General features: G+C 67.8%; 56 protein-coding genes and 1 pseudogene (1 of these 57 cut by a window edge). 23 read left to right on the forward strand and 34 right to left on the reverse strand.

The window, feature by feature from the left end; all coding sequences use genetic code 11:
- Positions 1 to 159: 159 nt before the first annotated feature.
- Genes AU193_RS04895 through AU193_RS04915 form a run of 5 tightly spaced genes read right to left on the reverse strand, consistent with a single transcriptional unit; the run spans position 160 to position 4,241 of the window.
- Positions 160 to 582 (reverse strand): hypothetical protein, encoded by a 423-nt coding sequence (locus AU193_RS04895; RefSeq protein ID WP_082682843.1) that lies wholly within the window; start codon positions 580 to 582, stop codon positions 160 to 162.
- Positions 579 to 1,832: a DUF58 domain-containing protein gene (locus AU193_RS04900; protein WP_064421243.1), complete on the reverse strand. Its 1,254-nt coding sequence runs from the start codon at positions 1,830 to 1,832 to the stop codon at positions 579 to 581. Before AU193_RS04900 ends, AU193_RS04895 begins: the two co-directional genes overlap by 4 nt.
- Positions 1,829 to 2,794, reverse strand: a complete 966-nt coding sequence (locus tag AU193_RS04905) for a MoxR family ATPase (RefSeq protein ID WP_064421244.1) — start codon at positions 2,792 to 2,794, stop codon at positions 1,829 to 1,831. Before AU193_RS04905 ends, AU193_RS04900 begins: the two co-directional genes overlap by 4 nt.
- Positions 2,791 to 3,276 carry a hypothetical protein gene (locus AU193_RS04910; protein ID WP_064421245.1) on the reverse strand — a complete coding sequence of 162 codons (486 nt, stop codon included), beginning with the start codon at positions 3,274 to 3,276 and terminating at the stop codon, positions 2,791 to 2,793. Before AU193_RS04910 ends, AU193_RS04905 begins: the two co-directional genes overlap by 4 nt.
- A complete protein-coding gene (locus tag AU193_RS04915) occupies positions 3,273 to 4,241 on the reverse strand; it encodes a DUF4129 domain-containing protein (protein WP_064421246.1) in 969 nt (322 codons plus the stop codon). Before AU193_RS04915 ends, AU193_RS04910 begins: the two co-directional genes overlap by 4 nt.
- Before the next feature lie 54 nt (positions 4,242 to 4,295).
- On the opposite strand from AU193_RS04915, the gene AU193_RS04920 reads away from it, so the two are divergent.
- Entirely contained in the window at positions 4,296 to 4,955 is a 660-nt protein-coding gene (locus AU193_RS04920; protein WP_064421247.1) for an O-methyltransferase, read from the forward strand.
- Here the strand turns inward: AU193_RS04920 and AU193_RS04925 are convergent.
- Positions 4,948 to 5,778, reverse strand: a complete 831-nt coding sequence (locus AU193_RS04925; RefSeq protein WP_064421248.1) for a hypothetical protein — start codon at positions 5,776 to 5,778, stop codon at positions 4,948 to 4,950. The two genes, AU193_RS04920 and AU193_RS04925, sit on opposite strands and share 8 nt — an antisense overlap.
- 79 nt (positions 5,779 to 5,857) lie before the next feature.
- Positions 5,858 to 6,715, reverse strand: coding sequence for a rhomboid family intramembrane serine protease (locus tag AU193_RS04930; RefSeq protein ID WP_064421249.1), 858 nt, complete (start codon positions 6,713 to 6,715; stop codon positions 5,858 to 5,860).
- 376 nt (positions 6,716 to 7,091) lie between these two features.
- On the opposite strand from AU193_RS04930, the gene AU193_RS04935 reads away from it, so the two are divergent.
- The 4 genes from AU193_RS04935 to lipE all read left to right on the forward strand — a co-directional run bounded on the left by AU193_RS04935 (position 7,092) and on the right by lipE (position 9,817).
- The gene (locus tag AU193_RS04935; RefSeq protein WP_064421250.1) at positions 7,092 to 7,490 is read left to right on the forward strand and encodes a heme-binding protein; all 399 of its coding nucleotides are present in this window, start codon (positions 7,092 to 7,094) and stop codon (positions 7,488 to 7,490) included.
- Between the two features lie 111 nt (positions 7,491 to 7,601).
- On the forward strand, positions 7,602 to 8,090 hold the full coding sequence (locus AU193_RS04940; RefSeq protein ID WP_082682844.1) for a hypothetical protein: 489 nt from the start codon (positions 7,602 to 7,604) through the stop codon (positions 8,088 to 8,090).
- A 9-nt stretch (positions 8,091 to 8,099) separates the two neighbouring features.
- A complete protein-coding gene (locus AU193_RS04945; protein ID WP_064421251.1) occupies positions 8,100 to 8,582 on the forward strand; it encodes a peroxynitrite isomerase in 483 nt (160 codons plus the stop codon).
- Entirely contained in the window at positions 8,579 to 9,817 is a 1,239-nt protein-coding gene (gene lipE, locus AU193_RS04950) for a lipase LipE (RefSeq protein ID WP_064421252.1), read from the forward strand. The genes AU193_RS04945 and lipE overlap by 4 nt, the downstream gene beginning before the upstream one ends.
- Positions 9,818 to 9,856: 39 nt before the next feature.
- On the opposite strand, the gene AU193_RS04955 is transcribed toward lipE, so the two are convergent.
- The 6 genes from AU193_RS04955 to AU193_RS04980 form a co-directional block, all read right to left on the reverse strand.
- Complete coding sequence (locus AU193_RS04955; protein ID WP_064421253.1) at positions 9,857 to 10,984, reverse strand: FAD-dependent oxidoreductase; 1,128 nt, start codon at positions 10,982 to 10,984, stop codon at positions 9,857 to 9,859.
- Positions 10,985 to 11,031: 47 nt separating this feature from the next.
- Entirely contained in the window at positions 11,032 to 12,033 is a 1,002-nt protein-coding gene (locus AU193_RS04960) for a tocopherol cyclase family protein (RefSeq protein ID WP_064421254.1), read from the reverse strand.
- Positions 12,034 to 12,070: 37 nt separating this feature from the next.
- Positions 12,071 to 12,877: a glutaminyl-peptide cyclotransferase gene (locus AU193_RS04965; RefSeq protein WP_064421255.1), complete on the reverse strand. Its 807-nt coding sequence runs from the start codon at positions 12,875 to 12,877 to the stop codon at positions 12,071 to 12,073.
- A gap of 56 nt (positions 12,878 to 12,933) precedes the next feature.
- Positions 12,934 to 13,734 carry a SigB/SigF/SigG family RNA polymerase sigma factor gene (locus AU193_RS04970; RefSeq protein ID WP_064421256.1) on the reverse strand — a complete coding sequence of 267 codons (801 nt, stop codon included), beginning with the start codon at positions 13,732 to 13,734 and terminating at the stop codon, positions 12,934 to 12,936.
- A 125-nt stretch (positions 13,735 to 13,859) separates the two neighbouring features.
- The gene (gene hrpA / locus AU193_RS04975) at positions 13,860 to 17,789 is read right to left on the reverse strand and encodes an ATP-dependent RNA helicase HrpA (RefSeq protein WP_064421257.1); all 3,930 of its coding nucleotides are present in this window, start codon (positions 17,787 to 17,789) and stop codon (positions 13,860 to 13,862) included.
- 23 nt (positions 17,790 to 17,812) lie between these two features.
- Complete coding sequence (locus AU193_RS04980) at positions 17,813 to 18,706, reverse strand: mycobacterial-type methylenetetrahydrofolate reductase (protein WP_064421258.1); 894 nt, start codon at positions 18,704 to 18,706, stop codon at positions 17,813 to 17,815.
- 215 nt (positions 18,707 to 18,921) lie between these two features.
- Here AU193_RS04980 and AU193_RS04985 point away from each other — a divergent pair, with 215 nt between their 5' ends.
- Genes AU193_RS04985 through AU193_RS04995 form a run of 3 tightly spaced genes read left to right on the forward strand, consistent with a single transcriptional unit; the run spans position 18,922 to position 21,757 of the window.
- Complete coding sequence (locus AU193_RS04985) at positions 18,922 to 20,382, forward strand: YdiU family protein (RefSeq protein ID WP_064421344.1); 1,461 nt, start codon at positions 18,922 to 18,924, stop codon at positions 20,380 to 20,382.
- A 23-nt stretch (positions 20,383 to 20,405) separates the two neighbouring features.
- Positions 20,406 to 20,639, forward strand: a complete 234-nt coding sequence (locus AU193_RS04990) for a hypothetical protein (RefSeq protein ID WP_064421259.1) — start codon at positions 20,406 to 20,408, stop codon at positions 20,637 to 20,639.
- A gap of 47 nt (positions 20,640 to 20,686) precedes the next feature.
- Complete coding sequence (locus AU193_RS04995; protein WP_064421260.1) at positions 20,687 to 21,757, forward strand: M42 family metallopeptidase; 1,071 nt, start codon at positions 20,687 to 20,689, stop codon at positions 21,755 to 21,757.
- Positions 21,758 to 21,765: 8 nt separating this feature from the next.
- On the opposite strand, the gene AU193_RS05000 is transcribed toward AU193_RS04995, so the two are convergent.
- The 3 genes from AU193_RS05000 to AU193_RS23320 all read right to left on the reverse strand — a co-directional run bounded on the left by AU193_RS05000 (position 21,766) and on the right by AU193_RS23320 (position 23,516).
- On the reverse strand, positions 21,766 to 22,422 hold the full coding sequence (locus tag AU193_RS05000; RefSeq protein ID WP_064421261.1) for a hypothetical protein: 657 nt from the start codon (positions 22,420 to 22,422) through the stop codon (positions 21,766 to 21,768).
- Between the two features lie 171 nt (positions 22,423 to 22,593).
- Entirely contained in the window at positions 22,594 to 23,295 is a 702-nt protein-coding gene (locus tag AU193_RS05005) for a DUF899 family protein (protein ID WP_064421345.1), read from the reverse strand.
- Positions 23,296 to 23,360: 65 nt separating this feature from the next.
- Entirely contained in the window at positions 23,361 to 23,516 is a 156-nt protein-coding gene (locus tag AU193_RS23320) for a hypothetical protein (RefSeq protein ID WP_172798217.1), read from the reverse strand.
- A gap of 79 nt (positions 23,517 to 23,595) precedes the next feature.
- On the opposite strand from AU193_RS23320, the pseudogene AU193_RS22735 reads away from it, so the two are divergent.
- Positions 23,596 to 24,008: pseudogene (locus AU193_RS22735) on the forward strand (hypothetical protein).
- A gap of 110 nt (positions 24,009 to 24,118) precedes the next feature.
- On the opposite strand, the gene AU193_RS05015 reads toward AU193_RS22735, so the two are convergent.
- Genes AU193_RS05015 through AU193_RS05030 form a run of 4 tightly spaced genes read right to left on the reverse strand, consistent with a single transcriptional unit; the run spans position 24,119 to position 28,674 of the window.
- Positions 24,119 to 25,231, reverse strand: a complete 1,113-nt coding sequence (locus AU193_RS05015; protein ID WP_064421263.1) for a spore photoproduct lyase family protein — start codon at positions 25,229 to 25,231, stop codon at positions 24,119 to 24,121.
- Positions 25,228 to 26,436 (reverse strand): NAD(P)/FAD-dependent oxidoreductase, encoded by a 1,209-nt coding sequence (locus AU193_RS05020; RefSeq protein ID WP_082682845.1) that lies wholly within the window; start codon positions 26,434 to 26,436, stop codon positions 25,228 to 25,230. Before AU193_RS05020 ends, AU193_RS05015 begins: the two co-directional genes overlap by 4 nt.
- Positions 26,437 to 27,513, reverse strand: a complete 1,077-nt coding sequence (locus tag AU193_RS05025) for an NAD-dependent epimerase/dehydratase family protein (protein ID WP_064421264.1) — start codon at positions 27,511 to 27,513, stop codon at positions 26,437 to 26,439.
- Between the two features lie 39 nt (positions 27,514 to 27,552).
- Complete coding sequence (locus tag AU193_RS05030; protein ID WP_156425125.1) at positions 27,553 to 28,674, reverse strand: alpha/beta hydrolase; 1,122 nt, start codon at positions 28,672 to 28,674, stop codon at positions 27,553 to 27,555.
- A 228-nt stretch (positions 28,675 to 28,902) separates the two neighbouring features.
- Between AU193_RS05030 and AU193_RS05035 the strand changes: the two genes are divergently transcribed.
- Positions 28,903 to 29,874 (forward strand): aldo/keto reductase, encoded by a 972-nt coding sequence (locus AU193_RS05035; RefSeq protein ID WP_064421347.1) that lies wholly within the window; start codon positions 28,903 to 28,905, stop codon positions 29,872 to 29,874.
- A gap of 21 nt (positions 29,875 to 29,895) precedes the next feature.
- On the opposite strand, the gene AU193_RS05040 is transcribed toward AU193_RS05035, so the two are convergent.
- From AU193_RS05040 to AU193_RS05060, 5 genes are all read right to left on the reverse strand, one after another.
- Positions 29,896 to 31,707 carry a fatty acyl-AMP ligase gene (locus AU193_RS05040; RefSeq protein ID WP_064421265.1) on the reverse strand — a complete coding sequence of 604 codons (1,812 nt, stop codon included), beginning with the start codon at positions 31,705 to 31,707 and terminating at the stop codon, positions 29,896 to 29,898.
- A gap of 44 nt (positions 31,708 to 31,751) precedes the next feature.
- Positions 31,752 to 32,915: a metallophosphoesterase gene (locus AU193_RS05045; RefSeq protein WP_064421266.1), complete on the reverse strand. Its 1,164-nt coding sequence runs from the start codon at positions 32,913 to 32,915 to the stop codon at positions 31,752 to 31,754.
- A 93-nt stretch (positions 32,916 to 33,008) separates the two neighbouring features.
- Entirely contained in the window at positions 33,009 to 34,100 is a 1,092-nt protein-coding gene (locus tag AU193_RS05050) for an acyl-CoA dehydrogenase family protein (protein WP_064421267.1), read from the reverse strand.
- Between the two features lie 7 nt (positions 34,101 to 34,107).
- Positions 34,108 to 35,280 (reverse strand): acyl-CoA dehydrogenase family protein, encoded by a 1,173-nt coding sequence (locus AU193_RS05055; RefSeq protein ID WP_064421268.1) that lies wholly within the window; start codon positions 35,278 to 35,280, stop codon positions 34,108 to 34,110.
- A gap of 51 nt (positions 35,281 to 35,331) precedes the next feature.
- Entirely contained in the window at positions 35,332 to 36,051 is a 720-nt protein-coding gene (locus tag AU193_RS05060; protein WP_064421269.1) for a CoA pyrophosphatase, read from the reverse strand.
- 83 nt (positions 36,052 to 36,134) lie between these two features.
- Here AU193_RS05060 and AU193_RS05065 point away from each other — a divergent pair, with 83 nt between their 5' ends.
- From AU193_RS05065 to AU193_RS05085, 5 genes are all read left to right on the forward strand, one after another.
- A complete protein-coding gene (locus AU193_RS05065; protein ID WP_064401961.1) occupies positions 36,135 to 36,383 on the forward strand; it encodes a hypothetical protein in 249 nt (82 codons plus the stop codon).
- 13 nt (positions 36,384 to 36,396) lie between these two features.
- Positions 36,397 to 37,641 carry a cupin domain-containing protein gene (locus AU193_RS05070; RefSeq protein WP_064421348.1) on the forward strand — a complete coding sequence of 415 codons (1,245 nt, stop codon included), beginning with the start codon at positions 36,397 to 36,399 and terminating at the stop codon, positions 37,639 to 37,641.
- Positions 37,638 to 38,540 carry a sucrase ferredoxin gene (locus tag AU193_RS05075; RefSeq protein ID WP_064421270.1) on the forward strand — a complete coding sequence of 301 codons (903 nt, stop codon included), beginning with the start codon at positions 37,638 to 37,640 and terminating at the stop codon, positions 38,538 to 38,540. The genes AU193_RS05070 and AU193_RS05075 overlap by 4 nt, the downstream gene beginning before the upstream one ends.
- 97 nt (positions 38,541 to 38,637) lie before the next feature.
- Entirely contained in the window at positions 38,638 to 39,120 is a 483-nt protein-coding gene (locus AU193_RS05080; RefSeq protein ID WP_064421271.1) for a MarR family winged helix-turn-helix transcriptional regulator, read from the forward strand.
- Entirely contained in the window at positions 39,117 to 40,367 is a 1,251-nt protein-coding gene (locus tag AU193_RS05085) for an MFS transporter (protein ID WP_064421272.1), read from the forward strand. The genes AU193_RS05080 and AU193_RS05085 overlap by 4 nt, the downstream gene beginning before the upstream one ends.
- 12 nt (positions 40,368 to 40,379) lie before the next feature.
- Here the strand turns inward: AU193_RS05085 and AU193_RS05090 are convergent, their stop codons facing one another.
- From AU193_RS05090 to AU193_RS05110, 5 genes are all read right to left on the reverse strand, one after another.
- Positions 40,380 to 41,219 (reverse strand): SDR family oxidoreductase, encoded by an 840-nt coding sequence (locus AU193_RS05090; protein ID WP_064421273.1) that lies wholly within the window; start codon positions 41,217 to 41,219, stop codon positions 40,380 to 40,382.
- Positions 41,220 to 41,274: 55 nt separating this feature from the next.
- Positions 41,275 to 42,633: a wax ester/triacylglycerol synthase family O-acyltransferase gene (locus AU193_RS05095; RefSeq protein WP_064421274.1), complete on the reverse strand. Its 1,359-nt coding sequence runs from the start codon at positions 42,631 to 42,633 to the stop codon at positions 41,275 to 41,277.
- 73 nt (positions 42,634 to 42,706) lie between these two features.
- A complete protein-coding gene (locus tag AU193_RS05100; protein ID WP_064421275.1) occupies positions 42,707 to 44,284 on the reverse strand; it encodes an FMN-binding glutamate synthase family protein in 1,578 nt (525 codons plus the stop codon).
- A 42-nt stretch (positions 44,285 to 44,326) separates the two neighbouring features.
- A complete protein-coding gene (locus AU193_RS05105; RefSeq protein WP_253867626.1) occupies positions 44,327 to 45,085 on the reverse strand; it encodes a class I SAM-dependent methyltransferase in 759 nt (252 codons plus the stop codon).
- Entirely contained in the window at positions 45,082 to 46,065 is a 984-nt protein-coding gene (locus AU193_RS05110; protein ID WP_082682846.1) for a methylenetetrahydrofolate reductase C-terminal domain-containing protein, read from the reverse strand. Before AU193_RS05110 ends, AU193_RS05105 begins: the two co-directional genes overlap by 4 nt.
- A 106-nt stretch (positions 46,066 to 46,171) precedes the next feature.
- Here AU193_RS05110 and AU193_RS05115 point away from each other — a divergent pair, with 106 nt between their 5' ends.
- From AU193_RS05115 to AU193_RS05140, 6 genes are all read left to right on the forward strand, one after another.
- Positions 46,172 to 46,903 (forward strand): ZIP family metal transporter, encoded by a 732-nt coding sequence (locus tag AU193_RS05115; protein WP_064421277.1) that lies wholly within the window; start codon positions 46,172 to 46,174, stop codon positions 46,901 to 46,903.
- A 36-nt stretch (positions 46,904 to 46,939) separates the two neighbouring features.
- Complete coding sequence (locus AU193_RS05120; protein ID WP_156425126.1) at positions 46,940 to 47,776, forward strand: class I SAM-dependent methyltransferase; 837 nt, start codon at positions 46,940 to 46,942, stop codon at positions 47,774 to 47,776.
- Between the two features lie 117 nt (positions 47,777 to 47,893).
- Positions 47,894 to 48,358: a hypothetical protein gene (locus AU193_RS05125; RefSeq protein WP_064421351.1), complete on the forward strand. Its 465-nt coding sequence runs from the start codon at positions 47,894 to 47,896 to the stop codon at positions 48,356 to 48,358.
- A gap of 66 nt (positions 48,359 to 48,424) precedes the next feature.
- Complete coding sequence (locus AU193_RS05130) at positions 48,425 to 49,894, forward strand: amidase (protein WP_064421278.1); 1,470 nt, start codon at positions 48,425 to 48,427, stop codon at positions 49,892 to 49,894.
- A gap of 71 nt (positions 49,895 to 49,965) precedes the next feature.
- Complete coding sequence (locus tag AU193_RS05135) at positions 49,966 to 50,739, forward strand: enoyl-CoA hydratase/isomerase family protein (protein WP_064421279.1); 774 nt, start codon at positions 49,966 to 49,968, stop codon at positions 50,737 to 50,739.
- An 88-nt stretch (positions 50,740 to 50,827) separates the two neighbouring features.
- Entirely contained in the window at positions 50,828 to 52,447 is a 1,620-nt protein-coding gene (locus AU193_RS05140; protein ID WP_064421280.1) for a hypothetical protein, read from the forward strand.
- A gap of 15 nt (positions 52,448 to 52,462) precedes the next feature.
- Here the strand turns inward: AU193_RS05140 and AU193_RS05145 are convergent, their stop codons facing one another.
- Complete coding sequence (locus AU193_RS05145; protein WP_253867628.1) at positions 52,463 to 54,661, reverse strand: phosphatase domain-containing protein; 2,199 nt, start codon at positions 54,659 to 54,661, stop codon at positions 52,463 to 52,465.
- Positions 54,658 to 55,473, reverse strand: coding sequence for a formate/nitrite transporter family protein (locus AU193_RS05150; RefSeq protein ID WP_064421281.1), 816 nt, complete (start codon positions 55,471 to 55,473; stop codon positions 54,658 to 54,660). Before AU193_RS05150 ends, AU193_RS05145 begins: the two co-directional genes overlap by 4 nt.
- Before the next feature lie 109 nt (positions 55,474 to 55,582).
- Here AU193_RS05150 and AU193_RS23720 point away from each other — a divergent pair, with 109 nt between their 5' ends.
- Positions 55,583 to 55,714: a hypothetical protein gene (locus tag AU193_RS23720; protein ID WP_256364326.1), complete on the forward strand. Its 132-nt coding sequence runs from the start codon at positions 55,583 to 55,585 to the stop codon at positions 55,712 to 55,714.
- Between the two features lie 145 nt (positions 55,715 to 55,859).
- Here the strand turns inward: AU193_RS23720 and AU193_RS05155 are convergent, their stop codons facing one another.
- Both AU193_RS05155 and AU193_RS05160 read right to left on the reverse strand, forming a co-directional pair.
- Entirely contained in the window at positions 55,860 to 56,258 is a 399-nt protein-coding gene (locus AU193_RS05155) for a DUF302 domain-containing protein (RefSeq protein ID WP_064421282.1), read from the reverse strand.
- Positions 56,259 to 56,285: 27 nt separating this feature from the next.
- Positions 56,286 to 56,555, reverse strand: coding sequence for a metal-sensitive transcriptional regulator (locus AU193_RS05160; RefSeq protein ID WP_064396248.1), 270 nt, complete (start codon positions 56,553 to 56,555; stop codon positions 56,286 to 56,288).
- Between the two features lie 134 nt (positions 56,556 to 56,689).
- Here AU193_RS05160 and AU193_RS05165 point away from each other — a divergent pair, with 134 nt between their 5' ends.
- Positions 56,690 to 57,313 carry the start of a rhodanese-like domain-containing protein gene (locus tag AU193_RS05165; protein WP_064421283.1) on the forward strand. 756 nt of this gene lie beyond the right edge of the window, so the window shows 624 of its 1,380 coding nt (coding positions 1-624); it begins with the start codon at positions 56,690 to 56,692; the stop codon falls past the right edge of the window.

Consider the following 57,313-nt stretch of genomic DNA (forward strand, 5'->3'; position numbering starts at 1 on the left):
GCCGCAGTGGCCGCCAACCGGCGCGCCGCCCACACCGCCTCCGCGCGCGTGCACTCCTCGATCACCGCCACCACAGCCTTGTCGTCAACCGCGGCGAACTCCGACCCGAACATGTGTGCGACTATGCCACCACCCCCCGACAAGTCAGCGTCGCGCGATTCACCGTCGCGATCCGCCCAACCAGAACGGCTTCGTCGTGAGCGCGACAACCGCCAAGACCGCAAGCGGCGCCACTAAAGGCATCCATGGCAACTCCGGCGACAGCAGCACCGCCGACAACGCGATACCTGTAAAGCCCAGAGCCCCCACCACAGTCGGCACGGTGACGTCGGTGGTATGCCGTAACACCAGGTACGCCGCACCCGACAGCCCGCACAGCGCCGCCAGCACTGGACTCGCCGATGCCACCACGATCGCCGCAGCTGTCGACAACACCGCGACCGTGGCAGCTACCCGAAACACGTTGCCCAGCAACACCATAACCACCGCAAATCCACACACAACCAGCACGGCATCGTCAGCGGACAGCGCGGCTGCCGCGATCATGACGAAACCGAACCCCGTCGACAATGCGCGATTCACCGTCGCCTCCGCACCGGTCTGCGGTGCTGGGGCACCAGCTGCATGGCCTGATCAAGCGTGTCGTTCTCGCGCCACGCAACGATGTCGACACCGACGGTGCCCATGTCCCGATACATGAAAGATCGCTGCAGCGACCACATCCGGGCCACCAACGCGTCGCACCCCTCCTCGAACGGAGCACCCTGCAGGACGTCCACCGCCACGACGGTGTGGCCGCGCTTGCACAGGTCGATCAACGCCAGGGCGAACTCCGTGTCGAGCATCGTCGAGAACGCGACGACGACGGCGCCCGGCGGGACCGCGGCACGCGGGGCCAGGGTTCCCGACGTGGTGTCGTAACCACCGCTGACACCGAGCATCGCGTCGAGCACTCGATAGAACTGCCTTCGGCCGATGTCCGCGCTCAGCCACCGCGGATGCCGGTCGCCGAGCGCGACGATGCCCGCGCGGTCACCGCTGCGCAACGCGCTCTGCACCACCTGCACCGCGCCGCGGGCCGTTCGCTCAGCGGCCTCAGTGGCCGGACCCGCGGGCTGGGCGTAGTTGTCGATCAGCACGACCACGTCGACGGCGCGGTCGGTCAACCGTTCGGTGACATGCAGGTTGCCTCGACGCGCGCTGACCGCCCAATTGACCGTTCGCAGTTGATCTCCCGGCACATACCGACGAACATCGGCGTACTCCACGCCGGGGCCGATGTGCCGAGTCAGGTGGGTGCCCAGCCGATCGAGCAGTTCGGTGCGCGGGACCGCCGTCGACTGCGGCGGCGCCATCGGGAACACGTAGACGTCCGCGGCGTCAACCGCCCCGATTCCCTCGACCAGACCGCCCCGCGCTGCGACCTCGAGGCGTGCATGCAGGGGATAGCGGCCCCACCGATGAGCCGTCGCCACCACGGTCAGCTTGCTCTCGCTCTCCCGTTCGGCCACCTCGATCGTCATGCCTTCGACGGAACCGCTCAGCATCCTCACCGTCTCGTTGCCACCCTCCGCCCACATCGTGATGCGCGCCGGCTCGCCTTCGAAGCAGCGGTGAATGCCGGGCTCGGCGTACACGCGCACCGTCGGAACGGCCCGCTGCCACCCGACCGAGCACAGCACCCCGATCAGGGGCGCGGCGAACGCGATGAGCTCCCAGCGTGTCCCGAGCACCGCGACCGCCATGACCACCGCCGCACAGGTCACCAGCGCCCGGGCCAATGGTGAAGCGCGCCAGCGTAACTCGGCCTCGGTGCAGCGGGTCTCGGTCACGGGTCGGTCCGCGGCACCGGCAGCCGGCGCAACAGTTCGTCGACCACATCGCTGCCCCGTACCCGTCGCACCCACATCTCCGGCCGCAACGTGATGCGGTGCGCAACAGCCGGAACCGCAAGTGATTTCACGTCCTCGGGCACGACGTAGTCACGACCCTGCAGCAGCGCTCGGGCGCGAGCCAGCTGGACGAGATCGAGTTCGGCGCGAGGACTGGCGCCCACCGCGATCTGCGGGTGCTGACGGGTGGCGGCCGCCAACGACACCACATACCGCAACACGTCGTCGTGCACGGAGACTTGTTCCACCGTCTCCCGCATCGCGACAAGATCGTGCGCGTCCACCACCTGAGCGACCGTCGGCTCGGCGGAGCCGCGGTCGATGCGGCGGCGCAACATCGAGGCCTCCTCCTGTTCGGAGAGGTAGCGCAGTTCGAGCCGAATCGTGAAGCGGTCGAGCTGGGCCTCGGGCAGCGGGTACGTGCCCTCGTACTCGATCGGGTTGTCGGTCGCCAGCACGATGAACGGGGCGGGCAAGGCGTGCGTCGCACCGTCGATGCTCACCTGGCTCTCCGCCATCGCCTCGAGCAGGGCCGCCTGTGTCTTCGGCGGTGTGCGGTTGATCTCGTCGGCGAGCAGCAGGTTGGTGAAGATCGGACCGCGACGGAATTCGAAACGGCCCGACTGCATGTCGTACACCGTCGAGCCGAGCAGATCGGCGGGCAGCAGGTCCGGCGTGAACTGCACGCGCTTGAACTCCAGTCCGAGCGCGGCGGCGAAGGACCTCGCGATCAATGTCTTGCCAAGGCCAGGCAGGTCCTCGATGAGCACGTGCCCGCCGGCCAGGACGGTCGTCAGGATCAACGCCAGCGCACCGCGTTTGCCGACCACCACCCGCCCGATCTCGTCGAGCACCGCTTCGCAGTTCGCGGTGGTGGCCGCCGCGGGTAGTCCTGTCGTCATACCTGCTCCAACCGTTGCAGGATCTCATCGAGCGTCGCCCGGCCGGGTCCAGGCTCGTCCACCCCGCGTTTGGCGACGTTCTCCGGGTTGACCCAACCCCACAGTTCCGGGCCGAACAGCATCTCGCCGGTGGCGTGGTAGGCCGAGCGGTTGCGGGTGCGGCGTTGGCCGGTCGCCAACTCGAATTGCCGTGCCAGCATGGGCCGTAGATGCCGGTCCCAATCGGTGCGGGTGGCCTCCGCGCGGCTGATCAGGGTCTCGGTGCGTGACCGCCAGCGGCGCAACGACTTGGCGGCATCGTCGGAAGGTGTGTGTTGGTCGTCGGTTTCGGCCTCGCGCGCCAGCTGCCACCGCAAGCCGAGCAATGCCAGCGTCAGCGCGACGCCGGAAACGATGAGGATCAGCTGACGGTCACGGCTGGCGATCGCGATCAGTTCCGCACCGGCCACCAACAGGAATGCCGCCGCTACAAGCCTTTTCACGATGCCACCCCCGTTGCCGTTCCAGATGCGCGCTGCGACAGTTCGGTCAACACCTGGCTGAGCACCTGTATCGCGGCGTCGCGGTGACGCTCGTTCATCACGTGCGGCGAGAAACGCGCCTCCTCGAACAACTCGACGAGTTCGGTGGCGCTGTCGGAACGCAACGCCCCGATGGTGACCGCGCGCGCGAGCACCTCGGTCGGGGTGTCGCACGCCTGGGGCGCCGCGCCGGGAACCCGCGTCAGTTCGCGTTCCATCGCGGCGTAGCAGGCGATGATCGCTTCCCGCGGTTCGCGACTCAGGTCGCCGATCTCGGCGAGCCCGACCTCTGCGGCCCTGGCCAACGATGTCGTGGTCGTCGGCGCGGACGCCGGCTCGTCCACGGCCTCGACGACGCCGGAGGTGGGAGAACGCCCCTGGCGCCGCGACGCGACCGCCGTTGCGACGACGATCAGCGCCATCAACAGAAGCATGGGGGGGATCAGGTAGTTCACGACGTTGCTGTCGGCGGCGTTGTCCTCGGTGGGACGCGGATCGACTGGATCGACGGTTACAGGGGCGTCGGGTGTGGCGGTCGGCGGCGCCTCTTCGGTCGGCACCGGTAGCGAAAGCCGGGACAGCAGCGCGACAAGGACAACCAACCCGATGAGCGCCACCAGCGCGACGAGCGCGAACCGCCATGACGGCCGTTCGCCGGGCCGTCGGTCGCGAGGCAGGCTCCCCGTGGACGCCGGGGCAGGTCGTTTGTCCCGCATCCGCACGATGATCGCGAAACCGATGATCGCCACCGCCGCGCACAGCAACGCGATGACCGCCGCCAGCGCCACGGGATTGCTCTCGCGTTGCTCCACCTGTTCGGCGGTCCGCTCCACGCCGGGGACGTAGCCTCGCAACGCCCACGCGGCAAGCACCATGAGCGTGATCACCGCGATCACGCGTCGAGTCGACGTGTCGGAAGCGCCCATGGCCCTGTGGCCATCCTGACACGGATGGCCGTCGGCCCGATACGTTCGACAGCTATGAGCGTCACACTGCATGAACCCCGCGTCGCCGAGGCGATCGACCGGATGTACGCCGAAGCGCGGCACCAGATGGAAGCACTCCGGCGCGCCGACTTCACCCGCCTTTCGGAGGCGACTCCGCTGGAACGCGCCGACGCTCTCAGCGACTTCTATCTACCGGTGACGCCCGAAGCGGGCCGATTGTTGTACGCACTGGTGCGCGCGAGTAAACCCACCACCATCGTCGAGTTCGGCATGTCCCTCGGCATCTCCGCGATCCACCTGGCCGCGGCAGTGCGGGACAACGGCAGGGGCCGCGTCGTCACCACCGAGTTGAGCGCAGCCAAGGTCGCGGCCGCGACGAAGACGTTCGTCGACATCGGTCTCGACGACGTGATCACGGTGCTCGCCGGTGATGCGCTGCATACCTTGCAGACCCTTGCGGGCACAGTCGATTTCGTCCTTCTCGACGGATGGAAGGAGTTGTATGTGCCGGTGCTCGAAATGCTGGAGCCGCGCCTGACGCCGGGCGCCCTGGTCGTCGCGGACAACACGTCGATGGACGAACTCGTCCCCTATCTCGACTACGTCCGAGACCCGGCCAACGGCTACGTCAGCGTCCCGATCCCGGCCCGGGAGAGTGACAGCATGGAGATCAGTTGCCGCGCAGTCACTTAACGCGCCGCAGCTGTGTCTTGGCTTTCTTCACCGCCGCAGTCGCGTCGCGGCTGGCCTGCTTGGCCTTATCGTAGGCGTCCTCGGCGGCAGCGAGGCCGCGCTCGGCTTCCTGTAACCGGCGTCGGGCGTCCTGGTGCCGGAGACGCGCGGCGGCAAGGTCGGACTGCAGTTCGGACAATGCGTCGTCGGCTTCGGCCTTGGTGCGCTCGGCGGCGGCCAGTTCTGCGCGCGCCTGCTGTCGTTGCCTGCGCGCCTCCGCATCCTTGCTGTCGCGGCGTTCGTCACGTGGCTCTGCGGGTTCGGGTTCGGGCTCGCGCTCCGGTTTGCGTTTCGCGGTCGAGCTGAAAACGATTGCGGTGTCACCGAATTCACCAAAGCCGGACCATTCCTCGGCCTTGGTCAATCGGCCGAGCCGATCGGCGACATCGGGGTCGGCGACGGCCGCTTGCAGCGTGCCGGTGACGTCCTCGCGCAGCGCGCCCGTCGGGCTCTTCAGCTCCGCCTCCTCGAACGCGGTACGGGTCAGATCGTTGACCAGCCGGCGCTGTTCGGCGGAGAGCTCCCGGATCCGCTCACCGTCCATCGCCGCGTGTGCGTCGCGCAGCCGCTCACCGAGACTCTTCAGGCGTGACGTGACGTCCTCGTCGGCGAGTGCGAGCCGGTTGACCACCCATGCAGCGGTCGTCGGTTTTCGCGCGGCTGAGATCCGCTTGGCCGCCTCGGCGTCGCCACGCTTCTTCGCGTCACCGGCGAGCCGGGTGCGCAGCGCGGTGAAGTCCTCGGGCTTTGCGGCATACAGTTCGTCGAGCGCATCCTCGGCCACGAGCTCATCCTCCCAAAACGCGCCGGCCTGCCGCTGGACCGCAGCGTCATCGTCGGACCCGCATCCGGCTTCAGCGGATTCAGGCCAGACCGAGGGACGCCAGTAGATCGGCGGTACGCCACCAGATCAGCAGCGCGAAGGCCACGAGCGCTGCGGCGCTGGCCCCGGCCTGCACCAGGTTGCGGGAGTCGCGTGGCGCGTAGACGTAGGCCGCGGCGATCGCGGCGCCGGTGACGAGCCCCCCGATATGGCCCTGCCAGCTGATGTTCTGCGAACTCACCAGCGGAATGATGAACGTGAACGCCAGGTTGATCGCGATGATCGCGACCACCCACCGCACGTCCATGTTCAGCCGCCTGCCCACCACGAAAATCGCCCCGAACAGGCCGAACACCGCACCGGAGGCGCCCGCGGTCTGCGCGACGGGCGACGACAGCAGGTAGACCAGCACGGACCCGCCCAGCGCGCTCAGCAGGTACAGCGCCGAAAACCGCAGTCGGCCCAGCGCCGCCTCCAGCGGCGGCCCGACCACATAGAGGGCCCACATGTTGAACAGGATGTGCATGGCCCCGTAGTGCAGGAATGCCGACGTGATCAGGCGGTACAGCTCTCCGTCGGCCACGGCGTAGGACTGCAGCACGAGTTGGCGCTGCAACCCGGGCACCGCCATCTGCAGCCCGAACATCACCACGTTCAGGGCGATCAACACGTAAGTGACCGTCGGTTGAGCCGACGGCACCCCGCCGAACTGGGTGCGCACCTGCCGGACCTCCCGCGCGCCGGCGTTCACGCATTCCACGCACTGATGCCCGACAGACGCGGCCCGCATGCACTCGGGACAGATGTAGCGGTTGCATCGCGCGCAGCGGACATAGGTCACCCGGTCGGGATGCCGGTAGCACGTCGGCGTCACCGGCGGGGTCTGCGGGCCGGTCACAGCGTTCCGAACACTTCGATGCAGTTGCCGTCCGGATCGGCGGCGAACACCCAGCCACCGGGGCTCAGATGGTCCAACTTCACAGAACCCACCTTAGATTCACCGTTCGGTGGTGCCGCGTTGGATAACAATTCGGTCACCGTGTAGATCACGATCAATTAAATATCGGCAGCTAATTCTGAGAGTTCTCGAAATTTCTGGTTGCACGCTTATCGAATTCGGGCGAAATTGCGGTACAGATCACGCCAGTGCGGTGTAACGCCTGAGCGCGCCTTGTTCCGGCTTTCACGGCGGCGTTTGCACCTGTTTGCCTTGGGTACCTTGGTTTTCGGGGACGGGGGAATCAGCGACCAACCCAATGAAGGAAAGAAACCATATGAAATTCCATGGTATCGCCGCGCGCCGGCAGATCGCCGGCGCCTGTGCCGCCAGCCTGCTCGGCGGCCTGGCCGCAGCAACCATCGCCGCGCCGTCGGCGATGGCCGCACCGGACTGCAGCGCAAGCGCAGTGTCCGGGACCGTCAGCTCCGTGACGGGTGCCGCCCGTTCGTACCTGGACACCCATCCGGGTGCCAACCAAGCAGTGACCACCGCGTTCGGTCAGCCTCGCAACGAGGCCTCGGCCATCCTGCGCGGATACTTCACCGCCAACCCGCAGGAGTACCACGACCTGCGCGGCATCCTCTCGCCGATCGGCGAGGTGCAGCGCGCCTGCAACATCCAGGCATTGTCGCCGGAGCTGGCGTCGGCCTACGACGAGTTCATGGCCGGCTGACTCCGGTCGACTCGATTGAATTTCGTTTGAACAGAGCCCGTCGCCGCAGCTTCCCGCTGCGGCGACGGGTTTTTTCCTTTCCAACCGCTTCGTCCGTTTAGACTGGCTCGCATGACTTTGCCGCGACTCGCCGCCGTTGCCGCGACGGCGCTCCTCGCTCTCGGCGGGCTGGCTGTCGCGCAAGCCCAACCGGGTGAACCGCACCACACAGATCCGGGGGCACCCGGACCGTCCGCCGCGCCGGGACCCTCCCCGTCGCCGGGACCGGCGCCCGCCGCGCCCCTGACCTCCATCGACAAGGACGGCACCTACAAGGTCGGCACCGAGATCCTGCCCGGCACCTACTCCTCACCAGGTCCTGTCGACGGCGGCACCTGCTATTGGAAGCGGGACAACAACGACGGGGTTCCCGACAACGCGCTCACCAAGAAGCCCCAGGTAGTGCGCATCGAGGCCACCGATACGGCGTTCACCACCCGTGATTGCCAGCAGTGGAAGCAGACGAACGCCGCGCCGCCGCCGCAGGCCTCGCCCACCGACCTGCTCGCCCAACTCGGGTCGTTCATCGGCAAGGGCATCCTGAACGGCGGCCCCCGCTAGCCTGGCGGTGTGGTCGAGCTCCACCCCGACATCGCCGTGCTGCGCCCACTGCTGGGCGTCTGGTCCGGCCGCGGCGCCGGTGAGTACCCCACCATCGAAGCGTTCGGTTACACGGAGGAGATCGCGTTCGACCACACCGGCAAACCGTTCCTGTCATACCGGCAGAAGACGACCGCCGACGACGGCCGGCCTCTGCACGCCGAGACGGGTTTTCTGCGGATGCCGTCGCCTGGCCGCGCCGAATGGGTGTTGGCCCATCCGAACGGGATCACCGAGATCGAAGAGGGCACGGTCACCATCACCGGCTCGCTCATCGAGCTCGAACTGACCGCGACGGCCGTCGGACGCACCGCATCGGCGAAACATGTTGCCGCGCTGACTCGTTCCCTCCGCATCGAGGGTGACGAACTCGTCTACACCGTGCAGATGGCGGCGGTGGGCCTGCCCCTGCAACATCATCTCGGCGCGACCCTGCACAGGACGGTCCAATGACCTCACCGGACGGCAGGATCCGTGTCCCCGCCGACCTCGACGCCGTGACCGCGGTCGGCGAAGAGGACCACTCCGCGGTAGACCCCATGGCGATCGAGCGGATTTGGCAGGCCACTCGCCATTGGTATCGGGCCGGGATGCATCCCGCGATCCAGATATGCCTACGCCACGACGGCAAGGTCGTGCTGAACCGCGCGATCGGGCACGGATGGGGTAACGGTCCCGCCGATCCACCCGACGCCGAAAAGGTCCCCGTCACCACCGAGACACCGTTCTGCGCGTATTCAGCGGCCAAGGCGATCACGTCGACGGTCGTGCACATGCTCGTCGAGCGGGGCGTCTTCTCTCTCGACGACCGCGTCTGTGATTACCTGCCCGGCTACACCAGCCACGGCAAGCACCGGACCACGATTCGGCACGTGATGACCCACAGCGCGGGCATCCCGATCCACACCGGGCCGCGGCCGGACCTGCGTCGCATGGACGACAGCGAATACACCCGCGAAAAGCTCGGCGAACTCAAACCGCTGTATCGGCCCGGCCTCGTGCACATCTACCACGGACTGACCTGGGGTCCATTGATCCGCGAAATCGTCGGCGCCGCGGCTGGACGCAACATCCGCGACATCCTGGCGACCGAGATCCTCGAACCGCTGGGTTTCCGGTGGACGAATTACGGCGTTGCCGCACAGGACGTTCCGCGGGTCGCGCCGAGCCATGCGACCGGCAAGGAGCTACCCCAGCCCGCCGCCACGGTGTTCCGGTTGGCGGTCGGCGGCTCGCTGTACAGGATCATCCCGTTCTCGAACAGCCCGCAGTACCTCACTAGTGTGCTGCCGTCGTCGAACACGGTCTCCACGGCGTTCGAGCTGTCACGGTTCGCCGAAATGCTGTGCCGCGGCGGCGAACTCGACGGGGTGTGGATCATGGCACCGGAGACGCTGCGCGCGGCGACCGCGGAATGCCGACGACTGCGACCCGACGTCGCGGTCGGGTTGGCGCCGCTGCGCTGGGGCACCGGGTTCATGCTCGGGTCGAAACGGTTCGGGCCGTTCGGTCGCAACGCGCCTGCGGCGTTCGGGCACACGGGGCTTACCAACATCGCCGTCTGGACCGATCCGCAGCGCCGACTCGCTGCGGGGGTGATCAGCAGCGGCAAGCCCGGCCCACATCGCGAGGCCAACCGCTATACGGCCCTGCTGGACACGATCACGTCCGAGCTGCCGCGAAACTGAGCTTGTGTTCGAGCGATCGCCGAAACCTCGCACATATCTTCAGTCTCGCGGCGACGGCTCCGCCCGCACGCCGCGGTAGAAGCCTCGCCAGACGATCCACGGCATCAGCACACGATCGATCGACCAGCCGGGAAACCGAAACGCCTGCCCTTTCGGCGTGAACACCTCGAGACCGTCCGCCTGCGGTCCGAGCACCGACCCCCAACGTCGGCTCGCCGGCCGATAGGCGCGCAGAGCTCCGCCGGTGAAGTGGGCGCGGATGTTGTGGGCGAGCAGCCCGTCGGCGCGGTTGCGGGCCGAACTTCGGAGCGGGTCGGTCGCCGCGACGTCGCCGACCGCGAAGACGCCCGGGGCTCCGGGGACGCGAAGTTCGGGGGTGACGCGCACGAAACCGTGCTCGTCGAGCAGCTCGGGCGGCAGCCACCGCGTGTTGGGTGAGACGCGGCCGATGGCCCACAGCACCGCGTCGGCCGACGTCGCCGGCTGCCCGGTGTGCCACTGCACCGGCGCGTCGGTGATCTCGTCGCATGCGAAGCCGTCGGGTAACTCCGCGCGGTGCCCCGCATGCAGTCCGACGCCGAGGCCGCTCAGTTGACGGCTGATTCGCTGCCATACCCGTGGGTGGTGGTGGACGAGCGCCCGCTCCCCCGGAAAGTAGAGGTCGACGCGTTTGTCGGGCCATGTCTTGGCCAGGTTGGCCGCGCTGCTGACGGCGGCTGCACCCCCGCCGATGACGACCACCGACCGGGCGGATGCCAGCCGTTGGTGTGCGGCGCGCAATTCGGTGGTGATCTCCTCGGCCGACTGCAGATGCGGCCGGCGCCAGAATCCGTTGCTGACGCCGGTCGAAATCACCAGCGCGTCATAGGGTTCGGCCACAACGCCGCCGTCGGCGGTCTCGACGAGCACCTCTTGGGCCGCCGGGTCGAGCCCGACCAGTGTGCCGTGCACGGTGCGGACGCGGTCGAGTCCGCGGAACCGGTGAAACGGAATCCAGTTGTAACGGGCCCAATCCTGCGGTCTGCTGATGCGCATGCCGAGTTCCTGGCCACTGAGCAGTCCGGGTTTGACGGAGACACCGACGACGTCAGCGTGCCGGGCTAACTTGACCGCCGTAAGCACACCGCTGTCGCCGAGGCCCGCGACGACAACCCGAGGACGGTTCACCGGCCGCCGATCCTGCCGTGTCGCATTCGGTGTCGCATTCGGTCACCCTAGTCACCGGGCAGGCTGCCGACCTCCAGACCCGCGATCTCGGATTCGCCGTCGAAGATCACCCGGCCGAAATCCTTGACCACGCAGCGCAACCGGCCGCCGAGATGTTCGAAGTCGGTGTCGACGTTGCGCCGCTGGGCCGGCAGCGGGACGGGAAGCACGTGCGGATCGAGATGCGTTCCGTCGCCGTCCAATTCGATCTGGTACCGAAGCGATGTCGCCCGCAGACTCCACGTGCCGTCCCCGATGTCCGAACGCACCCAGGCCGTCGGTGGGGTCAAGCGCAGTACCTTGTTTCCCAGCCGGACCACGACGCCGGCCACGTCCTGTTTGAGCGGCCCGAGCGCGAGCAGTCCACCGGAGAACGCCACCGACACGTCGGCGTCGCCGAAGTCGTGCGCCTGTCCCCACCACCACCGCTGCGGAAACCCCGCGCCCCAGTTGCGTTCGGTGTAGAGCTTGGCGCCGTCGAAGTCCCACTGTCCACCGTCGAATTCGACGGTGCCGCTGGCGGATCCGCCGAGCCGGTACGGATGCCAGTACTGGTTGAGGAACGGTACGACGGAGGCGATGCCGCCACCGGCCAGCGCCTTTGGCCACCGGACCGGGTCATCGAACCGCATGTCGACGCGCACGCCGGGGAGCTCGGCGCGCAGCCGGTCGTATGTCGCGTGGAACCGTCCGTCGCCCGCGTCAAGCCGGAACGGGTCCGCCCCGGCGCTCGCAGCGTCCAGCGCCGCGCTGTAGACCCGATCGCCCGGGTGCAGTGCCACCGCGGTCGTCGCCCAGTCGCCGTCCGGGTGCTTGTTGACGCTGAACAACGCCACCACAACGCGACCCGACGCGGCGTCGGTCAGCCGCCAGAACCAGCCCTCCATCTCCGTGCCGTGCGAGGTCAGCGGGTCGCTGAAGGGCAGATCGGCGCCGGTGCGCCGATAGACACCTGCAAAAGGACCCGCGACGAGCCTCGTCGCGTCCCTGGTGGTGTCGAGAGCGGTCATGACCGCTACGTTGACGGTTCGGCCGCGGCGCAAACCCTCAGTTCGGCGGGTCGAGCCGAACCCGGTACATGGACGGCCAGAACTTGCCGGTCAGCAGGTACTCATCGCCGCCGAGGTGCGCGATGCCGTTGAGCACCTTCTCGGAGTCCTCGCCTTGCCCGGGCCACAGCCCGGCGGCGTCGACGACGGTGTTGACCCCGCCCGTCGCCGGATCGATGCGCACGATGTCGTCGGAGTGCCAGACGTTGGCCCACACCTGTCCGTCGACGCACTCCAACTCGTTGAGATTGCGCAGCGGCTGGCCGTCGCGGGTGACGGCCACGGAGCCGGTCTCGGCGAACGTCGCCGGATCGTGGAATCGCAGCCGATCGGTACCGTCGCTGCGGACGAGCCGGCCACCGTCAAGGCACAGACCCCAGCCCTCCCCGTCCACCGGTGCTTCCCGCACGGGGGTCAGGGTGACCTTGTCCCATTCGACCGCCACCCCGTCCCGCCACGTCAGCTCCCAGATGCGGTCGCCGACGACGGTGATGCCCTCGCCGTAGTAGTCGTTCGGGGCAGGCGACGCGCGGCGCACCGCACCAGTGGCCGGGTCGAGCTCGCGCACCTGCGATTTGCCCGCGATGCCGGTGCCTTCGTACAGGGCCGGCCCGCTGAGCTCGAGCCCCTGCGTCCACGCCGTGACGTCGTGGGGAATCTCCCCCAAGACAACAGGTTTGATCACCATAACGGGCCCCGTCGGTGCGGGTGTGTCGCTCTGCGCGGTCGGTGACTGGCCGCCGCACGACACCGTCGCAACCGCGAGCAGGACGACGGCCGCGCGACGTATTACCGAGACAGACATGCGCTCATGCCTACCCGATGGGCGGGCATCGTGCGCGGATCGGGCGAAACTGTGTGCTACTCGCTCAGGCCGGCGCGCAACGTGGCAAGGCTGCGGGTCAGCAGCCGCGACACGTGCATCTGGGAGATCCCCAACCGCTGGGCGATCTGCGTCTGTGTCTGCGAGCCGAAGAACCGCATGGTGAGGATCTCGCGCTCCCGGGTCGGCAGCTTCGCCACCAGCGGGCGCAGCGCCTCCCGATATTCGACGGCCTTGATTCCGCTGTCGTCGCCGCCGATCCCGTCCAGCAGCGACGGTCCGGCGTCGGATTCGCTGGCGGCCGGGGCGTCCAGGGACCGGGTTCGGTAGCACTGCGCGGCAATCAGCGACTGGACGACCTCGTCGCGGTCCATGCCCAGCTCACCGGCGAGTTCGGACGGCGTGGGCGCGCGGCCCAAGCGCTGGCTGAGGTCGGCACTCGCCGTCGAGACCTGCGCCCGGGACTCCTTCAACCGGCGCGGCACGTGCATCGCCCATCCGCTGTCGCGGAAGTAGCGCTTCACCTCACCCATGATCGTCGGCACGGCGAAGGCCAGGAAGTCGTGGCCCGACGTCGGGTCGAACCGCTCGACGGCGTTGAGCAACCCGACGCGGGCGGTCTGCACGAGATCGTCGCGCGACTCGCCCCTGCCGCCGTAGCGGCGCGCGATGTGCTCGGCCAGCGGCAGGCATCGGCGAATGATGCGCTCACGCAGTCGATCGCGTTCTATCGACCCGGCGGGGAGGTCGGCGAGTCGGCGCAGCAGACCGGGCACGTCGCCGTAGTTCGAATCGCCGGGTTCGCCTTCGGCTGCGGCTCGTTCGAGTGTCGCGGTCATGGGCCTCCTCCCATGCGGCAGGTCTTACCCGTATCGGGCGCCGGTGTATGCCCGCTTGACTGCCGAATCGCCGAAGTCTTCGCGGATCGGACGGCACCGCCCGCGCGTTCTTCGCTATGTGGCTGTCAGCCGGTCAGGACTGCGTCGATCGCGCGGTAGATGCGCTGTTCGCTGACCGGACGCGCAGTGCCCAACTGCTGCGCCCACAGGCTGACGCGGAGCTCCTCGATCTGCCGGCCGATGTCGCGGATGTCGTCGCCGGCAGCGCGCGCCGGCGACAACGCATCAACCAGTTCGTCGTAGGCGTCCTCCACAGCGTGTACGCGGTCCATTCGCTCGCGGTCGGCCACCGGCCCGTGTGGTAGCCGCTCCAGGCGCCTGCCGATGGCCAGCAGGTAGCGGCTCAGATCGGTCAGGTGTGCGGCGCCGGTGGCCGCGACGAAGCCACGCGGCAACAACCGGTCCAGCTGTGCGCGGATGTCGGCGATGGCGTCGGCCTGCGCGCCCGTCGGCGCCGACGGTAACGCCACCTCGACGTCGTGCGCCGCCGCGAGCACCTTCTCGACCCGCGTGACGATTTCGGCGGTCGTGGCCACCAGGTCGGCGGCGACGCGGTCGCGCAGAGCGGTGAACTCCGCGCGGGTCCACACCGGCGCGGGTGTGAGCATATCGGTGGCGGCGTCAGCGCAGTCCTCGAGCAGCGCCTGCAGAGAGCCGTCGGGATTGGCGCCGAGGACGAGCTTGGTGCGCGGCTGTATCTGCCGCTCAACGGCTTTCACGGGCGAAGGCACCGCGAGGCGTAACAACCTGCGGGTGCCGGGCCCCATCGACGCCTGTTGTTCGGCCGCCGTCGGGAACACATGCAGGTCGACGGCGTCGCCCGCATCAACCAGCGCTGGATATCCGCGCACGGTGTGCCCGCCGACGGTGCGCTCGACGGTCCGCGGCAGTTCGTCGAGATCGTCGGGCCACGTACGCATTCCGCTACGATCCAGGCCGCCGGCGACCGCCGCGGCGACCGCTCGCCGGACCGGGGCGGCGAGGTCACGCTGCAGCGCGTCGAGGTCCTTACCGCGTGCCAGTTCGGTGCCGTCGGCGCCCTCGACCGCGAAGGTGACGCGCAGATGCGACGGCAGCTTGTCGAGGTCGAACGCGTCGATCGGCACCAGTACGCCGGTGCGGCGGTGCAGTTCGCGCTGCACGGCCTCGAGCAGCGGTTCGGCGCCGGGCGTGATCGCGGCCAGCACCGCACGCGCGGTGTCCGGTGCTGGAACGAAGTTGCGACGCAGTCCTTTTGGGAGCGATCGGATCAGCGCGGTGACCAGCTCCTCACGCAAGGCCGGTACCTGCCAAGCGAATTCGTCGCTGCCGAGCCGGGCCAGCACCTCGACGGGCACGTGCACCGTCACACCGTCGTCCTCGGCGCCCGGCTCGAAGCGGTAGCTCAACGGCAGCGCCAGGTCGCCGGCCTGCCACGCATCGGGCTGTCCGTCGGCCGCGTCGTCGGTGCGCAGCAGGTCGTCGCGGGTGAACGTGAGCAGCTCGGGCGTGACGTGGCGCTGCTTCTTCCACCACGCGTCGAAGTGCCGCGCGGACACGACGTCCGCCGGAATCCTGGCGTCGTAGAACGCGAAGATCTCGTCGTCGCCGACGAGCAGGTCGCGCCGGCGAGCCTTCTCCTCCAGTTCCTCGAGTTCCTCGCGTAGCCGGGCGTTGTCGCGGAAGAAGTGGTGCCGCGTCTGCCAATCCCCCTCGACCAACGCATGCCGGATGAACAACTCGCGCGCCAGGTCCGGTTCGATCTGTGAGTAGCCGACACGGCGGCGAGCAACCAGCGGCAGTCCATAGAGCGTCACCCGCTCGTAGGCCATCACGGCACCACGTCGCGCATCCCAGTGCGGTTCGCTGTAGGTGCGCTGCACCAGCTCCCCCGCGATGCGCTCGACCATTTCGGGTTGGATGCGGGCCCCGATGCGGCCGAACAGCCTGCTGGTCTCGACCAGATCAGCGACGACGATCCACCGCGGCGGACGTTTCGTCAGCACCGAACCGGGCGCCAGGACGAACTTGGAGTTGCGAGCGCCCTGATACTCGCGGCCGTCGCCGTCGCACAGCCCGATATGCGACAGCAAGCCGGCCACGAGCGCGGCGTGCACGCTTTCCGGGTCGGCGGGCTCGGTGTCGTCGGACTCCTTGATCCCCAGGTCCTTGGCGATGCTGCGCAGTTGCCCGGTGAGGTCCTGCCACTCCCGGATCCGCAGATAGTGCAGGAACTCGTCACGGCACATCCGGCGAAAGGCGTTGCCCGACAGGTCTTTGCGCTGTTCGCCGAGGTAGCGCCAGAGGTTGAGGTATGACACGAAGTCCGAATGCTCGTCGGCGAACCGGGCGTGCTTCTGCCGCGCGGCCGCCTCGCGGTCGGCGGGCCGTTCGCGCGGGTCGGGGATCGACAGCGCCGCGGCCAACACCAGGATCTCGCGCACGCAACCCTCGGTGTCGGCCTGCAGGATCATGCGGCCCAGCCGCGGGTCGACGGGAAGCTGCGCGAGCCTGCGGCCGACATCGGTGATCGCGCCGCGCAAGTTCCATTCGCCGCCTGCGGCGGCGGCATCGAACGCACCCAGTTCCTGCAACAGCTGGACACCGTCGCGGACGCTGCGCCGGTCCGGCGGGTCGAGGAAGGGAAAGGTCTCGATCTCACCGAGATTCAGCGCCGCCATTTGCAGGATCACCGCCGCGAGGTTGGTCCGCAGGATCTCGGGGTCGGTGTAGCGCGGCCGCGCCGCGAAGTCCTCTTCGGAGTAGAGGCGGATACAGACCCCCGGCGCGGTGCGCCCCGAACGCCCGGCCCGCTGCGCGGCCGACGCCTGGGAGATCGGCTCGATCGGCAACCGCTGCACCTTGGTTCTGCGGCTGTAACGGGAGATGCGTGCGGTGCCCGGGTCGACGACGTAGCGGATGCCGGGAACCGTGAGCGACGTCTCGGCTACGTTCGTCGCGAGCACGACCCGGCGGCCGGCGTGGGTGGGCGCGAACACCCGTTGCTGCTCGGCCGTCGGCAGGCGCGCGTACAACGGAAGCACCTCGGTGTTCTTCAATCCGCGCAAAGCCTCTGCGGTGTCACGGATTTCGCGTTCACCGGACAGGAACACCAGCACGTCGCCCGGCGGCTCGCTCTCCAACTCGGCGATGGCGTCGACGATCGCCTCGGTCTGGTCGCGCGTCTGCGTACGAACCACCTCGTGGTCGGGATCATCGGGGTCATCGGTCTCGTTGGCGGGAACTATGAGTTCCAAAGGGCGATAACGTATTTCGACGGGATACGTGCGGCCCGACACCTCGACGATCGGTGCGCCTGCGAAGTGCTCAGCGAACCGCTCCGGTTCGATCGTCGCGGACGTGACGATCACCTTGAGGTCCGGTCGCCGGGGCAGCAGTTCACGCAGATACCCGAGGAGGAAGTCGATGTTGAGGCTGCGCTCGTGGGCCTCGTCGAGGATCAGTGTGTCGTAGCGCAACAGCCTGCGGTCACGCTGGATTTCGGCGAGCAGGATGCCGTCGGTCATCAGCTTCACCAGGGTGCGGTCACTGGCCTGGTCGGTGAAGCGCACCGTGTAGCCGATCGTGTCGCCGAGCGGGCTGCCCACTTCGTCGGCGATGCGCTGGGCGACGGTGCGAGCGGCCAGGCGTCGCGGCTGGGTGTGCCCGATCGTGCCGCGCACACCGCGGCCGAGCTCGAGGCAGATCTTCGGCAACTGGGTCGTCTTCCCGGAACCGGTTTCGCCGGCGACGATCACCACCTGGTGTTTGGTGATCGCCTTGGCGATCTCGTGGCGGCGCTCACTGACCGGCAGGTCGGGGTAAGTGATGGTGGGCACCGCGGCCGCTCGGGTCGCGACGAGCCCCTCGGCCGCAGCGATCTGCTCGGCGAGTGTTGCCAGCTTGTCCGGAGGAGCGCCGCGCAGCTGGCGCAGGCGCCTGCCGAACCGGGCCGCGTCGCGAATCGTCAACCCGTCGAGGCGCTTGCGCAGCTCAGCGACAGACGGGCCGGACACTGTGGCCAGGATAGGCGTCGCCGTCAGGGCTTGTCGGGCGCCCAGTAGTCGAGCATCTCGGCGAACGTCTCGAACGCCGGGGTGGAGACGCCGTAGGTGGCCTCGAGGTGGATGCTCAACGGGAAGCCGAGGTCGGCGACGCCGTCGATGACCCGTTTGTACAGGTCGAGCATCAGCTTGCGCTTCTCCGCCGGTTCGATGGAGGCGAGCTTGCGGACGAACTCCTGCTCCGCGGCGACGGCGGCGTTGCCCGGATCCTGAATCAGCCAGTTGATCAGGCCGACCTTGCTCTCCAGCTTCGGTACGAAGCCGAACGACAGCAGGATCTCCGGCCGGTGATCGGTCTGCTCGGCGAACTCGCGCAGGAACCCGACGATCGCGTCGGAGTACAGCAGCTGGGTCATCCCGTAGGTCGCGCCCTGATCGCACTTGAACCTGAAGCGACCGTGCTCACCGTCGCGGGTGGGGATCAGGATCGCCCCGCGGTTGGGCACGACGTCGGAGTAGATCGACAGCGCGTCGGTCGGGGCGACCCCGGTGCCTTCGCCGTCGTTCATCGTGCGTGGCACCCCGACGAAGGCGATGCCGTCGAACCCCGCGGCGGACAGGTCGGTCAGCCGCCGGCGCAACGTCGGCTCGTCCATGAACGCGGTGACCTGGGTGCACAGCCCGTTCATCTCGGACAGCTCGGGGGTGATGATCGCCCAGAAGTCGAGCACATCCATCTTGGGCTTCATCTCGATGGGACGGTCGTCGTCCTCTTCGATCATGCCGGGGATCATCACGTGCCTGATGCGGCCCTGCAGACCCGTTTCGGCGGAGCATCGCAACACCTTCTGCGCATCCTCCAACGCCTGCTCGTGCCCCCGCTCGACGTTCGGCGGCACCAGCTCGAGCGCGATGGTGTTCAGCGTCACCGGGCTGCTCCTCATCAGACATACTTCCCGCGCGGCAGGTCCTCCCTGACCACTATCCGCGCTCGCCAGGAAGCCTCACCATACAGACAGCGCAGTCCAGACCCATTTCGGCTCCGCCGCTCGGCTCATTCGTGAATCCGGCGACGCCAGCGGGCCCGCAACCGTCGTCAGTTTCACGAATGGGGACGCACGGAGCCGCTCGTACTGTGGAAGGTGTGAGCATCGCACCCACCGCCGTGACCTTCGCCGACCGCTACGCCAGCGACCTACCCGAGTTGGCCGTCCGCTGGAAGGCCGAACCGGTGCCCGACCCGCGGCTGCTCGTCCTCAACGAACCGCTGGCGGGCGAACTCGGCATCGATCCGGCCTGGCTACGCGGGCCCGAGGGACTGCGGCTGCTGGTCGGCACACAAGTGCCCGACGGCGCGAACCCGGTCGCACAGGCCTATGCCGGGCACCAGTTCGGCGGGTACGTTCCGCGGCTCGGCGACGGCCGCGCGCTGTTACTCGGCGAACTCACGACCATGTCCGGTGAACTGCGCGACCTGCATCTGAAGGGCTCCGGCGCGACGCCGTTCGCCCGCGGCGGCGACGGATTGGGCGCCGTCGGCCCGATGCTGCGCGAATACATCGTCAGCGAGGCGATGCACGCGCTGGGGATCCCCACCACCCGCTCGCTGGCCGTGGTCGCGACCGGACGCCAGGTGCAGCGCGAGACACCGCTACCGGGTGCGGTGTTGTCGCGGGTGGCCAGCAGTCACCTGCGCGTCGGCACCTTCCAGTACGCGGCGAACACCGGCGACGTGGACCTGCTGCGACGTCTGGCCGATCACGCGATCCAGCGGCACCATCCCGAAGCCGCCGACGCGGGCAATCCCTACGTCGCGTTGTTCGAGTCCGTGATCGCGGTGCAGGCGGCGCTGATCGCCAAGTGGATGCTGGTCGGCTTCGTCCACGGCGTGATGAACACCGACAACATGACGATCTCCGGCGAGACCATCGACTACGGGCCTTGCGCGTTCATGGAGGCCTACGACCCCGAGACGGTGTTCAGCTCGATCGACTCGTGGGGCCGCTACGCCTACGGCAACCAGCCGGCGATCGCGGTGTGGAACCTGGCCCGGTTGGCCGAGGCGCTGCTCCCGTTGTTCGCCGACGACCAACAGCAGGCGATCGCCCTCGCCGAGGGCAGCCTGGGTGGTTTCGCGCCCAAGTTCCAGGCCGCGTTGTCGGCAGGAATGTGCGCCAAGCTCGGGCTGGCGGACACCACGCCGGACGAGATCGCGGTGCCGTTGATGAACGACCTGATCGCACAATTGCACCAGAGCCACGTGGACTTCACGTCGTTCTTCCGTCAGCTCGGCTACGCGGCCCGCGGCGACGACGAACCCGCGCGCGGGCTGTTCCTCGACCTTGCCGCGTTCGACGAGTGGCTGGCGCGGTGGCACGCACTGCGGCCCGACGCGACGGTGATGGACCGCACCAACCCGATCTACATCCCGCGCAACCATCTGGTCGAGGAGGCGCTGACCGCCGCGACGGGCGGTGACCTCGAGCCCCTGTACCGGTTGCTGGACGCCGTGACCGCGCCCTACGACGAGCGTCCCGGTCTGCAGCGGTACGCCGAGCCCGCGCCGGAGGACTTCGGGAAGTACCGAACCTACTGTGGTACCTGACGTCGCGCGCCTAAACTGCTGTCATGACTTTGCGACGGCTTCTGATCGCGGGGCTTTTCGCGGCCGCGCTGGCCGCAGCACCCGTTTCGCCCGTCGTCGCCGCGGCCCAGCCGGGCAACTGCTGCTGCCCGCCCGGCCAGACGGGCGTCATCTACGGTTGCGCGTCGTTCTGCGTCGACGGCAAGGCTTTGGACACCAGCACGGGGTTGTGCGTGCCGGTCCCGCCGCCGTATCCGCATCCGCCGGTCACCCGGTGAACTGAGCCGCACGGTTAGGCCGGCGGCGGCGCGGCAATCCACGGTCGGTGACCGACGAAGCGTTGCGCCGTGACCTGCTACAAGAGTTGCTCCATGCATACGGGCCCTGCGGGCAGGAAGACGCCGTGCGGGAAGTGTGCCGCCGCGAGTTGGCACCACACGTCGACGAGATGTGGGTCGACGAGGCGGGGAATCTCGTCGGACTGATCCGCGGCGACGACCGCGAGGCCCAGGCGGTGCGCGTGATGGCGCACATGGACGAGCTGTCCATGCTCGTCAAGCGGATCGAGCCGGACGGCACCCTGCACATGACGCCCCTCGGCACGATGTATCCGGGCAACTTCGGCCTCGGACCGGTCGCGTTGCTCGGCGATCGGCGCACGGTGTGCGGCGTGCTGACGCTCGGCTCCGAGCACACCACCAAGGAGAGCCAGCAGATCTGGGAGACCAAACCCGATCAGGGTGATCAGGCGCTCGACTGGCTGCACGTCTACGTCTTCACCGGCCACCCTCCCGATGAGCTGGCCGAGGCGGGAATCAGACCGGGTACGCGGGCGTGCGTGCACCGGAGCAAGCGCACGCTGATCGACGTCGGCTCCGACTATCTCGGGTGCTACTTCATGGACGACCGCGCGGCGGTGACCGCCCTGCTCGACGTCGCCGGCCGGCTGGCGCCCAGCGACGGGCGCCCGGCACGCGACACCTATCTGGTGTTCACGACGAGCGAGGAAGTCGGTGGTGTCGGGGGCTCGTACGCCAGCCGCACGCTGCCCGGCGACCTGACCCTGGCGTTGGAGGTCGGTCCGACCGAAGCGGAGTACGGAACCACGTGCAGCGGCGGACCGATCGTCGCCTACAGCGACGCCGAGAGCGTCTACGACAAGGCAGTCGCCGATGCGCTACTCCAGGCCGCCACTGACCTGGGCCTGTCTCCCCAGCCCGCGGTGCTCGGTGCGTTCGAATCCGATGCGTCGCACGCAAAAGCAAGCGGACTGACCCCGCGGGCCGGACTGCTGTGCCTGCCCACGCTCAGCACGCATGGCTACGAAGTCATTGCGCGACAGGCAATTTCGGACATGGCCGCGGTGGTCGTCGAATTCCTGCGAGGCGGCGGGTGAGGGCGCCGTCAGCGGTCGAGCTCCCCGGCGATCCCGCGCTCGATGGCGACGCGCGCACGCTCCGGTAACACCACCAGCCCGTCGAGTTCGCGACGGGCGAGCTCGTAGCCGCGCTCGCGTTCCTGCGCGGTGGCCGCGGTGTCGGTCGCGACGCGCAACATGCTTTGGGCGCGGGCGATGCGCTGCTGATCCTGAGCAGAAAAGTCGCTGCGCCGACGACGGACCGCCTCGGTCTCGGCGGCATCGAAGGCGGTGACGTAGTCGGTGACCGCGTCGACGTAGTCGCGTGCGGCCTGCGCGTCGTCGACCAGGTCCTCGGCCTTGGCCGGACGTAGGAGGTCCGCGCGCAGCTTGGTTCGGTGGAACCGCTCGGTCAGCGGGTCGCGCATATCGGTCATCAACGGATAGTCGAGCAGCTTCGCGACGTCCAACTCGTATTCGAGCCATCGGGTGTCGGTGCGGTCGTGCGCCTTGACCGCCCGCGCGATCGCCTGCCATTGCACGGCGGTTCCGGTCACCTGCTGCGGTGCTGTGTCAGCGAGTGCGTCGCGGCCACCGTCCTGGCGCGCGCGGGCCGCCACTACCGCCCGCCAACCGCCGTAGAGGACGCCTGCGAGCGGAACGAGCACGATCAGCAGCTCGAGCAGGCGGATGATCAGCCCCATACCAACCCCATGAAGCCAGGATGCCACCGACGCACCAACTCCGACGCGGGCAGTTGCGGAAACAGTTGAGCCGGGCTCCGGACAGTCGATTTTCTGCCCACTAACAGCGAAATATTCGTTGTCAGCGAATCATTCGCTGATAGGTAAGCACAGTGGATCAGCCTCCGAGGTTCAGTCCGTGCCCGGGCCGTACGCCCGCGCGATGTCGGGCGAGTCCAACCAGCCCGAGTACGTCGGCCGCTGCGGCCACCCGTCGGGGGAATCCTGCCACTCCTCTTGGCGGCCCCACGGCAGGATGTCGATGAGCGCGAACGAGTGGCTGAGCTGTTCGGTGCCGCGGCCGTTGGTGTGCCAGGTCCGGTAAACCGTGTCACCGTCGCGCAGGAACACGTTCACCGCGAACCCTTCGCCGGGTGCGGCGTCGACGTCGGCACCGAACGAACTCTGCGACGACGAGTACCAGTCCATGCGGTTGCCGACCTTGGTGCGGTAGGCCAGCGCCTCGTCGATCGGGCCGTTGGTGACGATGACGAAGCGGGCGTCGTAGTTGTCGAGGAATTCCAGCCGGGTGTACTGCGACGTGAATCCGGTGCAGCCGCCGCACTGCCACTCCGCACCGTCGGTCCACATGTGGTTGTAGACGATCAGCTGTGAGCGACCCTCGAATACGTCGGCGAGCCGGACCGGCCCGTGCTCCCCGATCAGCGTGTAATCGGGCATGCGGACCATGGGCAGGCGCCTGCGCTGGGCGGCGATGGCGTCCAGTTCGCGTGTCGCCGCCTTCTCGCGTCGGCGCAGGTCGTCGAGGGCGGCACGCCAGGTCGCATGGTCGACGACGGGCGGTAGGGCGGCCGGTTGAGTCGGGACGGACATCGGATGTTCCTCCTGCGGTGGGGTCACTCGCAGGTTACGACCGACTCAGCGGCCGAAAGTCATCGTCAGCTCTTCTTGGATCCGCCGGATTTCTTGCCGCCCCTCTTCGATGCACCGGGCGTGTTGGCGATCGCCGCCGCGCGGGACTTGCTCATGCCCTTCTTGCGCAGACCCTCGTACTGTTTGTCGTTCTTGACGCTGGAACCGTGATCTTTCGCCATCGTGGCCTCCTTGCTGGTGGTTGCACGTGCGTACCGAATACCCGCGAGGGTGCATGTCTGCACACGACGCGCCGCGAAAATTCGGCGGTTCGCGCACGCTCACACCTCCGCCAGCGTGCGCAAATCACCGTATGACGTGCGGAGACTGCTTGGCCGGACCTGGGCCCCGAACGGCGCCAACGCGCAGCTGTGGCGGTTCGTCGTGCTGGACTCCCCCGAACAGCGGGCCGTCGTGGCGCAGGCCGCACAGGTCGCGCTGCGGTCGATCGAGTCGATCTACGGCATGAGTCGGCCCGCCGATGACGACCACAGCCGAGCGCCCGCAACAACCGCGCCACCTACGAACTCCACGACCGCGCCGGTGAACTCACCTCGGTGCTGTTCACCGCGTTCCGCAACGAGTTCTCGTCCGAATTCCTCGTCGTCTTCCGCAACCATTGGGACCCCGCCCGCAGCGACATCATCTACGGCGCCGGCGCCCGCAAGCGCTGACCACCGCACCGCGAGCGGCCGTGTTTGTACCCCGACACGCCGCGCCCTGCTGGCATTGCGCGGTCGCTCACGGCAGTTCAGGGACCCGCTTGCAGCAGTTGAGAGACCCGTCAGAACGCGTAGCGCACCCTGCACGTCGGCAACTTGGCGGCGACCAGATCGGTCAACTCGTTCACCCAGCGGCCCTTCCACGGGCTCTTGTAACGCACGTTCCACTGCCCACTCTGGCTGCGCTTGACCTGCTGCAGATCGGGACGCCACAGCAAGTCCTCCCCTTTGGGATGCCAGCCGAGGTTGACGTCGTGCAGGCCCTCGTTGTGGGTCAGGAAGATGATCTCCGCGGCCAGCTGCTGCTTGGTCTGATGCGAAGTCCCATCGGCGACCTGCTCGAGCAGCTCCGCCCAGTCGGACAGCCAATTCTCGTGTACCACAACGGGACTGAAGTTCAAGTGGACTTCGTATCCGGCGTCGACGAAGTCGTCGATCGCGGCGATCCGCTCGGCGATCTTCGACGTACGCACATCGAGCACCCGCGACGTGTCGGCCGGCATCAAGCTGAACCGCACACGGGTTCCGCCGCGCGGGTCGTAGTCGAGCAGATCGCGGTTGACGAGCTTGGTCGCGAAGCTGGCCTTGGCGTTGGGAATCCGACCGAACAACTCGACCAGATCTCGAACGTTGTCGGAGACCATCGCATCCACTGAACAGTCGCTGTTCTCGCCGATGTCGTAGACCCAGTCGACGGGATCGCATTGATTCGGTTGCGGCTTCACACCCTGCCGAGCGGCGTGACGCTCGAGGTATCCGGTGATCTTCTCGATGTTGGTGAACACCGTGATCGGGTTGGCGTAGCCCTTGCGGCGCGGAACGTAGCAGTACGAGCACGCCATCGCGCATCCGTTCGCGGTCGACGGTGCGATCCAGTCGCTGGACCGCTCGTTGCGGCGCGCGCTCAGGCTCTTCTTCTCGCCCAGCACCAGGACTTCCCGCTTGTTACGGACCCAGTCCTCGACGTTGCCCTCGTTCCCGTACAGGCCGGGTATCGCCTGGTGCGACAACACCTGGATGCGCTCGGCGTCGGGGAAGCGCTCGAGCACCTGACGCGCGCGGGGGAATCGTTCGATGTCGGGTTCGTGGTAGACCCGCTTGATGTCCAGCAGCCGGTCGGCCAGCGCGGTCGGGGGGCGCCGCGTCGCGGCGTCGTGGTCGGCAGGCGAGCTCATGCCTGGTTCAACGAACGTCGGCCGCGCACCGATGCAGTTGATCTTGTTGAGGACCAATGATTTTCGTCACTCTCGCGCAGATACGCCGCGATGTCGCGCGCGATCGGCGAGGCCTGCAGCCGGAAGGAGCGCAGCGGCCCGATCAGCGGCTCGTCGTATCCGGCGAACCACAGCCCCGGTGCCGCGCGGGGAAGCCCGTTGGCCTTCGGGCGACCCGCATCGTCTAACACGCCGTGGTGGCCGACGAGCGGTTCGAGTTCCCGCCGGTAGCCGGTCGCGGCGATCACCACGTCCGGCGTCAGCGCGCTCCCGTCTGACAGCACCACACTGTCACCGTCGAACGACTCCACCGCGGGCACGATCTCGATGCGTCCCGCTTTGACCTGTGTGACCAGCTCGTCGCCGATCGTCGGGATCTGCTCGTCGGTCAACAGAGCCGAGTAGATGCCCTTCGGCGGTACGGGGAGGCCCTGGCGGCGAAGGTCACCGAACCACACCCGGCGCATCAGGGCCGCGGCCTGATCCAGCACCTTGACCGGCAGGCGTTCGAAAACGGGGCTCAACGCGTCGACCGGAATTCCGGCGGCCGACCGCGGCACGAAATGTGGCGGGGTGCGCACCGCCATCCGCACGCGGCGGGCCACCCCGTCGCAGAGCTGCAACGCGATGTCGGTCGCCGAGTTGCCCGCACCTGCCACGAGGACGTCCCGGCCGGTGAACGGCTGGGCGTTTTGGTAGTGCTCCGAGTGCAGCACCTCGCCGCTGAACGTGTCTATTCCGGGCCACCCGGGCAGCTCCGGCGTGTGGTAGTTGCCGGTCGCGATGACGACAGCCGTCGCGGTCATCGGCGCGCCGCCGGTCTCCAGACGCCAGCCGCACCCCTTTTCATCGACTCGAATGACATTGCAGCTCAAGGACAATCGTAAATGCTGTCGGCGAACGTAGTCGTCGAAGTAGGCGACCATGTCATCGCGGGTGGGCCAGCGTCCGTAACGCAGTGGGATCCGCTGCCCGGGCAGGTGCGACCACCACCCGCAGGTGTTGAGTCGGAACCCGTCGTAGCGGTTGCGCCACGACGACGCCGGCGCGTCGGTGCGGTCGACGACCAGAGCATCGATACCGCACTCGTGGCGGAGTTGTCGTGTGATCGCCAGTCCGCACGGACCCGCGCCGACGATGACGACCGACTCGTCGTGACTGGCCATCTACGGGAGGTGTCTTGTGGTCAGCAGCCCCTCGGTGAGGTCCCGACGGAACTGTTCAATCAGCGAGCGGCGCCGCAGCGGCGGACTCTCGGCGTGCGCTTCCTGGGCCACCCCGCCGATGACGTCGGCGAGCGCGTCGATCGAATTCCACCGGGGGCTCCATTCGAGTTCCCTCTCCGCGCGCCCGCAGTCCAGCAGCGGAACGCTGAACGCCATGTCGAGCCAGCCCCGGTCGATCGGCTGCAGCCGCGCCCGCCAGCTGAGGTCGACCAAAGCCCCCAAAACCCCCGATGGCACGTGAACCGGTTTCGCGTGCAGCACCTCGGCGACCTGTTCGCGGCCCACCGGGGGTTCGGCCGCCAGGTTGAACGGCCCACTCGCACCACGTTCGGCCGCCCTGGCCAGCGCGTCGGCGACGTCGTCGGCGTGGATCAGCGGGATGCACAACCGTCGGTCGAGCGGCAGGACCGGCAACAGCGGAACCGCGAGCATCGGCACGTAACCGGGCAGGGCGTAGCGCATCAGGCCACTAGCCGCGTCGCGCTGCACGATGAACCCGGGACGCATTCGCGCGATCGGCACACCCGCGGTCCCTTTGTCGCGTTCGTAGTCGTCGAGCAGCGCTTCCGCGGCCGACTTGTCGCGGCTGTAGGGCGACGTCCGGACGCCGGTGGTCGGCCACGACTCGTCGACGTACTGGCCGTAGCGGCCCGGCGCGTAGGTTCCCACCGACGACTGGTGCACGAGCCTGCCGACCCGCGCCTCATGGGCGGCCTCGAGGACGGCCGCGGTGCCGCCGACACCGACGCGGTTCAGGTATTCGGTGTTGCGAGTGGGCTGAAAGCCCCAGGCGAGGTGGATGACGGCATCCGCGCGGTCGAAGATGCCCCGCAGCTGATTCGACGCATCCGGATCGGCGAGGTCGAGTTGGTGCCACCGAACACGCTCGTAGACGCCGGTCCGTTCGGGTGGCCTCCGCACCACCCCGACGATGTCGTGGCCGTTGTCGCCTTCGGTGAGCCGCCGCAGCAGCGCGGTTCCGACGTTGCCGGACGCTCCGGTGATGACGATGCGCATGCGAAGAGCATTCCCGCGTCGCGCCCGATCAACCCCGGGTCAGACGGCAGCGGCGGTTTCGCTCTGGAGTTGCCGCGCCCGGACATCGGTGAGGAACCTGCCGACCTCGACCGCGAGCCGGCGCGCATGTGACGAGTCGACGAGGTCGAACGCGTGTCCGGCGCGCCGAATTTCGCTGTACTCGACCGGGTTTCGCGATACCGCACTCAGCTTCTCGGCGAACACGCGGGCTTCACCGACGGGGATGATGGTGTCCTGTTCCCCGTGGACGAGGAAGAACGGCGGCGCATCCGCGTGAATACGGGCCAGCGGTGACGCGGCAGCGAACATGTCGGGGTGCCGGGACTGCCTGCGCCCGACGACAACCCGTTCCAGAAAGTTCTGGAAGTTCTTGCGCGCCGGCGTCGAACGGTCCTGCCAGTCGTAGCGCCCGTAGATCCCGACGACGGCGTCCACGGTGGTGTCGGCGTCCTCGGTGAGCTCGCCGCGGAACGCCGGATCCCCGGGAGTGAGGCCCGCGAGGGAGGCCAGGTGCCCGCCCGCCGAGCAACCGGCGACCGCGACGAAGTTCCGGTCACCGCCGTACTTGTCGACGTTGGCCCGCGCCCATGCGATCGCCGCGTTGACGTCGGCGATATGACGGGGCCAGCGGTGCACAGGGGACACCCGGTAGTCCATGGTCAGGCACACCCAGCCCTGCTTGACCAGGTGGTGCAGCATCGTGTGGCCCTGCATGACGCGGGAGCCCTGCACCCACGCGCCGCCGGGGACGAACAGCAGCACCGGCGCGTCGGGCGGCAGCTCGGGCAGCCGCCACACGTCGAGCAGCTGCGCGGGATGGTCACCGTAGCGCACGGAGCTGCGATACAGGCACCGCTGACGCTGAGCGCGGAAGCGCAGGTACGGCGGCATCCGGTTGCCGCGCGCAGGCGTGACGGCCTCGTCGGAGACATCGGCGGGCGCGGCGGCCGCGGGGTCGGCGCCGAGACGACGCGTGACCATGCCGCGGAGCGCGGCGGGCGCGTAGTGGTGGCCGTACATCATCATCGCGGTCAGTCCGGCGAACGGCTCCAGGTGCTTGCCGACCACCGGCAGTGACGCGTACATCCGCGTCGAGGCCATGACCAGGTCGAACGGATTCAGCGAGCGGTAGACAGACATGATCAACCGGCCATCGCCAGGTCGGTGTCACCGGCCCGGCCGCTGCAGGACTCGCAGACGGCTTCTTCGAGGTTGAAGTGCCCGCAGGTGGGGCAGATGAACTCGAGCATGCGTTACGCCTTTCGAGACTTGTGTCATGCCGACTTTCTGCAGCCCGCCTCGCATACCCCGGCGTTTGCGTCCCAAAACCCGCCGTTACCGATCCGTAGCGTCAGTACTGTGGCGTTCGTGAAGTACGTCGACGTCGAGGGAGTGGGCCGGGTCAGCCGTATCGGGCTGGGGACCTGGCAGTTCGGGTCCAGGGAGTGGGGGTACGGCGACAGCTATGCCGCAGGCCCCGCCCGCGAGATCGTGCATCGTTCACTGGCCCTGGGGGTCACGTTGTTCGACACCGCCGAGATCTACGGCTTCGGCAAGAGCGAACGGATCCTCGGCGAGGCGCTGGGCGATCGGCGCGCCGACGTGGCGGTGGCAAGCAAGGTCTTCCCGGTCGCCCCGTTCCCAGCGGTGGTCAAACAACGCGCCCGCGCCAGCGCGCAGCGCCTAGGACTGCAGAAGATTCCGCTGTACCAGATCCACCAGTCGAACCCGGTGGTCCCTGATTCGGTAATCATGCCGGGGATGCGGGACCTGATCGACGACGGGGTGATCGGCGCGGCCGGCGTATCGAACTACTCGCTGTCGCGCTGGCAGCGAGCCGACACCGCGCTCGGGCGACCGGTGATCAGCAATCAGGTGCACTTCTCGTTGGCCCATCCCCAAGCGCTCGAACGTCTGGTGCCGTTCGCCGAGCGGGAGAACCGCATCGTGATCGCCTACAGTCCGCTGGCGCAGGGCCTGCTCGGCGGCAAGTACGGTCCCGACAACCGGCCCGGTGGCGTGCGTGCGACGAACCCCCTGTTCGGCACCGAGAACCTACGCCGCGCCGAACCGCTGTTGCAGACGCTGCGCGACGTCGCCGCCGACGTCGGCGCCAAACCCGCGCAGGTGGCGCTGGCGTGGCTGATCCACCTGCCCAACGTCGTCGCGATCCCCGGCGCGTCCAGCGTCGAACAACTCGAGTTCAACGTGGCAGCCGCCGACATCGAGCTCAGCGCCGAGGCGCAGGATGCGCTGACCGCCGCCGCTCGCGCGTTCCGGCCGGTGTCCACCACCCGCTTCCTGGCGGACACGGTGCGTGAGAAGCTCGGCGTTCGTTAGTCGCGGAGTGCGGCCATAGGGTCAGCCTTTCAGCTTCCCGCCGAGGTACTCGCCCCGGCACGCTCCGCGGGCCAGCTTGCCGCTGGTCGTGCGCGGGATAGCCCCCGCAGCGACGAATTTGATGTCGATGGCCGAGATACCGTGTCGCGCAAAGACATTGGTACGGATTGCATCGATCTCCGGCGCCGGATCACTGCGGGCGGTTCCGGTGGCGCGTTCGGCGACGATAACGAGGTCATCGCCACCGGAGCCGGGGACGGTGAACGCGGTGACATGTCCGGGTCGCACCATAGCCGAGGCGCTTTCGGCGGTCGCCTCGATGTCCTGCGGGTAGTGTTGTCTGCCGTCGACGACGATCAGATCGGCACGCCGTCCGGTGACGAACAGCTCGCCGTCCAGGTAGACACCGAGATCTCCGGTGCGTAACCAATTCGCTTCCCTGGCAACGCCTTCGGCATGGCTGACCGGGGTGCTCCGCGACATGAGCCGGGCCCCGAAGGCGCGCAGTGACTCGTCGGGCCGACCCCAGTAGCCTCGCCCGAGGTTGTCGCCGTGCAGCCAGATCTCACCGACTTCTCCGTCGGGCAGCTCGGCGCCGGCGTCGTGATCGACGATGACGGCCCACTGGCTGCGCGCCACCCGGCCGCAGGACACGTGAGCCACCGCGTCAGGTGAATCAGCGGCGACGGGCACGGCGCGGCCCTGGCTGAGATGTTTGCGGTCGAGATGTACGGCTTTGGCGCGGGCGTCGGGTTCGATGGCCGCGACGAACAGGGTCGCCTCGGCGATTCCGTACGACGGGCGAAACGCGTTCGGCGGCAGACCATATCGCGTGAACGCGTCGTTGAAGGCGGTGATCGCGTCGATGCTCACGGGCTCCGAGCCGATGATCAGCACCGCCTTGCTCAGGTCGAGGTCGTCGCCGGGTGCGGGTCGGCCGCGTTGCGCGGCATATTCGTAGGCGAAGTTCGGCGCCGCCGTGACCACCCGGCCCTCGCTCGACGCGTCCGATATCGCCCGCAGCCACCGCACGGGGCGCCGGATGAACGCGGTCGGCGACATCAGCGTCGAGTGTCCGCCGTAGACGGCGGGGAACCCGATCATCGACAGGCCCATGTCGTGAAAGAGCGGCAACCAGCTGACACCGTGGACTTTTCGGTCGAGCAGATCGATGGACAGGATCATCTGGATCAGGTTGGTGCCGACCGCACGGTGCGTGATCTCGACTCCGGCCGGCGGCCGGGTCGCACCCGAGGTGTACTGCAGATGAGAGACATCGTCGAGGGGTAGCTCGACGGGCTCGAAATCGCCTGTCTCTCCGATCTTGTCGAGGACGACGACTCCTGGAGTCGGCACGCCGTCGAGGTCGGCGAGGAAGCTGCGCACGTTCGCGACCGCGGAGGCTGTGGTCACGACGACCGACGGTTGGCAGTCGCGCAGCGCGGTGTCCAGCCGTTGTGCGTGCCCCTGTAACTCCGGTGCGAACAGCGGAACCGCGATCGCGCCCGCCTTGACCGCACCGAAGAATGCGACCACGTAGTCGAGTCCCTGAGGCGCCAGGATCGCGACTCGGTCACCTCGCTGGATCAGGCGTTGCAGGCTCGCGGCGACCGCTCGCAGGCGTACGCCGAGCTGATTCCAGGTGAGCTCGTCGACGCGACCCTCGCCGGTGTAGTCGAGGTAGCGGTAGGCCGGCGCGTCGCCGACGTTGGCGATGTTGCGGTCGATGAGGGAGATCAGGTTAACCCCGGCGGGCACCGCGACCCGACCGTCGGCGTCCAGGCAGTCTTCGATCCGCAACAGTCCGTCGTGCGATACGGAACGGGACGTCATGGGAGCAGTCTAGGTACGGCCGTACCAGAGGCCATATGAGAAGGCTACGGCTCCAGCGTCAACACCGTGATGTCCGGCGGGGCGCCGATGCGCACCGGTGGGCCCCAGAAGCCGGCGCCGCGCGTCACGTACAACTGCGTGTCGTCGACGGTCGAAAGGCCCGCGAGCGACGGCTGCGCGGCGCGGACGAGGTAGTGGAACGGCCACATCTGCCCGCCGTGCGTGTGGCCGGACAGCTGCAGGTCCACCCCGCGCGCGGCGGCCTCCTCGACCAGCACCGGCTGGTGCGCGAGCAGCACCGTCGGCCCGGCGGAGGAAACCCCCGACAGGGCGCGGTCGAAATCCGGTCCGTCCGAGACCCTTTCGCCAGCGAGGTCGTTGACCCCTGCCAGGTTGAGGACCGCACCGCCCCGGCGGATCGTGGTGTTCTCGTTGCGCAACGGATGGATGCCCAACCGCTCCAACTCCTGTAACCAGTCGAGCGTGTCGTCGACGAAGTACTCGTGGTTTCCGGTGACGAAGAAGGAGCCCTCCCGGGCCGTCAGATCGCCCAATGGCGCTGCGGCCGGGCCGAGTTCGGCGACGGAGCCGTCGACCACGTCACCGACGATCGCGACCAGGTCGGGAGCGGTCTCGTTGATCATGTCGACGATCCGCTCGGTGTGCGCCCGCCCTGCGAGCGGTCCGAGATGGATGTCGGACACCACCGCGATGCGAAACCCCCCAAACGCCGCGTCCAGGTTGCGCAGTCGCACGGGCACACGCAGCACGTCGGGCGGCCCCAGCGCGGTGGCGGTGCCTACACCGACCAGGCCCACCGACGCGGCGCCCGCGGCGACGGCACTTGCCCGGGCGAGGAACAACCGGCGGCTCAGGCCGTTCGAGTCCTCGGCTTTCGGAGTCGCTGCAGGCCTACCGCGGACCCAGCGCCGCAGCGCCAGTCGTACCGGTTCGAGCACCAGCAGTATCAGCAAGAGGTATGCGGCCACCCCGAACCACACGTAACCCGGCCAGGCGTACCAGCCGGCGTCGGCCGGACCGATCAACCGCGGCAGGAACAGCGCCGCGAGCAACAGTCCGGCCAGCCCGGCGAAGACGGCGCTGAGAATCCAACGGACTCGACCCGGCCGGGTGGTGTCCTTGATCAGCCGCTTCCACAGATAGGCGTGCATCACCGCGAGCACCGTGCCGAGGACGACGATGAACATGCACACCCTTCGCTGCCGAGCGTCCGCGGCGATACGCGGGCTCACCCATCATGCCCTCAGTCGAACGCGTTCTGCCGGGCCGAGCGCCAGGACTTACAACGACACCGTTCCGTAGTCGCCGACGTGCTCGATCAGCGTGCGGAGTTGGTCGTCGGTGGTGCCGAACGTGTTGTCGATGGCCGTGAGCCGCGCCGCGTAGTGGCCGACGGGATACTCGGCGGTCATCCCGATGCCGCCGTGCAGCTGGATCGCCTCCTGCGCGATGTGACGGCCGGACCGCCCTATCTGGAACTTGGCCCGCGCGGCGATCACTGGGTCGAACGTGCCGTCCGCGATCGACATCGCGGCGTAGAAGTTCATGCTGCGTGCGAGCTCGAGCGAAACGTACATGTCTGCCGCGCGTTGTGTCAGTGTCTGGAACTTGCTCAGCGGAACCCCGAATTGCTTTCGGCTGGTGAGGTATTCGGTGGTGAGCCGCAGCGCTTCCTCCATCACTCCGACCGCCTCCGCGCACAGCGCCGACTGATGGCGGATGACCGTGCGGGTGACGTGTTCGGTCGCATCGCCACCGCCGCCCAACGGTTCGGCGGGTGTGGAGTCGAAGTCCAGTTGTGCGCCACGGCGGCCGTCGAATGTCCGGTAGGGCTGCCGGTTCACCGCCGCGCCGTCGACGACGAACAGCCCCACGCCGTCGCCGGGCAGCGCCGCGGTGACGACGATCGTGTCGGCGGTGTCGCCGGCCAATACGGGATTCTTGCGACCGGTGAGCGTCCAGGCATCGCCGTTCTGCTCTGCGCGCGTGGCGGGTTCGGCGGACGGCAGCCGCGATCCGGGCTCCGCGTGGGCGAACGCCAGCAGCGTCTCACCGGCCGACACGGAGTCGAGGATCTCCTTTTGCTGGTCGCTACCTGCCTCGGCGATCAGAGTGCCGGGGATCATCGCCGCCTGTGCGACCGGTTCGGGCGCGAGCCGTCGGCCGATCTCGGTCAGCACCACCATCACCTCGATCTGGCCGGCCTCCGTGGGGTCGAACCCGAGGCCGAGGATGCCGACCTCGGCCAGTTGGCCCCAGACCTCGCGGCTCCAGCCGGGATCCCCTTCGGGCCGGACACTTTCGCGGCCCGACAGCACGTCGCGGGTAACGTCGCGCAGTAGTTGCTGTTCCTCGGTCAGGTCGAAGTCCACGGCAGGCTCACAATCCCAGAATGGTCGAAGCGATGATGTTGCGTTGAACCTCGTTGGTGCCGCCGTAGATCGACGTCTTCCGATAGTTCAGGTAGCGGGGTGCGGCGTCCTGCGCCCAGGTCGGCACGTCGAGTTCACCGGCGTCGAACGGCAGCGCCTCAGGTCCGGCCACCTCGACGAACAGCTCGGTGGCGGCCTGCTGCAGCTGGCTGCCGCGCAGCTTGAGGATCGACGACGCCGGATTCGGCTTGCCGTCGGCCTCTGAACCGCTGACCCGCATCTGCGTGAGCTCCAACGCGAGCAGGCCGGTTTCGATCTCGGCCACCCGCGCGGCGAACAGCGGGTCCTCGAGCAGCGGTGTGCCGTTGATCTCGAGCTTGGCGGCGTGTTCCTTCACCTGTGACATCCACAATTTGGTCAGCCCGATGCGGGCGATGCCGGTGCGCTCGTTGCCGAGCAGGAACTTGGCGTAGGTCCAGCCCTGGTTCTCCTCGCCGACGAGTTGATCGGCCGGGATTCTCACGTCCTCGAAGAAGACCTCGTTGACCTCGTAGCTCCCGTCGATCAACTCGATCGGGCGCAGCGTGATGCCCGGGGTCGACATCTCGGCCAACAGGAAGGAGATACCGGCCTGCCGCTTGGGCGCGTTCGGATCGGTGCGCGCGAGCAGGAAGATCCAGTCGGCGTACTGACCGAGCGTCGTCCACGTCTTCTGGCCGTTGACGACGTAGGTGTCACCGTCGCGGACGGCAGTGGTCCGCAGCGACGCGAGGTCAGAGCCGGCCTCCGGCTCGGAAAAGCCCTGGCACCACCAGATGTCGATGTTGGCCGTCGGTGGCAGGAAGCGTTCCTTCATGGCCTGCGAGCCGAACTGGGCGATCACCGGGCCCACCATCTTGGTGTTGAACGCCAACGGTTCGGGGACACCGGCCAGCTGCATCTCGTCGAGCCAGATCTGTCGCTGCAGCGGCGTCCATTTCTTGCCGCCCCACTCCACCGGCCAGTTCGGCACGGCCAGCCCGTTGGCGTGCAGGATCCGCTGACTGGTGACCATGTCCTCGGGGAACTTCGAATGCCCGGCCCTGCCCCGCTCGCGGATGTCCTCGGGGATCTCGGAGGTGTAGAACCGCCGCAGCTCCTCGCGGAACGCCGCGTCCTCGTCACTCAGCGCTAATTTCACGGTCTGCCCCGTCCTCGTTGCTCTACGTTGCGCACGGATTCCCCACCGACCCTACTTCCAGGCGAAGACGGGCTGCTCGAGTTGGTCGACGGGATCGTGGCGGCCCTCCAGGCACAGCCAACGCAGCTGCAGGAGCACCGCGCCGGTCGGGGCATGGATCAGATCGTTGCCCAGCGGGACCTGCACGACCGGGCGCGGGCTTTCCGGAATCTCGATGAACCGTGGAGAGTCGGGGCGCTGGAGTTGATGCAGGCCGATCCGGTACACCGCGACCACCTCGTCGGGCGCCGGCCGCGGATCGAGCCGTCCCCCACCCCAGATCACCACCGGGGTGATGACGTATCCCGACCGCGTCGGATAGTCGTCGAGCAGCCCCAGCACCGTCGAATCCGGCAGCCGAACGCCGACCTCCTCGTCGAGCTCGCGCAACGCCGCGTCGACCACGGTCTCCCCGGGGTCCACCCGGCCACCCGGCAGCGCCCACTGCGCGGCGTGCGACGTCAGGCGGGATGCCCTGCGGCACAAGAAGAAAGCGGCACCGCCGGAGACGTCGACCATTCGGCCGTCGAGCCCGAGGTCGGGCATTCCTCGCCCGTCGTTCCAGCCGTCGACGTCGACCGGATCCACCCTGTCCTCCCCGACCTCGGAATCGACGAGCACGACCGCTACCGCGGCGTGCCTTTTCGACGGGTCGCTCACGGCGCGACGTTCGTGGCCCGACAGGTTCGCTCTGATCCGCTCGCGCAGCGCCTCGTCGTAGGAGATCGTCACAGCTCGACCATAGTTTCGCGGTGTTTCGTCGACACCGTCCGGGGCAACTCCCTCCAGACCACAGCCCAACCGAAGGGATCGACATGGCACTCGACGATGACGACATCACCACCTCGGGCGCAGGCGGCGAGGGAACCGCTGACGGCGGTTCGAACCCCGAAGGACACGACGGTGGCGCCGACGGCACGGCCGGTGGCGAAGGCCCGGCCGACGGCGGCTCCAACCCCGAGGGACACGACGGCGGCGCCGACGGCACAGCCGGTGGCGAAGGCCCAGCCGACGGCGGCTCCAACCCGGAAGGCCATGACGGGGGCGCCGACGGGACCGCGTGATCCTCACCCGTTGATGCTTCGGCGCTGCGCTGCGGTTGACGCCCGACGGTTCGCGAACGAGTACTGGGGCCGTCAACCGTTGCTCACCCGGGCCGACGCGTTGCCCCGCGACTTCAGCGATCTGCTGTCGCCCGAGACGGTCGACGAACTGATCGCCGAACGCGGGGTGCGCGCGCCGTTCATCCGGCTGGCCAAAGAGGGCGATGTCCTGCCCAAGGACTGCTATCTGGGGCCGGCCGGCTTCGGCGCCGAGATTCCCGACCAGATCGACTCGGCCAAGCTGTTGAGCCAATTCGCCTCGGGCGCAACGATAGTGCTACAGGGGCTGCACCGACTCTGGCCGCCGCTGATCGAATTCGTGCGCCAGGCCGTCGACGAGCTCGGCCACCCGGTGCAGGCCAACGCCTACATCACCCCGCCGGTGAATCGGGGCTTCGACCCGCACTACGACGTGCACGACGTCTTCGTTCTGCAGGTGTCGGGCCAGAAACGCTGGATCGTGCAAGAGCCGGTGCACGAGCATCCGCTGCCGTCACAACCGTGGACGGGGCATCGCGCAGCGATCGAGAAGCGCGTCGCCGGGGACCCACCGGTCATCGACACGGTGCTCGAGGACGGCGATGCCCTCTATGTGCCGCGCGGGTGGGTGCATTCGGCCCAGGCGTTGCAGATGACATCGATCCATCTCACCATCGGAGTCTCCCCGGTGACGGTGGTCGACGTGGCGCGCGCCGTCGTCGACCAGTTGGCCGCCGATGCGACCTTCCGGCGGTCACTGCCCATGGGTGTCGCCGATGCGGATGAGACGATGGCCACGGTGTCGAAGGTGATGGCGGAAATGGTGGAGTCGCTGCGCGACGACGCGGCGGCACTGAGTGCGGGCGCTGCCGCGAACCTGTCGCGGCGTCACGCCGACCGGACCCGTCCGGTGGCAGTGCGGCCGCTGGCGTCTCTGGCGGCCGCCGATCGAGCCGGGGAGACGGTCGTCGGCTGGCGACATGGGCTGAGCGCGATGGTGGACCAGTCCGGTGACCGGATCGTGCTGCGCCTGCCGGACCGGACCATCACGTTCCCGCAAACCTGTGGCGACGCCGTTCGCGCCCTGCGCGAGGGACTCGTCGTCGATGCGGCGAGCATGCCCGGTTTGGACGCCGCCGATGCGACGGTCCTCATCCGGCGGTTGCTGCGGGAGGGCGTCCTCGTTCCCGTACGGACTGCCGTTCCCGGGCAACGGAACTCTCCGGCAGACGCCGGATGACGGCCGCCAAGAGAATCCCCTGCAGCGATCAGTCGCTGGCCCGCGACGATCCGATGTACGGCACGGCGTCGGCGGGTTCGTCGTGGCTGCTGCTCGAGCTGAGCGGGGCCTGGGGGCCGTCGGCGTTCCTGCAGTCGCCGAACTGCATCGACCCGCAACTCGGCCGCGCGATCGTGCGCAGGGTCGAGAAGGCGGGTCTGCGCATCACGGCGATTCGCAAGCACGGTCGTCGACCCGAGACGCCGCGTTGGCGCTGGTATGTGGCGCACTGTGGCGTCGGCAATGAGGCGCTCCATCACGGGGAGCTCGACGACCCTCGTGACTTTCTCGAGCTCGCGCTGGACGGCAGCGACGGGAGCGTGACGACCGATCCGGTGATCGCGATCTGCTCACACGGCAAACACGACCAATGCTGCGCGGTGCGGGGCCGCAGCGCGTGCCGCGCAATTGCCGCGCAGTATCCTGAATTCACTTGGGAGTGTTCGCATCTGGGCGGAGACCGGTTCGCGGCCACCATGCTCATCCTGCCCGAAGGGCTGTGCTACGGCAGGGTCGACTCCGCCGACGCCGCGGGGCTGGTACGCCTGTACCTCGAGGGACGGTTGGACAACCGGTTCCTGCGCGGACGCACATCGCTACCGCACGCCGTGCAGGCCGCCCAGTACTTCGTCCGCGAACGCTACGGCGACGACCGTATCGACGCCCTGCATCCGCTGCACGTCGAGCGCGGTGAACACCGAATCCGGGTCCTGCTCGATGGTGAAGCCGGTCCCATCGAGGTGATCCTGCACGAGGAGTTGTCCGAACCTCTTCTGTCGCAATGCCATGCTCAGGTCGCCGGCCAGGTTCGCGTCTTCACGCTCGGGTCCCTCGGCGAGGCCGCACTCGGCCGAGGATGAGATAGTTCGACCGAGAAGGTACCGATCGGGTTTCTCGACTATCTGCGGCCTGCGTCGTCGACGGGGCGGCCCGGCCGATTTCGCCGCAGATATATGTATGTGCTATGCATACTTAGTGGCGCCGTCACGATACGACCAACTCGACGAACTGCTGACCCGCATCGCGGTCGCGCGGCAGCGGCCGGGTTGGCGTGATCGCCTTCTGGACGGCGCAAGTCCCGTGACGAGCGCGTCAACCCTGCGGGTGCTGCGCGCCGTCGAACAATGCCAGCAGCTTTCCGGCGGCACCTCCATCCGGGACGTCGCCGATTTCCTTGCCGTCGACCACTCGACCGCGAGCCGGTCCGTGGCCGCCGTCGTCGCCGCCGGACTGGTGACCAAGACGTTCGCCGCCGACGATCAGCGGCGCTGCATGCTCGTGCTGACCGAAGCCGGGCGCCGGGCGTCGCAGACAGTGACCGATCGGCGGCGCGAACTGGTCGCCGAGATGATCGCCGACTGGCCCGAAGCCAGCGTCACCACGCTGGTCGAGCTTCTCGACGGGCTGGCCGAACGATTCGAACGAGCGTCCGTCCGATGACCGCCGAAGCCACCGCCCCGCCGCAAGCCCGCGGTGCGCTCGGGTTGATGTTCGATCCGGTGTTCGGCGCGCTGTTCTGGGGAAAGATCTTCTCGGTCGTAGCGGTGTGGACGCACGGAATCGTCGCGGCGATCGTGATGTTCGACGCGACCCGATCGGCCCTCATGGTGGGCATGGTCGGCGTCGTCCAGTTCGCGCCGCAATTGATCCTCAGTCCCACGAGCGGCAAGTGGGCCGACACCGGGAACCCCGCACGGCAGATCCTTCTCGGGCGCGTGTTGTGTGTCGCGGGATCCGGTTTCACGGCGGTGTGGTTGTTCGCCGAACCCGCCCAGCACGACATCTCGTCGGCAGTACCAGTGCTCCTGGGCACGCTGCTGGTCGGATTCGGCTTCGTGGTGGGCGGACCGGCGATGCAGTCGATCGTGCCGAACCTCATCCGCGACGGTGAATTGTCGACAGCCATGGCGCTCAACAGCTTTCCGATGACCATCGGGCGCATCATCGGTCCCGCCGCGGGGGCGTACATCGCCGCGCATCTGGGCGCGGGAGCCGCGTTCGGGGTCAGCGCCATCCTGCATCTCGTGTTCGCGCTCTTCCTCCTCGCCGTGCGATTCCCCGCACCGCCGATCCGGCATGCCGACACGGACTACCGCGTGCGCGTCGCACTCCGATACGTCTGGCGGGATCGCCCCCTGTTCCTTGCGCTTCTCGCGGTGACCACGGTCGGGCTGGCATCCGACTCGTCGATCACTCTGACACCCTCGTTGGCCGACGAACTGGGCGGCGGTGCCCGTCTGGTCGGAACGCTGTCCGCGGTGTTCGGCGTCGGCGCGGCGGTCGGTATGGCAGTGCTCGCACTGCTGCGCGGCCGGATTGCCTCGCAGAACGTGTCGGCGGTCGGGCTGATGGGGCTTGGATTTGGGTGTGCGGTGCTCGCAGTCGCGCCGGCGCCCACGGTGGCCATCGTGGGATTCGTCCTCACCGGCCTCGGCTTCGGCTGGGCCATGACCGGGCTCAGCACCGTCGTGCAGGAACGGGCACCCGAGCCGCTGCGGGGGCGGATCATGGCGCTCTGGCTGGTCGGCTTCCTCGGTTCCCGTCCGATCGCCGCCGCCCTGCTCGGCGGCGCGGCCGACTTGTTCAACGTGCAGGTGGCCTTCGTGGTGGCGGTGACGTTCTGCGTGACCGCCGCCCTGTGGTGCCGTCCGGCCAAGCTGACCGGCCCGTTGCCGTCACATATCTAAACCGGCTGCGCCTCAGGCATTTTCGGCTGCCTGACGCGCACGCTCCGTCATTGAGGCGACCACTCCACCGTCGTTCAAGATATCGGTGCCGGTGAGATAACTCGCCTTTCCACTGGCGCAGAACGCGAACAGCTCGGCCATCTCCTCCGGTGTGCCCCACCGCGGGACTGCGGCATCGGCGACCATCGCGCCGGCGCCGGCCTGTTCTTCCAATCTGCCCATCTCGGTGTCGACGGATCCCGGGGAGACGGAGACGATGCGCAGGCCCTTGGCGTTGAAGCGTTCGGCCTGCGACGAGCTGTACCACCTGACGAAGCTCTTGCTGACCGCATACGCGATACCCGAGCGCGCCTCGGGCCCGGCGATGTCACATGCGGCCAGCATGTCCGCCATGAATGCGTCCTGATCGGTCATCGCTTGCGGGAACTTGCCTTTGGGGATCATCTCGTCGGGCAGCATGTGCGCGGCCATGGATGCGACGTTGACGATTGCGGCGCCGTCGGAGGCCACCTCGAAGAACACCTCGTTGACGTTGACCGTGCCGATAGCGTTGGTGCGCATGACATATTCGGCGTCGCCCATGCTGGGGCTCACACCCGCGGTGTGGATCACCGAGGCAATCGTGCCAACGCCGGTCGCCGTCTCGAACAGCCGATCGACCGCCGCCCGGTCGGTGACATCGCAGTGCACGGCCGTGGCCGTGATTCCCGCGTCGGCCATTATCGCGGCCGCGGTGTCGAGCCGGTCCTTCCTGACGTCGCACAGGACAAGGGCGTGGTCTCGGCCGACGATGCGCGCCGTCGCCTGACCCATGCCACCCGCACCGCCCGTGATGATCGACACTCGGCTCATACCGGGAACGGTATACCGAAAGCGCGACCGGATGCCCGACGGGTAGGCCCGTTGCTTAGACGCCGACCGCTTGCTCCAAGTCCTTCAGCGACGTCTCGAGGTGGCCGAGCAGCCGCTGCAGCGACGGCAATCTGCTGCGGTCGCCCACCAACCCGAAGTCGAGGTTGTCGGCGTTGTTGGCCAACGTGATGTTGAGTGCCTGCCCGTCGAGCGGAATCGAGAAGGGGTAGTTGCCGTCGAGTCGGGCGCCGTTCCAGTACATCGGCTGCCTCGCACCGGGCACATTGGAGATCACGATGTTGAACGGCGGTGGGGCCGTCGAGACGAAGCCGGGCAGCAATCCGAGCGCCAGCCCACCGACCAGCAACGCCGACACCGCCAATTGCTGAACCCGCGGCAGTTCCGCGAAGACGTTCTTGTTGTCGCGCATCGACGTGGCGATCGCTTCCAGCCGCTGCACGGGATTCTCGACATCGGTGGCGAGGTTGCACAGTATCGCGCCCACCAGGTTCCCGCCTCCCTCCGCATCCTTCTCGGTGCGCAGATTTACCGGAACCATCGCGACCAGGGGTGTGTCCGGCAAAGCGCGCTCCTCCGCCAGATACTCGCGCAATGCTCCCGCACACATGGCCAGCACGACGTCGTTGACGGTCACCCCCGCGGCGCTTTTGACCTTCTGGATGCGCTCCAACGCCCACGACTGGGCGGCGACCCGTCGCGCTCCGCCGATGCGCACGTTCAACATGGTCTTCGGCGCGCGGAACGGAAGGGTCAACTCCTGTTCGATGAGGGCGGCCCGCGCCAGCGACAGCGTGGTCGGCGCGACGCCTGCGACGGAACTCGCCGCCTCGCGAATCCCCTTCAGCAGTGAGGGACCGGATTTCGAACCCGTCCGCCGCCGCGGCGGCAGGCTCCACGGCGCTATGACGGTGGTGTCAGTCGGGTCGGTGGTCAGCGTGCGCTGCGCCAGCTTCATCGCCGATACGCCGTCGATCAGCGAGTGGTGGAACTTCGTGTAAACCGCGAAGCGTCCGTCGGCCAGCCCCTCGATCAGGTGCGCCTCCCACAACGGGCGGTGGCGGTCGAGCAGCGTGCCGTGCAGTCTCGAAACCAGCTCGAGTAGCTCACGCACCCGACCCGGCGCCGGCAGGGCCGAGCGGCGCAGGTGGTAGTCGAGGTCCACCTCCTTGTCCGAAGACCACACCAGGTTGGTGACTCCGCCGAAGAACGCGGGGTGTTTGCGGAACGTCGGCTGCACATCGGTCTGCTCGACCAGGGTGTCGTAGAGCCCGCGAATGAAGTCGGGTCCGGCACCCTCCGGTGGCACGTACAGCGAGAGACCGCCGACATGCATTGGGTGCTCACGAGATTCGCCGAGCAGGAAGATCAGGTCCGTCGGTGATATCGGTTGCATGCGACCTCCGGCTTCGATCCTCGAGACTGCTCACGACTTGTTCCTACATCCTCCACGGTACGACCGCGCGGGGTCATCCGACGGCGGACGACGAGGGTGGCGCCGAGTGCCCCTGGGGTTCGAGGTGCGTCATCAACCGGACGATCTCCTTGCGGTCGGCCTCCGACGGCAGCCCCATTCCCGGCGCATAGCCGTAGACCTCGTGCAGCGGGGTGGAATCGGTGCGGGTGTCAAGGATGTCGACGTCTTCGGTGCTGATCAGTCCGGGATGTTCGACGCCGCACGACTCGGCCACCTTGACGAGGTCGCGACGCAGGGCCTTGACGTAGTTCGCGGCCCGCTCGGCCTTGACGTCGGGCACCAGGCCGCGGGCCAGCCATGCGTTCTGGGTGGCGACGCCGGTCGGACAGGTGTCGGTATGGCATTTCTGCGCCTGGATGCACCCGATTGCGAGCATCGCCTCGCGAGCCACGTAGACCAGGTCGCAGCCGAGCGCGAAGCCGACGATGGCGTTGTCCGGGAGGCCGAGCTTGCCTGCGCCGATGAAGACCACATCCTCGTGCAGTCCCCGCTCGGCGAAGATCCGGTAGGTCCGTGCGAAGCCGAGTTGGAAGGGCAGCGAGACGGTGTCGGTGAAGATCAACGGTGCCGCACCCGTACCGCCCTCGCCACCGTCGATGGACACGAAGTCGACGCCGCGGCCCGTGTCTCGCATGAGATCGGCCAGCTCGCACCAGAATTCGAGATCGCCGACGGCCGACTTGATGCCGACCGGCAGACCCGTCTCGGCGGCGAGCAGTTCCACCCAGTCCAGAAGGCTGTCGACGTCGGAGAATTCGGCGTGCCTCGATGGGCTCACACAGTCGCGACCCTCGGGGATCCCGCGGGCGGCCGCGATCTCGGCGGAGACCTTCGGTGCGGGCAGCAGTCCCCCGAGGGTCGGCTTGGCTCCTTGGCTGAGCTTGATCTCCAGAGCCCGCACCGGCGCGCCCGCCACCACGTCTTTGAGCCTGGCCAGATCGAAGCGGCCGTCGTCGTCCCGGCACCCGAAGTAGGCGGTGCCGATCTGGAAGATCAGCTCTCCACCGTGGCGGTGGTAGCGCGAAATGCCGCCTTCACCGGTGTTGTGCAGACAGTCGGCCAGCGCCGCCCCCTTGTTGAGCGCCTCGACGGCGTTGGCCGACAGCGATCCAAAGCTCATCGCGGAGATGTTGACCACCGAGTTCGGCCGGAACGCGCCGGGCCGGTCCCGCGCCGCACCGATCACCTTGGCACACGGCACCCGGATCTCGCGGCTGATGGTCGGCGTCGTCGGCGGGACGGTCCTGGCGAACGTGCGATGTTTGATCACCGGATAGCCGGAGGTGTGCTCCAGGTCGTTGTCGGTGCCGAAGCCGAAGTAGTTGTTCTGTTTCTTGGCCGACGCGTACACCCACCGTCGCTGGTCCCGGGTGAAGGGTCGTTCCTCGTCGTTGGCCGCGATGATGTACTGCCTCAGTTCCGGGCCGATGGCTTCGAGTAGATACCGTGCATGCCCGACGACGGGAAAGTTCCGCAGGAGTGCGTGCCTGCGCTGCAACAGATCACGCGCGGCCACGGCACCCAACGTCGAGGCGGCCGCGGCGGCGAGACCACGTACGGTCCGGCCCATGGCGTCAGGGTTTCCGCGCAGCCGCGCCCCGAAACCCGTCCGTCATCGCGCGTGACGCAGGATCAGCAGTTCGCCGGTCAGTGTTCCGTCTTCGAGTAGGCGACTGATGTCGCTGCTCTGCTCTTCGGCGAGCCGCCATGCCCGCTTGTGGCCGTGCCGTTCGGCCAGCGTGGTCTCCACCTTCTCGGCGCGGTCGCTCCAGACCCGAGGGATGTCGGGCAGACCGGCGGTACTCAGCTGTTCCTCCACAACGAGAGTCGCTTCGCGTATCAACGCGTCGAGTCGTTCCTGTGTGGGGAAGTGATTGTCCGGGAGTCGATCGCCCGGGATCGCGCGGTGGGCCACGAAGGCGAGCAGTCCGACGCAACCGCCGGGCCGCACCGCGCGACGCAACTCGTTCAGAAGCGTGAGTTGATCCGCTGTGGTGCACAGCACCCCCAGCGCCCACGCCGCGTCGAACCGCGAGTCGGCGATCGGCAGCGCGGAGCCGAGCCCACAGATCACCGGATGGTCGAACAACCGGCTCGCCGCCCGGCATGCCCCGGTTTCGGGCTCGACGAGCACCGGCCGCACCGAGCGTGCTCGGGCGGCGTACGCGGCCGGGCCGCCGACGCCCGCGCCGCAGTCCAAGAGAGTGTCGCCCGCCGCCAGCTCCATCCGCTCGACGAGCCAGTCCAGCGCCGCCGGGCTTCCGCTTCCCCGGCACGCCGCGGGAATGTGGTAATCCGGTCCGAGGTCTGCCGCCACCTGCGCTGTCCACTCGGCGACCGTGTCGAACTCCGCCTCCATCGCCTCGCTCACGCTGCCACCTCCCGGATGCGACGCCCCACTTCGGCCTTGATCTCGGCACCGACACGGGCACCCGATGCCGACGCCAACCCGGAGACGTTCACCCCGTCCACCCCGTCGATCGACAGCAACGCCTTCGCTTCGACGACCGCCGCCTCGATTCCCGCCGCCACGGGGTCTGCGGCGCCCAGAACGTAATCGGTCACCGACGGGTCGAGGTCGAGTCCCGGCAGTCCCTGCAGGACGGCGGCGGACACGTTGTCGGTGAACACCGCGACGGCCGCAACCACGGGGATGGACAGGCCCGCCGCCCGGGCCGACTGCACGAAGTCGGCGATCATCGCCGGGAACGGTACGTGGTTGAGGACCGCCACACTGGCTCCTGCGCGCTGCTTTTCCACCAGGCGGAGGGGCCGGCCGGAAACCGGCGGTGCCGTCGGCGTCTCGGGTACCGCCGCGACCATGCCGATCGACGCGGCGAGCTCGACCAGGCGTGGCCCGTCCAGATCGAAGGTCTGTGTCACGTCGGGCCGAACGTCGTAACCTCGGCCGTCTCCCGTCACGCACAACGCGGTGTCGACGCCGACACTGCGTAACCCCCGCAGTTCCTGCTCGAGGACCACGCGGTTGCGGTCCCGGCACGACAGCGTGATCCACGGCGTCACACCGGCGTCCAGCAGAAGGCTGCCCATCAGCGTGGGCGGGAAGTCCGGTTTGTTCTGGTGCTCGCCGACCAGAACGGCGTCACATGAATGTGCGAGGAGACGAGCGGTTGCCGCGACGTCGTGCGCATCGAAAGGGGCGCAGCTGAAGTCGGTGAGCACCAGGGGCGCTGGGACCGGCCGAGGTTCGCGTCGGGGTCCGGACCACGGCACCACTTCGGCGAACGCGCAGGCGCCGGAACGCATCTCACACTGGCCGTCGGGACGCACACCGCCACACGGACCGAACTCCATCCGCTTGGGACAAGCCGACTCCGTTGGCGATGTCACGTGTCTCCCCTCGACGCTCAGCTCAGATACCCATCTCGTCGATGCGGCAATCGCCACCGGCTTGTGCCCCAGTTTGAAAATCGGCGGGCCGGGGCATCAAGCCGCCGTGCTGATCGCAGTGTGGTTCGGCCTGGCCGCGTCCAGCGCCCTCGTCATCGGCTCGCTGGTGGGAGCGAAATGGAGCCCACCGAAACGGGTGACAGGTGTCCTGCTCGCCTTCGCGAGCGGGGCGCTGATCTCGGCGCTGGCGTTCGAACTGTTCGAGGACGCGTATCACATGGGCGGTGCGGTGCGCTCGGGGCTCGGCCTGCTCGCCGGCGCCGCGACGTTCGTCGCCGTCGACACCGCGTTGGACCGATACATCAGCGGGAAGTCCGGGCCCGACAGCCGGGAAGTCGCCACCTCCGCAGCGCGCGGCGGGGTCGGGTTCGCCCTGTTGGCCGCGGTGACGCTGGACGGCGTGCCGGAGAACCTCGCGCTCGGCGTCTCCCTCGTGGGCGGTGTCTCACTGTCGCTGCTCGTGGCGATCTTCTTCTCGAACCTGCCCGAGTCCCTCGTCGGTGCGGTCGCGATGCGCGAATCGGGAACCAGCGCCCGCGCCGTCATCCTGACGTGGTCGCTGTGCGCGGTGTTGCTCGCCGCCGCGGTGGTGCTGGGTCGTTCGCTCGCTTCGGGACTGGACGACACCCTGCTGGCGATCGCGTTGTCCTTCGCCGGCGGCGCGGTCCTGGCCTCCCTGGCCGACACCCTCATGCCGGAGGCGTTCGAGCACGGCCGCCCACTGAACGCGTTCGCGACTGCCGGCGGGTTCTTCCTGTCGTTCGTGCTGGCCGGCTGACGACCGTCGATTTCGGCGCCGGGTACGTTCATTGTGGTGGACCACGCAGACGACCGGAAAGCCGACAGCATCGCCCTCACCGGGATCTCGGAGACGGCGCTGCTGACGCTGAACGGAAGAGCCCATCAGGCGCGTCACCCCAACGCCATCATCGACGATCCGATGGCGATTCGCCTCGTCGACGCGATCGATTTCGACTTCGACAAGTTCGGCCGCAAAGGCCAGGAGATGGCACTGCGCTCGCTGGCCTTCGACCGGGCCGCCAGCCGCTATGTGTCCGAGCATCCGCGCGCCACCGTCGTCGCGCTCGCGGAGGGTCTGCAGACCAGCTTCTGGCGCCTGAACACTCTGCTGCCGCATGCCGAATTCCGTTGGCTCACGGTAGATCTCCCGCCGGTCGTCGACTTGCGCGAGCGCCTGCTACCCGCTTCGCCGCGGATCGCCACGCTGGCCCAGTCGGCACTCGACTACTCATGGATGGAGAAGGTCGACGACAGCGAGGGCGTTTTCATCACCGCTGAAGGGTTGCTGATGTATCTGCAGCCCGACGAGGCCATGGCACTGATCGCCGCGTGTGCGGCGCGCTTCCCGGGTGGCCAGATGGTCTTCGACCTTCCACCGGTTCTGGTGAAGAAGCTCGCCCCGAAGGGGATGCGTTCGTCGCGCCGGTACCGCGTTCCGCCGATGCCCTTCAGCCTGTCGGCAGCGCAGCTGGCCGCACTGCCGGAGACCATCCCTGGGATCCGCGCCGTGCACGACCTGCCCATGCCGCCGGGGCGGGGCTGGTTCTTCGAGAAGGTCTTCCCCGCCTTCTGGCAGTTCAAGCCGACCCGCGATTTCCGCGGCGCGTACACGCTGCTCGAGTTCGGCTGAGCGGTGACCGGATCGTTACCGAGGTTTGTCACATTCGTCACTCGGGTAACTTTGATAACAGACCGGCCACATTTGACCGGCGATCACACCGACGAAAGAGACGAATGGGAATTCACGATGAACACCGTTCTGTACTTCAGCACCAACGGCAACGTCTATGAAACCCGCGCGTATACCACCGCGGATATCGACCAGCTCGTAGAGGATCAGGGTCTGCAGAGCCTGACCAGCGCCGACCGGCAGTTCGACTTCTGGTTCAGCCCGTCCACGCAGCGCTGCCAGCGCCGCCCCAACCGAAAAGCCACCGAGCTGCTGCTGGCGACCAGCACCTTCACCCCCAAGACCGTGCCCCTACTGCGGGGATGCGTCGTCGTCGCCACCCATGACGAGAACGGTGAGCTCGACGGGCTCAGCTGGCAGCAACTCGACCTCCTGGTCCGCTGCAGGCGCGCGCTGACGAAGCGCGACGAGCGAGCGCTCAACCGGCGGATCGCCCGCGATGAGCGTAAGCACCAGCCGATGATCCCCATCCTGGCCCCTGTCTCGGTCGGTTGCGCCCGACCGCGCTCGGCCGTGCACTGATCCGTCGGCGAAGCAGGCGTCCGCCGGTCAGCGACGCCACGTACGGTCAGCACGTACGGTCGGAGCGTGAACTTCGAGGAATACCGCACCCATGACGCCACCGGGTTGGCCAAGCTCGTCGCCGACAAGGAGGTGACGGCCGCGGAGTTGCTGGACCTGGCCAGAAACCGTGCGGCGGCGGTCAACCCGCGGATCAACGCGATCGTCCGTGACGTCCCGGCCTCGCCGGCGGATGCCGCGGCAGGCCCGTTCTCAGGCGTTCCGTTCCTGATCAAAGATCTCGCCCAGGACTACGCGGGACTGCCGACGTCGCGGGGATCGCGAGCCCTGATGTCGACACCGGTGGCCGAACACTCGGAGATCGTCCAGCGGTGGCAGGCCGCCGGCTTGGTCATCTTCGGCAAGACCAACACCCCCGAGTTCGGGGCCAAGGGCATCACCGAACCGGAGGCCTGGGGTCCGGCGCGTAACCCGTGGGACCTGAACCGCGCACCCGGCGGCTCGTCGGGTGGTTCGGCGGCCGCTGTCGCGGCGGGCATCGTGCCGTGTGCGGGCGCCAGCGACGGCGGGGGATCGATCCGCATACCAGCGGCGTGCTGCGGACTGGTCGGGCTCAAACCCGGCCGCGGGCTGACGCCGTCGGGCCCTGCGACGGGCGAATTCATGCACGGGGCCGCCGTACAAGGTGTGCTGTCCCGGACCGTCCGCGATACGGCGGCGATGCTCGACGTCGTCCGCGGCGGTGAACCGTGGGGTCCGTATGTGCCCGGCATTCCTTCTTCGACGTTCGCGTCCTGCGTGGGAGCCGATCCCGGCACCCTCCGTATCGGTGTGCGGGTTCCGTCGGCGATCAACCCGTCGCCGCACCCCGAGGCGGCCGCCGCCGTGAAGGCAGCGGTTCAGGGGCTGACCGAGCTCGGCCATCAGGTCGAAGAGCTTCCGCGCGCCCCCTTCGACGACAGGGCGCTGGCGCGGGACTTCCTGTTCACGTGGTTCGTCTACGCCGCGTGGGAAGTCGGTGAGGCCAAACGTATTTCGGGTGCCGGCGATGATTTGTTCGAACGTGACACGCTGATCATGGCCGCGCTCGGCCGGGCGACGAGCGGAGTCGACTATGTGGACGCCGTTCAGCGGCGCCACGAGCACACGCGCAGGCTCACCACGTTCTTCGAGTCGTACGACCTGCTGTTGACGCCCACACTGGCGACCCCACCGCCGACGATCGGCGAGTTCGACCTGCCGATAGCGCTGCAGCGCGCCGCCGACGTACTGATCAAGACGCGCGCGGCAAAAGTGTTGCGCTACACCAAGATCGTGGATGACATGGTGGAAAAGAACCTCGGCTGGGTGCCGTATACCCAGCTCGCCAACCTGACGGGGCGCCCGGCGATTTCGCTGCCGTTGCACTGGACCGCCGACGGCCTCCCGCTCGGGGTTCAGTTCGTCGCACCGCTGGCGGGTGAGTCGCTGCTGATCCGGTTGGCCGCCCAACTGGAGCAGGCGATGCCCTGGTCCGATCGGGTGGCCCCGATCTAGCGGCCCGACATCCGCTGGCGCAGCTTCGCCGCCTGTGGGATCGGTGGGCGTCACCTGGCTAGGGTGCAGTCATGAGCCTCGTGACCTACGAGTTGGACGACCATATCGCCACCATCACCCTCAACCGCCCCGAAGCGCGCAACGCGATCAACGGCGAGGTGCGGCTCGGCCTGAACGCGGCCTGGGAGCGGTTTCGCGACGACGAGGACGCCTGGGTCGGAATCCTCACCGCCAACGGCGACGTGTTCTGCGCCGGCGGCGACCTCAAGGACGGCGAGGGCTCGGTCGGCACCTTCGGGGGCACGTTCTGGGAGAAGCCGACGATCAACTCGTTCGAGAGCGGGTTGGAACTGTTCAAGCCGACGATCGCGGCGGTCAACGGCCCCTGCATCGGTTACGGTCTGACCGGCGTTCTGTTCTGTGACTTCGTGATCGCCTCCCGCACAGCCACGTTCGCTTTCCCGGAGGTGTCCCTGGGCGTGCCGACGATCGTCGGCGCGATCCGGCTGCCCGAACGCGTCCGGTGGGCCGATGCCATGGAGCTGTTGTTGACCGGTAAACCGATCGACGCCGAGCGCGCCAAGGAGATCGGCCTGGTGTGGCGACTGGTCGAACCCGGCGACCTGCAGGCCGAGGCGCGGTCCTGGGCGCGCACTCTCACCGAGGCGGCGCCGCTGGCGCAACGCGCCACCAAGGAGGTGGCCTGGCGCACAGCCGACATGGGCTGGATCGAATCCGTCCGGTTCGGCGAGACGATGCGCAAGGTGGCCGCCGCGACCGAAGACGTGCACGAGGGCATCACGGCGTGGCGGGAGAAGCGCGCACCGCGATGGCGCGGCCGCTGACCGGAGCATCGCGATACGGGCGTTTCTTCCCATCGGACCGGGGTACGCCAAGCGACGTCCGTCAGCTGTCGAGCGACTGGAGAGTCGGATGACAAGCATCGTCAAACTGGGGGCGCTCGTGTGCGTGACAGGAATCATCGCTGCATGCCAATCCGAACCCGAGCCGAATCAGCCGTCGTCGGATTCCCTCGCCCCGACCGACATGGTCCAAGTCGGCCGGGTCGATGACCGTTACCAGTCGTACAACGTCGAGATGCTCGAAGTGACCGGCGGGAAATTCTGGAAACCGTACGGCCCGGAACTCGAAGCCGCCCTGCGGCAACCGGCACCGTCGACCGCGCCACCGGACAGCGACACGCCCTCCGGGATGAACCCCGCCCTCTACGAGTACCGCCCGCCGATTGACCTGAGCAACCCGCGGCTGCGCAAGCTCGCCGCCGCACTGGGCCCGGCTTATGTGCGCGTCAGCGGAACATGGGCCAATACGACATACTTCCCCGAAACCGCAGAGGCTCCTCCCGAGCCACCCCCTGGCTTCATGGGCGTGTTGACACACGAGCAGTGGAGAGGCGTCATCGACTTCGCCAATGAGGTGGACGCCCGAATCGCCACGTCGTTCGCGACCGGCATGGGGACGCGAGATCCCGCGGGCGCCTGGACACCCGCACAGGCCCTTCGCTGGATCGATTTCACCGAGTCGGCCGGCGGGAACATAGCGGCGGCCGAGTTCATGAACGAACCGACCGCGGCCGAAATGGGCGGGGCGCCCCCAGGTTATGACGCGGCGGACTACGGCAGGGACTTCAAGCTTTTTCGCGACTTCGCCGATCGGCGGGTGCCCGACATGGTCGTCATAGGGCCCGGTTCCGTCGGTGAAACCACCGGCGACTGGGGTGTGACGTACGGCGCTCAGGGCTTGCTCGAGACCAGGGATCTGCTCGCGCAGTCCCAACCGGCGGGCGTCGACGCCTTCTCCTATCATCACTACGGCGCGGTGTCGCGGCGATGTGTTCAGATGGGAAACCAGACATCCCCCGAGGACGCGCTCACCGAACAGTGGCTGCGGCGCACGGACCAGACCCTCGAGTTCTACCGGGCGCTGCGCGACGAGTTCGAGCCGGGTAAGAAGTTCTGGAACACCGAGACCGCCGACGCGGCATGCGGTGGAAACCCTTGGGGCGGAACCTTTCTCGACACCTTCCGATATCTCGATCAACTGGGGCGCCTGGCCCGGCAAGAAGTGGAGGTGGTCGCCCACAATACGCTGGTGGCCAGCGATTACGGCCTGCTGGACGACAAGACGTTGACACCGAAGCCGAACTACTGGGGCGCTTGGCTGTGGCGGAATCTGATGGGCACGACGGTTCTCGACTCCGGGGTGCCCATCGACGCCGGTCGGCACGTCTACGCGCACTGCCTGCGAGGCACACCCGGCGGTGTCGCCCTGCTGGTGATCAACAATGACAGGACGGCATCCCAGACACTTTCGATCCCCACCCCGGGTGACCGCTACACCCTCTCGTCGACATCCGCAGATGACCTGCAGACCAAGAGCGTTCAGTTGAACGGGACCGAACTCAAGCTGGGGCCGAACGACGAGATGCCGCCACTCGTCGGCAACCCGGTAGCCGCTGGAGACGTCATATTCGAACCCGCGACTATCACCTTTCTGGCCTTACCCGAGGCCGGCAACGGTGCATGTCGTTGAGTGGAGTCCGGCGGCTCAGTAGCTGCGTCTGAGCCACATCAGGGTGGGCCGTCCGTCCGGGTCGTACACCGCGCGATAGGCCGGTTCGACGATCCAACGACGCCAACCCGGATTCTTGCCGCCCGAAACCGGGACGTGCGCGCGCAGGCGTCCCCTTGGCCGGGGTCCGCGACAGTCGGACCGGTACCAGCCGTCGAGGTTCGCGGCACTTCGTCGCATCGTCTCAGCAGCCTCGTCGAGATCGAGAAGTGTTGCGTCGTCACGTGTCTCGACGTGCTCGCGCATGAGCTGCAGCCGCAACTCGCGTGCGAAGTGACGCGCACCGTCCCCGAGCCCCGCCGGGTCCACCGGTGCGCGCGGGTCTCGCCGCTCGTCCAGAACGGCGGCGGCGATCTCGGCGTCGTACGTCCAGGACCTCATGTTGAGGTTCGCGCTGCCGACCACTGCCCACACGTCGTCGATGATGCTCAGCTTGGCGTGCACGTACACCGGTAGCCCGCGGTGGTTCTCGATGTCGAAGATCTGCACCCGCGACCCGCCGGCCTCACGCACCATGTCGAGCGCTTCGTGGTGGCCGAACAAGGCTGCCTGCCGGGAGAACCTGTCGTTGACGTCGCTGAATCGGGGCACCACGGCGATCAGCTGCAACCGCGGGGATCGGCGCAACGCCGCCGCGAACAGACGAGCGACGTCGATCGACCACAGATACTGATCTTCGATGTACACCAATCGCTCGGCGCGGCTGAGCGCCTTGGCATATGCCCGGGCGATGCTTCGTTCCCCGTGCGGTGCGAACGAGTTGGTTCGGCGCCTCGGATAAGTCCGCAGAATCTGCACCGCGCACGTCCCGGCTGCGGGCGCGGGGTCGGATCGCGCCGGCAGGGACACCACAGTGCGCGGGAGGCGGTGTATCCGGTCGTTGAGCCACTCCCAAGGCCGGCGGGTCAGCGCAGTGGGGTCCTGCCAACGTTCACGGAAGGTTCGTTCGACTTCGGCGACGACGGGTCCGCGCAACTTCAACTGCACATCGTGTTGTGCGGGGGTGCAACCGTATCGATCACTCGCGGCGATCGGCTGGGGGTCGCCGGCATGTTCGGCGTCGTCGCGGTGCCCGTGGGCGCAGTCGATGCCGCCGAGGAAGGCGACGTCGTCGGCCGGTCGTGCGAGATACCTTGCAACCACTGCCTTCTGGTGGTGCGAGCCGAGGGCTCGGACCCGCTGGTCGAGCAGGATGCGTCCGCCGGCGGCATTCACGACGCGGGCGGAGTCGCGATTGGGGCCGAGCTGGAAGCCCAACGCGGCCGGGTATGAGCGCCACAGGAGCCCGCGAACGTGTGCGCCGCGCTGAGCCGCCGACCGTAGCGCCTGCGCGACCGTCGGACCTCCGGGACGAAGCAACTCGGTGCTGTCCATTCGCCAGCCCAGAAGAAGGAGCAGATCACCCTGCCCGAGGCCTTCGCAGGCGGCGAGGAGGGCGGCGAAGTAGGTGCTGCCGTGCACCAACGGCTGTACCGCGTTGCCTTCGGTGAAGGCGCGCAGACCGCTCGCATCGTTCCCGCGTTCCGCGGGTGTCAGCAGCCAGTCATCCGGCGAGCCTCCTCGTAGTTGTCTGAGTCCGGCCGCTTCACGCAGCGGTGGTAGCAACTCGACGCCGTTGGGTGCCCGCACCACCGGAATGCCGGAGAAACCCTCAGTGCGACTGGTTTTCACATCGGTCGGGTCGGCGGCATGTCGTATCCCGAAAGCGGCGATGCGCGCGGGTGCTCGGCGGGCTAGATCGACGAACAGCGCGGGATCGTGTCCTGCGTCGTCTCCGATCAGTACCCACCGCACGTCGCGCCGGTCGGCGAGAACGCGTTGGAGGGCCTCGTGTTTCGCGGTGAAGCCGCCGCCGAACAACCAGGCCGGCGCCTTGGTGTCCGGCGCTGCGAGCAATCGCCCCGCGGGGTATCCGTCTCGTTCGAGCATTCTGCGCAACGAGCGCCGATGTTTCTCGGGAACGGCGGTCACGTAGACGACGACGGGTTCGTGCTGCCCGCGCACCAATTCACGAACCAGGTGCGGCATGCCGAACACCGATCGCCTGTCCGTAGTCGATCGGCGCAGCCTCGCTCGCACGCGCCGCCACTGCCGGGACACGGTCCCCAACCGCAGCACGCCGTCGATGTCGACGACCACGCCGATCGACGCCGATTCGTCCATCGCGTCGCTCACGACGCTTCCGCGTCCTGGCGCTCATCCTGTAGGCGGTCCTTGCTGCGCAGCAGGCGCAGCAGCGTCACGAGCAGCAGACCGCCCACCACGTTGCCCACGGCCGTGTAGCCGAACCACGTCGCCCAGTCGCCGTAGCCGAAAGGGGCGCCGGCGATGAGCGCACCGAAGATCAGCAACGAGTCCAGGATCGAATGAAACATCTGCAGCCCAGCGAGCAGGAATCCGCCCGCTATCGCCGCGGCGATCTTGCCGAACATCGACTCGGTACCGTGCTGCATGCGCGTCATCAACGTGATGACCATGCCGCCGAGCAGCGCCAGCGCTGCGGTCTCCGCCGACAGCGGAGCGGTGGCGAAGTGGGTGGCCGACTCGATGGTCTGTGCATGCAGTTTCGGGTAGCCCGTCATGATCAGCCACATGATCGCCCAGCCCCCAACGAGATTGGCGATCAACGTTCCGCTCCACAACTTCAGCATCTGCCCGACGCTCGCGCGTTTGGCAACGACCGTGGTGACCGGCACGAGGAACCCTTCGGTGAACAGCTCGCTGCGGCCGAGCAGCAGTGCGAGGAACCCGATCGAGAAGGCGATACCGGCGAGCAGGTGGTTGTGGGTGGCGGCCAACACCGACAGGTACGCCAGGACGCCGACCGCGACCTCGGTGCCGCCGAAGAAGCCGGTGACCAGCACTTCGCGCCACGTCCGGTGCAGACGCTGGGTGCCCTCGTCGACCATCCTCTGAAAGGCGCCCTCCAACTCGTCCTCGATCGGGCTGTCCGAATCGCCCATCTGCCGTCGCTGCGTCTCACTCATGTGCGGGTCCTTCCCGGTTCGGTTGACCGTCACGGGTACCCGCGTCGCGACGCCTGACGCCTTGCGCGTAACTGATTACCGGCGGCCGCGCCGGGGTACGAAGTCGAACATGACATCTCCAGACGACAACGTAACGCCCGAGACCGCGACGAAGGACGCCGATGTGATGGCGCCCGCAACCCCCGGAGCCGAGGCGCTTCCGCTGCCCGAGGACGAGGTCGACAAGCCCTCCGAGGGTTAGGTGGATCCCAGCGCCGGGTTGCTCGATGGACTCAACCCGGGCGGTGGCGCGTCAGCGACCGCTTCGAAGGGCTCCCTGGGTACGGCCCGAGATCGCGCGGGCCCGGCTCGCGTGAACAAGCTAGGCGACAACTCGCGCCAATCGATCAGTCCGATAGCGCGTCGATCGCCGCTTGGAGCTTGTCACCGACTTCCTCGGCGATCGGTTTCAGTCCCGGCTCCTCAGTGACGTCCACGAGCAACTGCGGGTTCATCGCCTCGACGAGCGTCGTTTCCGGGTCATCGGGGTCGGTGCGCACCACGACGTTGCACGGCAGCAGTAGACCGATCTGACGTTGCGCGTTGATCGCCCGATGCGCCAGCGGCGGGTTACACGCGCCGAGGATGAGGTAATTCTCCATGTCCTCGTCGAGCTTGTTCTTCAGCGTCGCTTTCACGTCGATCTCGGTCAGGACGCCGAAACCCTGCTCGGCAAGTGCCTCACGCGTGCGGACGACGGCGTCGTCGAACGGTGCCTTGAGGCGCGTAGCCAGGGCGATGCTCATGATGACTCCATATCGATCGTATTTCGGTCAGGCCAATGCCAGGAAGAGCTTCTCGAGTTCTTCCTCGGTCATGGGCCGCTCATTACCTTCTTGATCGCCGGTCATGCATTCGCGTAGACCCGTCGCCACGATCTTGAAGCCGGCGCGATCGAGCGCTCGCGACACCGCCGCGAGTTGAGTGACGACGTCCTTGCATTCGCGGCCCTGCTCGATCATCGCGATCACACCGGCGAGTTGTCCTTGCGCGCGCCGCAGCCGGTTCAGTACGGCTGCGATGGCCTCCTGGTCACCGACCATTGACCTTCCCCTTCCACTTCGCGGTCCAGATTACCCCCTCGGGTATTTGCGGATTAAATACCCCGGGGCGTATTGTCCACTATACCCGGAGGGGTATCGAGGCGATGCCCCGACGATGAGAAGGGACAAAGAAGATGATCTTCGAGCAGTACTACATCGAATGCCTGTCACACGCGTCTTACCTGATCGGTGACGAGTCGACCGGACGCGCGATCGTCGTGGACCCGCGCCGCGACATCACCGAATACCTGGCCGATGCGCGTAGCCACGGGCTCACGATCGAGGGCGTCATCAACACCCACTTCCATGCCGACTTCGTCTCCGGCCACCTCGAACTCGTCCATGCCACCGGCGCCTGGATCGGCTTTGGAGAGGCCGCCGAGACCGACTATCCGATCCGCCGCCTGACCGACGGGGAACACGTGTCACTGGGAGACGTCGACCTGGAGATCCTGTCGACACCGGGCCACACCTGGGAATCGATCAGCGTGCTGGTTCGCGAGCGTGCCGACGCCGAGCCGACGGCCGTGCTGACGGGCGACTCGCTGTTCATCGGTGACGTCGGCAGACCGGACCTGGTCAACATCGGAGACGGCTCGGTCAGCGACCTGGCTCGTGCGATGTTCCACACGATCCACGACAAGTTGATGAGACTGCCCGACCACGTGAAGGTGCTGCCCGCGCACGGCGCCGGCTCGTCGTGCGGCAAGAACCTGTCGACCGAAATCACGTCGACAATCGGCGAACAGCGGGTGAGC

The sequence above is a fragment of the Mycobacterium sp. GA-1285 genome (genome assembly GCF_001499905.1).
Taxonomy (GTDB): domain Bacteria; phylum Actinomycetota; class Actinomycetes; order Mycobacteriales; family Mycobacteriaceae; genus Mycobacterium.

Coding starts and splice junctions, on each gene's coding strand:
- AU193_RS04905 (WP_064421244.1), bottom strand. CDS start 2,794: ATGACGACAGGACTACCCGCGGCGGCCACCACCGCGAACTGCGAAGCG.
- AU193_RS04915 (WP_064421246.1), bottom strand. CDS start 4,241: ATGGGCGCTTCCGACACGTCGACTCGACGCGTGATCGCGGTGATCACG.
- AU193_RS04920 (WP_064421247.1), top strand. CDS start 4,296: ATGAGCGTCACACTGCATGAACCCCGCGTCGCCGAGGCGATCGACCGG.
- AU193_RS04935 (WP_064421250.1), top strand. CDS start 7,092: ATGAAATTCCATGGTATCGCCGCGCGCCGGCAGATCGCCGGCGCCTGT.
- AU193_RS04940 (WP_082682844.1), top strand. CDS start 7,602: ATGACTTTGCCGCGACTCGCCGCCGTTGCCGCGACGGCGCTCCTCGCT.
- lipE (WP_064421252.1), top strand. CDS start 8,579: ATGACCTCACCGGACGGCAGGATCCGTGTCCCCGCCGACCTCGACGCC.
- AU193_RS04960 (WP_064421254.1), bottom strand. CDS start 12,033: ATGACCGCTCTCGACACCACCAGGGACGCGACGAGGCTCGTCGCGGGT.
- AU193_RS04965 (WP_064421255.1), bottom strand. CDS start 12,877: ATGTCTGTCTCGGTAATACGTCGCGCGGCCGTCGTCCTGCTCGCGGTT.
- AU193_RS04970 (WP_064421256.1), bottom strand. CDS start 13,734: ATGACCGCGACACTCGAACGAGCCGCAGCCGAAGGCGAACCCGGCGAT.
- AU193_RS04990 (WP_064421259.1), top strand. CDS start 20,406: ATGACTTTGCGACGGCTTCTGATCGCGGGGCTTTTCGCGGCCGCGCTG.
- AU193_RS05000 (WP_064421261.1), bottom strand. CDS start 22,422: ATGGGGCTGATCATCCGCCTGCTCGAGCTGCTGATCGTGCTCGTTCCG.
- AU193_RS05005 (WP_064421345.1), bottom strand. CDS start 23,295: ATGTCCGTCCCGACTCAACCGGCCGCCCTACCGCCCGTCGTCGACCAT.
- AU193_RS23320 (WP_172798217.1), bottom strand. CDS start 23,516: ATGGCGAAAGATCACGGTTCCAGCGTCAAGAACGACAAACAGTACGAG.
- AU193_RS05015 (WP_064421263.1), bottom strand. CDS start 25,231: ATGAGCTCGCCTGCCGACCACGACGCCGCGACGCGGCGCCCCCCGACC.
- AU193_RS05020 (WP_082682845.1), bottom strand. CDS start 26,436: ATGGCCAGTCACGACGAGTCGGTCGTCATCGTCGGCGCGGGTCCGTGC.
- AU193_RS05025 (WP_064421264.1), bottom strand. CDS start 27,513: ATGCGCATCGTCATCACCGGAGCGTCCGGCAACGTCGGAACCGCGCTG.
- AU193_RS05030 (WP_156425125.1), bottom strand. CDS start 28,674: ATGTCTGTCTACCGCTCGCTGAATCCGTTCGACCTGGTCATGGCCTCG.
- AU193_RS05040 (WP_064421265.1), bottom strand. CDS start 31,707: ATGACGTCCCGTTCCGTATCGCACGACGGACTGTTGCGGATCGAAGAC.
- AU193_RS05045 (WP_064421266.1), bottom strand. CDS start 32,915: ATGTTCATCGTCGTCCTCGGCACGGTGCTCGCGGTGATGCACGCCTAT.
- AU193_RS05065 (WP_064401961.1), top strand. CDS start 36,135: ATGGCACTCGACGATGACGACATCACCACCTCGGGCGCAGGCGGCGAG.
- AU193_RS05070 (WP_064421348.1), top strand. CDS start 36,397: ATGCTTCGGCGCTGCGCTGCGGTTGACGCCCGACGGTTCGCGAACGAG.
- AU193_RS05075 (WP_064421270.1), top strand. CDS start 37,638: ATGACGGCCGCCAAGAGAATCCCCTGCAGCGATCAGTCGCTGGCCCGC.
- AU193_RS05080 (WP_064421271.1), top strand. CDS start 38,638: ATGTGCTATGCATACTTAGTGGCGCCGTCACGATACGACCAACTCGAC.
- AU193_RS05085 (WP_064421272.1), top strand. CDS start 39,117: ATGACCGCCGAAGCCACCGCCCCGCCGCAAGCCCGCGGTGCGCTCGGG.
- AU193_RS05090 (WP_064421273.1), bottom strand. CDS start 41,219: ATGAGCCGAGTGTCGATCATCACGGGCGGTGCGGGTGGCATGGGTCAG.
- AU193_RS05095 (WP_064421274.1), bottom strand. CDS start 42,633: ATGCAACCGATATCACCGACGGACCTGATCTTCCTGCTCGGCGAATCT.
- AU193_RS05100 (WP_064421275.1), bottom strand. CDS start 44,284: ATGGGCCGGACCGTACGTGGTCTCGCCGCCGCGGCCGCCTCGACGTTG.
- AU193_RS05125 (WP_064421351.1), top strand. CDS start 47,894: ATGAACACCGTTCTGTACTTCAGCACCAACGGCAACGTCTATGAAACC.
- AU193_RS05135 (WP_064421279.1), top strand. CDS start 49,966: ATGAGCCTCGTGACCTACGAGTTGGACGACCATATCGCCACCATCACC.
- AU193_RS05140 (WP_064421280.1), top strand. CDS start 50,828: ATGACAAGCATCGTCAAACTGGGGGCGCTCGTGTGCGTGACAGGAATC.
- AU193_RS05150 (WP_064421281.1), bottom strand. CDS start 55,473: ATGAGTGAGACGCAGCGACGGCAGATGGGCGATTCGGACAGCCCGATC.
- AU193_RS23720 (WP_256364326.1), top strand. CDS start 55,583: ATGACATCTCCAGACGACAACGTAACGCCCGAGACCGCGACGAAGGAC.
- AU193_RS05155 (WP_064421282.1), bottom strand. CDS start 56,258: ATGAGCATCGCCCTGGCTACGCGCCTCAAGGCACCGTTCGACGACGCC.
- AU193_RS05160 (WP_064396248.1), bottom strand. CDS start 56,555: ATGGTCGGTGACCAGGAGGCCATCGCAGCCGTACTGAACCGGCTGCGG.